Source organism: Cryobacterium inferilacus (assembly GCF_019599185.1).
GTDB lineage: Bacteria > Actinomycetota > Actinomycetes > Actinomycetales > Microbacteriaceae > Cryobacterium > Cryobacterium inferilacus.
Map to the genome: position 1 here is coordinate 1 of NZ_JAIEUL010000001.1, position 57,399 is coordinate 57,399.

Genomic DNA, 57,399 nt, shown 5'->3' on the forward strand with positions numbered 1-57,399 from the left:
ACAACACTGAACGCATCCACACCGGCATCGGAGCAATACCCATCAGCCGAGTGTCACCAACGTCATGACCCAGTACAGCTAGGCGCTGTAACCGACCTCACGTTCGGGGCCGACCGGGTCGATCAACTCGGGAGCGTCACCGTCCAGCGGGGCGACCTCGTAGAACGCGAGCCCTGCGGCTGCCTCTGTGGACGCCTCGACGACGGCGTCGACGAGGGCCTGGTCGCCGTCGGCGTGCGGGTCGAGCCACCGGTCCCAGGCTTCCTCCGGCAACACCACGGGCATCCGGTCGTGGATCTCGGACAGGGCGCCCTGAGCCGGCGCCGTCAGGATGGTCGCGGTCAGGACCCACCTGGCCGGGTCATCCGGGCCGAGCGCTGGGTTGCGCCACCAGGAGTACAGACCGGCCAGAGCCAGGGGTAGACCGTCGTCGGAGTGAACGAAGTACGGCGTTTTACTGGTGCCGTTCGTGTGCCATTCGTAGTATCCGGTCGCGGGAATGATCGCGCGAGTCTTGGCCAGGGCCGTGCGAAAAGTGGGTTTCTCTGCCACCGTCTCGGCGCGGGCGTTGAAGGTGGAGAACGCCGCGGAGAGCTCAGGCGAGAAGGTGGGCACCAGTGACCAGCGCGCCGGTTCGAGTCGGCGCACGACCGGGTCTGACTTCATCGACTCGAGAACGATCGGGATCTGCTCGGTCGGCTTCACGTTCCAGGATGCTTCGGGCAGCTCCCCCGCCTCGTGCTCGATGTCGAACATGGCGGCGAGGTCAGGCGCCGAATCGGTCATGATAAATCGCCCACACATACGCTCAGGCTACCGTGCCACCCTGAGCGAAACGGGTTATCCACACCGGTTGACTAATTCGAATCTGTGTTCGAAAATTATGGGGTGTCCATGCCTCAAATTTCCGCTGCCGCTCCGGGGCCGAGCACCCCGGCGCCGGTGAATGCGGCCCCCGGCCGGAGCGCGGCGGACACCGCCGGAGACCCCGTCAGCGCAGTGGAACGCGTCAGCGCCTTGCGGGAGCGCATGAACGGCATGCAGCGGGACCGGTGGGAGCCCAACGCTTGTCCGCTGCCCGCTGGCTTGGCAACGGTGTTCCCGCATGGCCGCCTGCGCTCCGGAGTGACCTACACCGTGCAGAACTCGACCTCGGTGATCATGGCGATCCTCGCGGCCGGTACCGCCGACGGCGGCTGGGCCGCGGTGGTCGGGTTGCCGGACTTCGGAGTGGAGGCCGCGGTCGGCTTCGGCATCGACCTGAACCGTTTGGTATTGGTGCCGTCTCCTGGCGAGCACTGGCTGGCTGTCACGGCGGCACTGGTCGATGTGCTGCCCATCGTGGTCGTGCATCCGGAACGCCGGGTGGCCGCCGCGGAGGTCGCCAGGCTGAGCGCCCGCCTGCGTCAGACCGGCTGCACGCTGCTCGTGGCTGGGCACTGGCCGCAGCCGGAGGCAGCGCTGCAAATCATCGGGAGCCGATGGGAGGGGCTCGGCGTCGGGCACGGCTACCTGACCGGGCGTGACCTCACCGTGAACGTCGCCGACCGGACCGGGCCAGGCAGGAGCGCTCCCCTGCGCCTTCCCGGCCTGGGAATGACGGGCGGAGAGGCGCCGGCGGCGCTGGCGCTGGGTGCCCCGGCTGCCCCGACGTTCAGTCCGCACCGTCAGCCGGCTGCGGGGTGACGGGCATGAGCGCATCCGCCCTCAAACGGGATCGCACCATCGTGCTCTGGTGTCCGGACTGGCCCGTGCGTGCCGCCCGGTCGGCACTCGATGTCGCGCAGCACACGCCCCTGGCGCTGATCGACCACGGGCTGGTCTTCGCCTGTTCGCCCGAGGCCCGGCTCGCGGGCGTTCGTCGCGGCCTGACCCTGCGCGAAGCGCAGTTCCGCTGCTCCGACCTGGCCGTCGCGCCCTACGACCCGATCTTGGATCGCCGGGCATTCGAGCCGGTCCTCGACGGGATAGAGGCGCTCACGCCCGGTGTGGCCGTGGTGCGTCCGGGAACCTGCGCGATCCGGGCCAGGGGTCCGGTGCGCTACTACGGCGGCGAGGTCGCCGCCGCCAGCGCCCTGCTCGACTACCTGCACGGGGCGGGGCTGACGCAGGCGCGGGTGGGCATCGCCGACGGTCCGTTCGCCGCCGAGGAGGCTGCCAGGCGGGCCGGGCAGGTCGACGGGCCGGTTGATCGGTCTGGGGCTCCTCCGGCTCAGGCCATCGACCGGATGCTCCTCGTGCCTGCCGGTGGGTCTGCCGCGTTCCTGGCTCCCCTCCCGGTCTCGACGGTGGTGGATGGCCAGCTGGGCACGTTGCTCGCCAGACTCGGCGTGCACACCCTCGGACAGTTCGCCGCCCTGCCCGCCCAGGACGTGCATCACCGGTTCGGTGCCGCTGCGTTCGTGGCCCACTCCCGGGCATCGGGGCAGGAGCGGGAGGAGGTCGTGCCCAGATCTCCTACCCCGGTGTTCGAGCGTGGCCAGGACTTCGAACCGGCCCTGGACAGGATCGACCAGCTCGCCTTCGCCCTGCGCGGCACGGCAGACGACGTCGTCCGCGCCCTCCGCGAGCGGACGCTCGTATGCACGGCCGTGAGCATCCTGGTGACCACAGAAGACGGCGTGATCACCGAGCGCAGCTGGCGGCACCCCCGCTGGTTCACCGCCTCCGACCTCATCGACCGGGTGCGCTGGCAGCTCCAGGGCGAATGGCGAGCCGGGTCAGGCCTCGCGGCGGGCATCGTACGCGTGGTGCTCTCCCCCGATCGGGTGGACGCCGTGGCCAACCACGAGGACGGCCTGTGGGGAACCGGCCCGGACGAACGCATCCACCACGCGCTGACCCGGGTGCAGGGGCTGGTCGGTCATGCCGGGGTCGTCACGGCCGCCGTCGGCGGCGGGCGCCTGCTCGCCGACCGGCAGCGGTGGCTGCCCTGGGGCGATGACGCCGCGGCTGACTCTGGCCGCGACCAGCCCTGGTCGGGCAGCCTGGACGGGGTGGTCCCTGCCACTGTGTATCGGCAGCCCCGGCCCGTCCGCCTCATCGACGCCGATGGCCGGACGGTCACGGTGGACGACCGCGGGGACCTGCACGGGATCCCCGCCGCGTTCGCACCGTCCCCTCTCGACCGGCAGCCGGGCGACCCCGAACTGCGCCCCGTGACGGCGTGGGCCGGTCCCTGGCCCGTTCAGGAGCGCTGGTGGGATGCCGCAGCGGCCCGGTCGGTGCACCGGATGCAGCTAGTCGACGCGACGGGCGACGCCTGGCTGCTGGCCCTGGTCGGCGAGGCCTGGCGGGCCGAGGCCAGGTATGACTGAGCGAGTACCGACGGAGGCGAGAACGCATGGGATTCAGTAACCCGCCCATTCCCTGGTCGGAGCTGGAGCGAAGGCTCTCCGACCGGCGACCTGGCGGGCCCCCGCCGGAGGCGGACGGCGGCGACAGCCCGGCCTGGTCGCGCCATCGGCACGCGTACGTTCCGCCGGCCGCACCGCACCGGCCACCCGAGCCTGCCGTGGCCTACGCCGAGCTGCACGCGCACTCCAATTTCAGCTTCCTCGACGGCGGCAGCTCTCCGGAGCGGCTGCTGGAGGAGGCCGGCGATCTCGGCCTGCACGCCCTGGCGCTCACCGATCACGACGGACTCTACGGAGCGGTGCGACTGGCGGAGACCGCCGAGAGCTACCCCGACCTCCGCACGGTCTTCGGAGCCGAACTCTCGCTCGACCTCGAGCGACCGCAGAACGGCGTGGCAGAGCCGGAGGGCAGCCACCTGGTCGTCCTGGCCAGGGGCCAGGAGGGCTACCACAGACTCGCCGCGGCACTCACCCACGCCCAACTGGCCGGAGGCGAGAAGGGCCGGCCGGTCTACGACGTCGACGAACTGGCCGAGCTCGCCGGCGGGCACTGGAGCATCCTCACCGGTTCGGGGTCGGGGGCGGTGCGCCAGGCCCTGCGCCACGACGGAGAGGCAGGGGCCGCCAGGGAACTCCAACGCCTGATCTCAGCTTTCGGCGCCGACGCCGTGAACGTTGAAGTGTTCGACCACGGTCGACCGCAGGACTCCTCGGCCAATGACGTCCTCGCCGCCCTCGCCGCCAGGGCCGGCCTTCCCGTGCTGGCCACCAACAACGTGCACTACGCCCGTCCAGCTGACTTCGGCCGGTATTCGGCCCTGTCCGCGATCCGGGCCCACCGCAGCCTGGACCAGATGGACGGCTGGCTCCCGGCCGCCCCGACCCAGCATCTGCGCAGTGGCGCCGAGATGGCGGCACGCTTTCGGCGCTATCCAGGCGCCGTTGACCGCACCGTTCCCCTGGCGAACGACCTCGCCTTCTCCCTGCGGCGCGCTAAACCCCGGCTGCCCCAGCAGAACGTGCCAGACGGGCACACGCCGATGAGCTGGCTTCGGCACCTGGTGTGGGAGGGCGCTGAGCGCGCCTACCCGGGCTACAACACCAATGTGCGCGACCGCCTGGAGAAGGAGCTGGCCGTGATCGAGGCCAAGGACTTCCCCGGCTATTTCCTGATCGTGCACGACATCGTGCAATTCGCCAGAAGAAACGGCATCCTCTGCCAGGGGCGCGGGTCCGCGGCGAACTCGGCCGTCTGCTTCGTCATCGGTATCACCGCCGTGGACTCCATCTTCTACCGGTTGCCCTTCGAGAGATTCCTGTCCAGCCTCAGGGAGGAAGAACCCGACATCGATGTCGACTTCGACTCCGATCGGCGTGAGGAGGTCATCCAGTACGTCTACGACCGGTACGGCCGGCAGAACGCGGCCCAGGTGGCCAACTTGATCACCTACCGGCCCAAGTTCGCCGTGCGCGACATGGCGAAGGCGCTCGGCTATAGCACCGGTCAGCAGGATGCCTGGTCCAAGCAGGTGGAACGCTGGGGCTCCGCGGTGTCCAGCCCAGACCACGACATCCCCGACCAGGTCGCCGACCTCGCCGGGCAGATCCTCGGTTTCCCCCGGCACCTGGGCATCCACTCGGGCGGCATGGTCCTCACCGACCGGCCCGTCGGGGAGGTCTGTCCGATCGAGCACGCGCGCAAGGACGGCCGCACGGTCCTGCAGTGGGACAAGGACGACTGTGCGTGGATGGGACTGGTCAAGTTCGACCTGCTCGGTTTGGGGATGCTCGCCGCCCTGCAGTACACCTTCGACCTGGTCGAGCAGGCACTGGGCGAGTCCTGGACCCTGGGCAGCCTTCCCCGGGAAGAGGCGGGCGTCTACGACATGCTGTGCCGAGCCGACTCCATCGGCGTCTTCCAGGTCGAGAGCCGGGCGCAGATGGGCACCCTGCCCCGGCTGAAACCCCGGCGGTTCTACGACCTCGTGGTGGAGATCGCCCTGATCCGGCCTGGCCCGATCCAGGGCGGCGCCGTGCACCCGTACATCCGCCGCAAGCTCGGCCAGGAACCGGTGACGTACCTGCACCCCAAACTGGAACCGGTGCTGGAACGCACCCTCGGCATTCCCCTCTTTCAGGAACAGCTCATGCAGATGGCCATGGCCGTCGGCGGCTGCACCGGCGAAGACGCCGACCTGCTCCGCCGTGCCATGGGGTCCAAGCGCGGGGTGGAAAAGATTTCGTCGCTGCGCGCCACCCTGTACGAGGGCATGGCCGGTAACGGCATCACCGGTGCGTTGGCCGACGAGATCTACGAGAAGATCGAGGCCTTCGCCAATTTCGGTTTCGCCGAGAGCCACTCCATCAGTTTCGCCCTGTTGGTGTACGCCAGTGCCTGGCTGAAGCTGCACTATCCCGGTGCGTTCCTCGCGGCCCTGCTCCGCGCCCAGCCGATGGGGTTCTACTCTCCCCAATCGCTCGTCGCCGACGCCAGGCGGCACGGGGTGCGGGTGCTGCGCCCCGACGTGCAACGCTCCGGCGCGGATGCGACCCTCGAACCGCTACCGCAGGAAAGCGCGGGTGGGCGGCCCGGGTGCCTCGACGGTGACCAGCCAGCGGTCGGGGACTACGACAGGACAGTGCCCGCGGATGACCGGGGCCACCGCAGGGACGGCGCCCTGGCGGTGCGTCTCGGCCTCGCCGACGTCCGCGCCATCGGGGCCACCGTGGCGGCGCGGATCGTGGCCGAGCGCGAGCGCTTCGGCCCTTTTCGCTCGATGAACGACCTGGCCAGGCGGGGAGGGCTCAGCGCAGAGCAGCTCGAGTCCCTGGCGACCGCCGGCGCCTTCGAGACCATGGGACTCGACCGCCGCCAGGCGCTCTGGTCGGCCGGTGAAGCAGCCCTGGACACCGAGGACCGCCTGCGCGATTCCATCGACACCGTGCAGCCGCCGCTGCTGGAATTGATGACCCCGGTGGAGCAGGTGGCCTATGACCTCTGGGCCACCGGGGTGTCCACCGACGACCATCCGATCCGGCACGTGAGGGCGGCGCTGAACGAGCGCGGAGCCGTCACGGCGAACCAGCTGGCCACTGCCGAGAACGGCCGGCGCATCCAAGTCGGCGGCGTCGTCACCCACCGGCAACGGCCAGCCACCGCGAACGGGGTCACGTTCATCAACCTCGAGGACGAGACCGGCAACGTCAACGTCGTGGTCAGCGTGGGTGTCTGGGCCCACTTCCGCCGGATCGCCCGGGAATCCCCCGCCCTGGTGATCCGCGGCATCCTGGAGCGTTCCCCCGAGGGTGTGGTCAACCTCATCGCCGACAGATTCGAACCTCTCACGGTGGCGGCTCACGCCTCATCGAGGGACTTCCGCTAGCGTCGATCCAGTGAATGAAGACCGCTACTCCCAGGATGTGCTCGCCACCGGATGGAAAGAGGCCGGCCGCCGGGTCGTGCCGCAACAGGAGGCCGTCCGCGACCTGGTCGTCGAAGAGGTCGCCACGGGGTTCTGCGGTGCAGTGATCAGGGTCGAGAAGAAAGTCGTCACCCTGGAGGATCGGTTCGGCAAGCTCAGGCTGTTCCCCCTCGGCGGCGGCTTCCTGCTGGACGGCGAACCCGTGGTGCTGGTACCACCGCGCCCGAGCGCCCCCGCCGGTCGGGCTCGCACGGCCTCTGGGTCCCTGGCGGTCTCGGACGCACCGGCGCGGGTGGCCAGGGCCAGCCGGATCTTTGTCGAGGGCCGGCACGATGCCGAGCTGGTGGAGAAGGTCTGGGGTGCCGATCTGCGGATCGAGGGTGTCGTCGTGGAATACATCGAAGGAGTCGACAACCTGGCCGAACTGCTGGCCGAGTTCAGGCCAGGCCCCACCCGTCGGGTCGGGGTGCTGGTGGACCACCTCGTGCCAGGCTCCAAGGAAAGCCGGATAGCGGACGCCGTCGCCCGCGGGCCGCACGGCCGACACGTCCTGGTGGTCGGTCACCCCTACGTCGACGTGTGGCAGTCGGTCAAGCCGGCCCGGTTGAATCTGCCGGTCTGGCCCACAATCCCCCGCAACGTCGAGTGGAAGCACGGGATCTGCGAAGCTCTGGGCTGGCCACACGAGGAGCAGGCCGACATCGCCCGCGCCTGGCAGCGGATCCTCGGCCGGGTGCGCAGTTATGCCGATCTCGAGCCGGCCCTGCTCGGCCGGGTGGAACAGCTCATCGACTTCGTCACCGTCGACGCGTGACCCGGTCGGCCAATTTTGAGCATTTCTGTCAGATTTCGTAACACTTTGATCCCCTTTTCGCATAGATCTCCACGAGAACCGAGCGTTGTGGGCTAGTGTTGTCGAAGTAGTTGTAGTGCTTGCACGTCTAGAAAACGCATTGACTCCGGTCGGTGCGCGCTTATTCCTTTCGGAAGCGGACGACGAATACCGCGACGAACGGCCTCGAAAGTCGGGGCCTTTCTAACACTCCTGGAGGAGTTTCATAATGGCAACAGGTACCGTGAAATGGTTCAACGCTGAAAAGGGCTTCGGATTCATCGCTCCCGACGACGGAAGCGCCGACGTTTTCGCGCACTACTCTGCAATCGCTTCGAACGGCTACAAGTCGCTTGACGAGAACCAGAAGGTCGAGTTCGAGGTAACCCAGGGCCCCAAGGGTCCCCAGGCCGAGAACATCCGCGCCCTCTAACTAGAGCTGCGTCAGCTTTATAAAGCTGCCGGCAACGCCCCCGCTTCGGCGGGGGCGTTGCTTTTTTAACGCCAGACGCCCACAACTGTGCCCCGTACGGACAATTGCGTCCGGCGTACCGGTCACAATTGTCCGCACGGGGCACAGTTGCCGTGCGAGAAGCCGCGGGTCAGATGCCCTGGGCCAGGCGGTAGTAGGCCGCGTTCCACTTGACGTCGTTGGCGAACCCGCGCGTGGTGGTGTCCTCGTCGATGATCAGCAGCTCGGTGCGGGTGATCTCGGCGAAGTCCTCCCAGGCCTCGATGCCGACCGCGGTGGAGAGCACGGTGTGGTGGGCGGCACCGGCCGTGATCCACGCCGTCGCGCTCGTGGCCAGGTCGGGGGCGGGCTTCCACACCGCGCGCGCCACGGGCAGGTGCGGCAGCGGTGCGGGCAGGTCGATGACCTCCACCACGTTCGCGACCAGGCGGAACCGGTCGCGCATGTCGGACAGGGCCACCACAATGCCGGCGCCGGCGTCGGTGTCGAAGACCAGTCGAACCGGGTCTTCCCGTCCGCCGATGCCGAGCGGGTGGATCTCCAGGTTGGGCTTCGTCTCGGTCAGCGACGGGCAGATCTCCAGCATGTGCGCGCCGAGAATGGCCTCCTCGCCAGGAACGAGGTTGTAGGTGTAGTCCTCCATCAGCGACGCTCCCCCGGCCAGACCGGCACCCATGACCTTGGCCGCACGGATGAGGACGGCGGTCTTCCAGTCGCCCTCCCCGCCGAAGCCGTAGCCGTCGGCCATCAGGCGCTGCACGGCCAGCCCTGGCAGCTGACGGAGCCCGCCGAGGTCCTCGAAGTTGGTGGTGAAGGCGCTGAAGCCACCCTCTTCCAGGAAGGAACGCAGTCCCAACTCGATCTTGGCGCCGTAGAGGAGCGACTCGTGCCGGTCGCCATCGGGCTTCAGCTCCGCAGCGACGTTGTAGGCCTCGAGGTAGACGGCGATGAGGGCGTCCACGTCGGCCTCGCTCGCAGCATCCACCCGGTCGACCAAATCGTTGACACCCCAGGTGTTCACGGAGACGCCGAAACGGATTTCGGCTTCGGTCTTGTCGCCCTCGGTGACGGCGACGTTGCGCATGTTGTCACCGAACCGGGCCAGCTTGAGGTTGCGCACGGCGCACGCACCGCTGGCGGCACGGGTCCAGGTGCCGACCTGCAGGGCGACGGCGGGGTTCGAGACGTGGCCGACGACGGTCTTGCGGGGGATGTTCATCCGGCCGGCGATGTAGCCGAACTCGCGGTCGCCGTGGGCGGCCTGGTTGAGGTTCATGAAGTCGAAGTCGATCTCGGCCCAGGGCAGCTCGACGTTGGCCTGCGTGTGCAGGTGCAGGAACGGCTTGGCCAGCGCATCCAGCCCGCGGATCCACATCTTGGCCGGGCTGAAAGTGTGCATCCATGCGATGACGCCGACGACCTTGTCGTCTGAGTTCGCGTCGATCATCGCACGACGGATGGCCTCGGAGTCCTTGACGACGGGCTTCCAGACGATGGTGACCGGGATGTCGCTGGATGCGTTCAGCTGGTCCACCACGTCCTGGGACTGCTCGGCGACCTGGCGCAGGGTCTCCTCGCCGTAGAGGTCCTGGCTGCCGGTGAGGAACCAGACTTCGTTCGCCTTGAGGTCGGGGATGATCGAGTTAGTCACTTCAGTGCTCCTTTGGGGTCTTGGCCGTACACGTTCTGGTAGCGATCGAACAGGGAGTCGATCGCGGTCTGGGGAATGGGGAGGCTCTCGCCCAGCTGGCGGGAGATGTGCACGGTCTTCGCGACGTCCTCGGCCATCACGGCGGCCTTCACGGCGTCCTTGGCGTTCTTGCCGATGGTGAAGACACCGTGGTTCTGCATCAGGACGGCGCGCGAGCGGTGCCCGGCGAGCGTCTGGACGATGCCGCGGCCGATCGATTCGTCGCCGATGATGGCGAACGGGCCGATGGGGATCTCGCCGCCGAACTCGTCGGCCATGGCCGTGATCACGCACGGGATCGCCTCGCCGCGCGCCGCCCAGGCGGTGGCGTAGGTGGAGTGGGTGTGCACGACGCCGCCGACCTCCGGCATGTTCCGGTACACGTACGCGTGCGCGGCGGTGTCGCTGGACGGGCTGCGGTCCGACCCCGGGGTGCCGGTGATGACGTTGCCATCGAGGTCGCAGAGGATCTGGTTCTCCGGCGTAAGGTCGTCGTAGTCGACGCCGGACGGCTTGATCACGAACAGGTCGGCGCCGGGCACCCGGCCGGAGACGTTGCCGCCGGTCCAGATCACGAGTCCGTACTTGGTGAGTTGGGCGTGCAGGGTCGCCACCTCCGTGCGGGTGCGCGCGATGGCGGCGTCGATGTCGGGCGAGAAGCTGACCATGGTGGTTCCTTTCAGGAGAGCGTGTCGACGGCGGTGCGCTCGATGGCGAGGCCGGCGGCGTAACGGTCGAGGTAGGCGGTGAAACCGGCGACGTCGGCGGCGTCGGGGGCGGCCGTGTCGAATTCAGCGTCCCCGAAGACCCGCTCGCGCAGGTACCCGTCGAGGCCGAGGTCGACGCCGGATGCCACGGCGGCGGTGTACGAGGCCAGGACCGCGATCCCCCAGGCGCCGCCTTCGGATGCCGTCTCCGCCACGGACACCGGGGCATCCAGGGCGCCGGCGAGGAACCTCTGCGCCACACCCGCGGTGCGGAAGAGCCCGCCGTGCGCGAACATGGCGTCGAGTTCGACCCCCTCCTCGGCGAGGACCCGCATGCCAAGGCTCAGGGTGCCGAACACCCCGTAGAGCTGCGCACGCATGAAGTTGGCCAGCGTGAACCGGCTGTCGGGGGTGCGCACGAACAACGGCCGCCCCTCGCTGAGGCCGGCGATCGGCTCACCCGCCAGGTGGTTGTAGGCGAGCAGGCCGCCGGCGTCGGGTTCGCCGTCGAGGGCCTCCAGGAACAGGGCGTTGAACACGGCGTCGGAATCGAGCGGGGACCCGGCGGCGGCGGAGAAGCGGCCGAACATCCCGGCCCAGGCGGCGAGTTCGCTCGCGCCGTTGTTGCAGTGCACCATCGCGACGGTGTCGCCGGCGGGGGTGGTGACTACGTCGAGCTCGTGGTGCACGCTGCCGAGCGGGCGCTCCAGCACGACCATCGCGAAGATACTGGTGCCGGCGCTGACGTTGCCGGTGCGGGGTGCGACGGAGCAGGTCGCGACCATGCCGGTGCCGGCGTCGCCCTCGGGCGGACACAGCACGGCGCCTGGCCGCAGGGCTCCGGTCGGGTCGAGCAGCGCGGCCCCCGCGGCGGTGAGCTCACCGGCGGGCTGACCGGCGACGAGCACCTCCGGCAGCAGGGCAGCCAGCTGGAGGCCGGGTGCGGAGCCGGAAACGAGGACGTCGTACCGGCCGAGGAGGTCGGCGTCGTAGTCCCTGGTCGCGGCGTCGATGGGGAACATGCCGGACGCGTCGCCGACGCCGAGGACCTTGCGGCCGGTGAGGCGCCAGTGCACGTACCCGGCGAGGGTGGTGATGAAATCGAGCTGCGGCACGTGCGGTTCGTGATCGAGCACGGCCTGGTGCAGGTGCGCGATCGACCAGCGCAGCGGGATGTTCACACCGAAGAGTTCGGTCAGCTCGGTCGAGGCGGCACCGGTGGTGGTGTTCCGCCAGGTGCGGAACGGCACCAACTGGTCGCCGTTACCGTCGAAGGCCAGGTAGCCGTGCATCATGGCCGAAACGCCGATGGCGCCGTATTCGGTGGGAACGATGCCGTACCGGGTCTCGATGTCCGCGACGAGGGCGGCGTGCGCGGCCTGAATCCCTGCCCACACGTCGTCCAGGGAGTAAGTCCACATCCGTTCGACGAACTCGTTCTCCCAGTCGTGGCTGCCGACGGCGAGCACGTCGGACGGGATGTCCCCGATCAGGCAGGCCTTGATCCGGGTGGATCCCAGCTCGATGCCGAGAGACGCTCGCCCACCGAGGATGGCGTCCCTGGCGGCCTCGCGCCTGTCGGCGTCGGATCGAGGGGACCCTGGCGGCGGGGCGGCGTCGAAAGCGGCGGTCGCGGCGGCGTGCTCAGTCATGGCGCGGGACTCCTTTGGCTCAGATGTGATCGATCACATGAGCGATCACACTCCGAGTGTACGGCACGAATGCGTGCGGATACGGACTATTTGCCAGCCGACGTCTCCGACGCATCATCGGGTGCAGGGTTGTGCGGCACCGCCGTGGAGGCGCGCACGATGAGCTGGGGGCGCACGGAGGGGGCGACGTCGCTCTCCCCGAGGAGCTGTGCGACGGCGCGCCGGCCCGCTTCGGCGAGATCCTGCCGCACCGTCGTCAATGCCGGCCGATAGAACGCCGCCTCAGGGACATCGTCGAAACCGACGATGCTCAGGTCCAGGGGAACGTCCAGGCCCGACGCCATCGCTGCGCTGAGCGCACCGAGAGCCATCTGGTCGTTGCCGGCGAAGATCGCGGTCACTCCCCCGGCGAGGAGCTCCTTGGCGCAGTCATAGCCGGAGGCTGCACTCCAGTCGCCGGTGACGATGAGGCCGTCCGGCAGCCCGTGAGCCGTCAGCTCGGCCTGGAACCCCGACTGGCGCTGTGCGGCGTCCAGCCACTCCGACGGGCCGGCGATGTGACCGATCCTGCGGTGGCCCAGCGCAATGAGGTGCGCAGTGGCCAGCCTGGCACCCACCACCTGGTCGAGTGGGCGCTCGCCCGTCGGGTCGGCTGACGCGGCCTGCAGGGTGATGAACGGGATTCCGATGGACAGTTTCGACAGGGCCAGGAGGACCTGGATCTGCGGCGCCACCACGACGAGCCCCTCCGCGGAGAGATTCGCCAGGTGGTTGACGGCCTCGTCGATGGACCGCGGGTCGAGGCCGTCGGCGTTGGCGATGGTCACGCTGTAGCCACGGGCGCGGGCGGCCGCCTCGACGGCGGCCACGCTGGAGGCCGGTCCGTATTCACCGCTGGAGGTGGAGAGGATGCCGATCATCCTGGACCGGCTCGAGGAGAGCGCGCGTGCCGCGGCGTTCGGCCGGTAGTCCAGTTCCCGCATCGCGGCCAGCACCTTCTGCCTGGTGGCCTCGCGCAGGCTCGGATGATCGTTCAGCACCCGTGACACCGTCTGATGCGACACCCCAGCCACCCTGGCCACGTCGACGACGCTCGCGGCCCGCCGTTTGGGCTCTTCTCGATTGCTGGGGGCCGTCATCTCTCGATTATCGCGGTGTTTTGTGCCGGCCGGCGTCCAGGGCGCCCGGACTCGACGCTGGCCTACTTGACCAGGTCCTGCCAGCCGTCCCCGTCGACGTACTCGAAGATGAGATTCGTCTCGGTGTGCGCGACGGCCGGATGCTCCGCCAGGTGTTCGAGGACGAAGTCGCGCAGGTCGGACGCATCCGCCGCTGCCACGTGCAGCAGGTAGTCGTCGGCGCCGGCGGTGTGGAAGAGCCCGATGACGCCGGGCCAGTGTGGTGCGGCGTTGCGGAAGTCGTCGATCTGGTCCCGAACGTGCTTGGCCAGCCGCACCGAGATCAGGGCCTGCAGCGAGGCGCCCAGAGCCGCCAGGTCGATGTTGGCACGGTACCCGCGGATGTGGCCCAGCTGTTGCAGGCGGCGCAACCGGAGCGACACCGTCGATTCGGCAACACCGATTTCACTGGCGAGTGCGGCACCGGAGGCACGGGCGTTGACCGACAGTGCACGGAGCAGAGCCCGGTCGACGCGGTCAAGATCGGCTTTCTTGGAGTCCATGCTCGCCCTTTCGTAATCGGCCCAGTTTATCGACCGTTCTGCGAGCCGGGTACCCACCCGCGCATCAACTGCGTCACGGCTGCGTGTCGGGCTGATTACGCCGCAGGAGCCGCGACGGGGCGGTCGGTGTCAACTCCGGCCGAGCCGGCGGCGGAGCAGGTCGATCCGCTTCTGGATCTGGGTGACGCTCGCCTGGGCCACGGCCGGTCCCCCGCACAGGCGGCGCAGCTCGGCGTGCACCATCGCGTGCGGCTCCCCCGACAGCTTCGACCACATGCCCACGAGGCTGCCCAGCAGCTTCCGCTGCTCCTTGAGCGTGCGGTAGAGCGGCATCGGCTCCTCGGGCGCTCCCTCCACCGCGGCGGCCGCAGTGCGCCGGTCAGAGCCGCGCTTGGCCTGCTTGTGCTGGCGTTGCCGGAGCAGTTCGGAGACCTGCTCGGGTTCGAGCAGGCCGGGGATGCCGATGAAGTCGAACTCCTCGTCTGTGCCTGGTTCGGCGAGTTCACCGAATTCGTCGCCGTTGAACATGACCATGTCGAAGGTGGCCTGCGAGTCCAACGCCTGCCAGGTGAATTCCTCGCCGAGGTCGTCCGAGGCCTTCTCGGTCTTGTTCGCGGCGGCCACCATGGCATCTTCGGGGTTGTACATGCCGTCGTCGCCGTCGTCGCGGTTGCTGCGATCCAGGGCGTGGTCCCGTTCCAGCTCCATGGCGTTGGCCAGGCCGAGGAGCCCTGGCACATTGGGCAGGAAGATCGATGCCGTCTCGCCCCGCCGACGGGCGCGGACGAATCGGCCGATGGCCTGCGCGAAGAACAACGGGGTCGACGCACTCGTGGCGTAGACACCGACGGCCAGGCGGGGAACGTCGACCCCCTCAGACACCATCCGCACCGCGACCATCCACCGTCTGGTGTTGTGCGAGAACTCGTCGATCCGCTCGCTGGATTCCTTCTCGTCACTCAGCACCACGGTGACCGGTTCCCCGGAGATCTCCTCGAGGATCGCCGCGTACGCGCGAGCCGTGGTCTGGTCCGTCGCGATGACCAGGCCGCCGGCGTCCGGGATGCCGTGCCTGACCTCGGTCAGTCGGCTGTCTGCCGCCCGCAGCACCGCGGGGATCCACTGCCCGCTGGGCTCCAACGCGGTGCGCCAGGCCTGCGAGGTGATGTCCTTGGTGTTGCCCTCGCCGAGCTTCGCTTCCATCTCGTCGCCGGCCCTGGTGCGCCATTTCATGTGCCCGGCGTAGACCATGAACATGACCGGCCGCACGACGCCGTCCTCGAGGGCCCGGCCGTAACCGTAGTTGTAGTCGCTCTGCGACAGCCGGATACCGTGCTTGTCGGGCAGATAGGTCACGAACGGGATCGGCGAGGTGTCGGAGCGGAAGGGCGTTCCGGTCAGCGACAACCGCTTGGTGGCCGGGTCGAACGCCTCGCGGATGGCGTCGCCCCAGCTGAGCGCGTCACCGCCGTGGTGCACCTCGTCCAGGATCACCAGGGTGCGGCTGCTCTGGGTGAGTTCGCGGTGCAGGGCAGCCCTGGTCGCCACCTGTGCGTAGGTGACGGCGATGCCGTGGTAGTGGCTGCCGTACCGCCCGTGCGCGTTCTTGAAGAACGGGTCAAGCCGGATGCCGGCGCGCGCGGCCGCATCCGCCCACTGGCGTTTGAGGTGTTCGGTGGGCGCGACCACGGTGATCCGGTCGATGATCCGGCGGGCACGCAGCTCGGCGGCCAGGCGGAGGGCGAAGGTGGTCTTGCCTGCACCCGGCGTGGCGGCGGCGAGGAAGTCGCGTGGCTCGTGCTGGAAGTAGGCCTCGAGGGCCTCTGCCTGCCAGGCTCGCAGTTTGCTCGCGGTGCCCCACGCCGCGCGTTCGGGGAAGGCCGGCGAGAGGTGCTCGGCCGCACTGGTGCCCTGGCCGGGGCCCCGGTCGGGGCCGTACACGGGCGGGGTGTCGACGCCGTCTGCCAGAACGCGGTCGGCAGACGGGGAGTCGTCGGGGGCCGAGCCGGGAAGGGCGAACAATCCAGGTTCGGAGGTCTCCCGGTTGGAGGGTTCCCGGAGGTGCGAAACGAAGTCAGGTGCAGTAGTCACTGGATAAGAACCTATCAAGTTGCGACGGTCCTCGCCGGACGGGGCACAATGTTGAGATGACGAAGCAGCAGCATCCGTGGTCCAGATACGTCGCGGTGGGCGACTCGTTCACCGAGGGTGTCGGTGACGCCGAGCCGGCCAGCCTGGGCGGCAATCGGGGCTGGGCGGACCGGGTCGCGGAGATGCTCAGTCTGGGTTCGGATGATTTCGCTTACGGCAACCTTGCGGTCCGCGGAAAGCTGATGAACCAGATCCGCGCCGAGCAGGTTCAGGCGGCCCTCGACCTGCGTCCAGACCTGGTGACGATCTCGGCCGGCGGCAACGACGTCCTGCGCCCGGGCAGCGACCCGGATGCCATCGCCGCCCGGCTGGACGAGGCCGTGGCCCTGCTCGGTTCAGAGGGCGCAACGGTGGTGGTGTTCACCGGCACCGATGTGCGCTTCTCCCCCGTCCTGCGCGGGCTGCGGGGCAAGGTCGCGATCTACAACGAGAACATCCGAGCGATCGCGACGGCGCGGGACGCGATCGTGGCAGACATGTGGTCGCTGACCGAGATCCAGGATGCCCGCATGTGGGCGCCGGACCGGTTGCATCTCAATCCGCTCGGCCACCACACCGTCGCCAGGATGGTGCTCGATGTCCTGAACGTGCAGAATCCGTTGGAGCCGCTGGTGCCTGAACCCATGCCGGGGGTCACCTGGCGGCAGGCGCGAACCGAGGACCTCGCCTGGGCCAGGGAATACCTGGTGCCGTGGGTTCTCCGCCGGGTGCGGCACCAGTCCTCCGGCGACCACATCCTGCCCAAACGCCCCGCGGCGGACCCGGTGACCCGGCTCGACGACCCCGTGCCGGTGCCCAGGGAGAGCTAGCCGGCTCAGACCTCGCCGGGGTGGGTCCAGCGCCAGAAGGGGCCTGGGTCGGTGATGCTGGCATCCAGCACCAGGGGCACCGTGACGGTCTGGGTGCCGACGGTGACGTCGACGCTGCCGACGACGTCGCCCTTCTCCCCCAGAGCCAGGGGGTCGAGGACCACGGTCGTACTGATCGGGGTGTCCGCCCAGACAATGGCGGACTCGCCGGTCTCGGCAACGGCCTGGGCCGACTGCTCCCACGGCGTCGAGTACTCACCGAAGGGAGCCCCGGCCGCGACCAGCTCCACCTTCCGGAACCCCGGTGTCACGCTGTCGATCAGGGTGCGGATGGTGCGATTCAGTTCGGGGTGGGTGGCTCCACCGAGCACGACACCCACCAGCGTGACGGTCGAGTCACCGACGGGCACGTCGACGGCGAACAGCAGGCACGCTCCGGCTTCATCGGTGGTTCCGGTCTTGATGCCGTCCACACCGTCGATGCCGAGCAGCTTGTTCGTGTTGACGACGGTGCCGATGGTGGGGATATCGGCGGTGGGCATCGCCACGATCGAGGCCAGGACCGGGTTCGCCACGACGAGCTTGGCGAGGGCGACCAGGTCGGCCGGGCTGCTGACGCTCTCGGCGGAGATGCCACTGGTGTCGGCGACGCTGGTCCCGGTGAGCCCGTTGGCGGCCAGGAACTCCGCAGCAGCAGCCAGGTACGCGTCGACCGACCCGAAGGCCCACACCGCCAGGGACACGCTGTAGTTGTTCGCGGACGGCAAGAGCATGGTCTCAAACGCCTCGCGTTGGCTGAGCACCATGCCGGCTACGACGGGGGCGACGGAGCCGTTCTCCGCGATGGCCTCGTAGTAGATGTCGACATCCTCGTCGGTGAACGTGATGTCCGGCCCGGCGTCGTCCCCGGTCAGGGGCTTGGCTTCCAGAATGACCAGGGCGGTCACCATCTTGGTGATGCTCGCGATCGGCACCGTGCCCTGCTCGCCGCTTGCGGCCAGGACACCGTCGAACCCCACCGCACCGATCGCCCCCGCCCCGTCACTCGGCCAGGCCGGTGTGACCGCGGGCTGGGTGAGCGCGGCCGGCTCTGTCACTGCCGCCGCGGATGGCGTCACGGCGGCCAGGCCGGTGCTGGTGAGGTACGTGACGGCCAGAAGGATCACGGCGAGAACGCTGAAGACGGCGATACGCCGACGGTGGTAGACCTGGCGCCGGGTGGGAGACATTCGATGAGTCTAACCACGGCTGTCGTCCCGTTCCTGCTGCCCCGCCGCGCGTCGTGGCCGCGCGGCCGCGCCGGTGTCAGCGGCCCGCCGGGTCAGCTCGGTCGGGGCCGGAGGGCGTACAGGGCGACGGCGCTGGCGGAGGCCACATTCAGGGAATCGACCCCGTGGAGCATCGGGATGGTGACGATGCTGTCCGCCGCGGCCAGGGCGTTCCTGCTCAGGCCATCGCCCTCGGTGCCGAGGATCAGCGCCACCCGTTCGGGCGGGTCGATGGCGAAGGTGTCCAGGGAGACGGCGTCATCGGCCAGTGCGAGGGCGGCCAGGTGGAAACCATGCTCGTGCAGCACGGGTGCCGCCTGGTTCCACTCCGGCAGCCGCGTCCACGGCACCTGGAGCACGGTCCCCATGCTCACCCGCACGCTCCGCCGGTAGAGCGGGTCAGCGCAGCGGGGGGTGATCAGAACGGCATCGGCGCCGAGACCGGCCACGGAGCGGAAAATCGCACCGACATTGGTGTGGTCGACGATGTCCTCCAGAATGACGACCCGTCGGGCTCCACGGATGACGTCGGCGACGTCGGCGAGGTCGGGCCTGTGCATTGCGGCGAGGGCGCCGCGATGCAGGTTGTAGCCGGTGAGTTGTTCGAGCAGGGCGGCGGAGCCCACATAGATCGGCACCTCGGGCCAGTCGGCGAGCAGGCGCTCGGCGTCTGGCAGCCACTGCTCCTGCACGAGCACCGAACGCGGACGGTGGCCGGCGTTGAGTGCCCGGCCGATGACCTTCGCCGACTCGGCGATGTACAGGCCGTTGGCCGGTTCGCTCACCCGGCGTAGGGCCACATCCGTCAGTCGGGAGTAGTCGGTCAGGCCAGGCTGGTCGAGGTCGGTGATCGGAATGATGCGCACGGCGGCAGCCGCCTTTCTGGGGTGTCTGCGTCCAGACTGTCAGATCCGCGGGCCCGGCCCGTGCGCCACGACGGCGAACGGTCCGCTGGGCGGTGTGTGCGTCACGGTACCGGCCTCACGGTACCCCAGACGAAAACTGACCAGTTTAGACTCGACATACGCCATCGTCGGACGGGCCAGCGGGGCCTGCCGCCTGAGCGAGACGCGGATGGAGCACGATGACTGCTGAGACGATCGTGACACCGTCTGTCGGCGCCGAAGCCGCCCTGGACGCGCTGGCCGCTCTGCTACGCGGCCGTCGCACCGCGGTCCTCACCGGTGCCGGGGTGAGCACGGATTCCGGAATCCCCGACTACCGGGGTGCCGGCGCGCCCGTGCGTGTCCCGATGACGTTCCAGACCTTTATCGCCGATGATCGCGCGCGCAAGCGCTACTGGGCGGGCAGTCACCTGGGCTGGCACCGGTTCCGGGCCGCGCAGCCCAACCTGGGCCACCGCTCCCTGGTCACGCTGGAGGAATCCGGCCTGGTCAGCGGCATCATCACCCAGAACGTCGATGGGCTGCACACCAGGGCCGGGTCCAGCCACGTTGTCGACCTGCACGGGTCGATGGACCAGGTGGTGTGCCTGTCCTGCGGGCAGGCGTTCGGTCGAGACAGCATCGCGGCCAGGCTGGAGGCGGACAACCCGGTGCTGGCCGACCCAGAACAGGTGCAGATCGCCCCTGACGGCGACGCCATCGTGGTCGACATCGACGGCTTCATCGTGCCGGACTGCTCGGTCTGCGGCGGCCTGCTCAAGCCGAACGTGGTGTTCTTCGGCGAACTGGTGCCCACCGGCAAGTTCACCGCAGCGGCCGCCCTGGTGCGCACGGCGGATGCCCTGGTTGTGGCCGGGTCGTCGTTGGCGGTGAACTCGGGGATCAGGCTGCTCGAACTGGCCAGGCGGCGCAAGCTGCCCATCGTCGTGATCAACCGCGGGGCGACGAAGGGCGACGGGCGCGCCCTGGTTAAGCTGGAGGCAGGCACGTCGGAGACGTTCGCCGGGCTGGTGACCCGACTCACCGACTAGTACTCGTTCAGCAGGAGGCGGCGTTGTGGTGACCAGGTTCGCGATCGTCAGGCACGGGCAGACCGACTGGAACCTGGAGCAACGCATCCAGGGCAGCACCGACATCCCGTTGAATTCGCTCGGCCGGGCACAGGCCGCGGAAACCGGGCTGGCCCTGCGCGGAACCGCGTGGACGGCGGTCGTGACGAGTCCGCTGGTTCGGGCGCACGAGACCGCGCGGATCATCTCGGGGGAACTCGATCACCCGGCGCCGCTCGTCGTCCCCGAACTCACCGAACGCCATCACGGCGACATCGAGGGCCTCACCTTCGCCGAACGCCAGCTCCGGTTTCCGGACGGCTCCGTGGTGCCAGGGCTGGAAAGCCGTCAGGCGGTGCTCGACCGGGTCCTCCCCGCCCTTGAGCGGCTCGCGACAGCGCATCAGGGCAGCCGGCTCGTCGTGGTCTGCCACGGTGGCGTGATCGGAACCCTGGTGCGGTATGCGACCGACGGACGACGACCCACACCAGGTGAGCTCATTCCCAACGGCTCGGTGCACGACTTCCGCTGGGAGTCCGGCCGGCTGGAACTGGACTCGTTCGCCGCGGCCCGTTGACGGCTCGCCCCGCCGACGCCCGGGTGCGGTCAGCGCCTCGATGCGGACCGAGTACCCCGAAGAACGCGCAGCAACCGGGCCGCGGACTCCGACCAGGTGAACCCGGCCGCCTGCTGTACCGACAACCGGGACCGTCTGGCCCACTCCCCCGGTTCCTCCAACGCCAGCACGGCCATGGCGAACGCGTCGGCGTCCCGCGCATCCGCGTAACTGGCGGCGTCACCGCCGATCTCCCGGAAGATGTCGATGTCGCTGACGACCACGGGGATGCCGAGGCTCATCGACTCGACCAGGGGGATGCCGAATCCTTCGTCGAGTGACGCCGTCACCAGCGCGGTGGCGTCGGCCAGCAGACGGATGTAGGCGTCGTCGGTGACCCCGTTGTGGAAGACGAGGGCGGCCTGCGGCGCCAGGGCGGTCAACCGGGCTCGTTCCTCGTCACCGATCCGACTGAGCAGGTGCAGCTCGTAGCCCGGTAGGGCCGCGGCGGCTCTAACCAGGGTGTCGACATTCTTGTACGGCATGAACGAGCCCATGTAGACCAGGCGTCTGGTCGCCGGCGCCGTGCGCGGCGCGACCGCCGACCCCGCGGCGTCGATATCCGCCGCGTTGGGTACCACGGAGACCGGGCGCCGGGTCAGGCGATGCCTCTCGATCAGGCCGGCCGTCGTCTGGGAGACCGTCACCACACCGTCCGACCGGTTCAGCAGCATCCGCTGCGGAGCCCAGGAGAGGTGGTACAGCCGCCAGAGCAGCCGGATGCCGGCCGAGAACTCGCGGGGTGGGGTGCGGTTGCGGTAGTAGATCAGGTCGTGCACCGTGAGCACCAGGCGGTACCGGCGTCCCCACGACCCCATCGTCTGCATGGGGCTGAAGACGATGTCGGGCTTCAATTTGTTGACGGTGCGCGCGATCAGAGGTTCGAACACGCTGGTCGGCGCCCCGACGAGCTGCCAGGGCAGAGCGGGAAGCATCGCCAGCTGGCGGTGGTCGCTGATCAGCATGGTGACCGGGTGCAGCCGGCCGAGCTCGGTGACCAGGCCGGCCGTGTACCGGCTGATGCCGTCGTGCCGGTCGGTGCGGGTGTAGCGGCAGTCGAAGACGATCCGCAGCGGTTCCGCGGGCGGGTTCTCTGGCGGGTTCTCTGCCGGGTGCTCGGTGCGCTCGTTCACTCGTCCGCCAGATCCAGGAATCGGCGCAGTCGGGTGGCAGCGGTCTCGGGTACCTCGTAGTGGATCAGGTGCCCGACGCCGGGTATGACGTGCAGACGGGCGTCGGCGAATCGGGCCTGCAGACGCACCTGCGCGGCCACGGGGGTGATGTCGTCCTTCTCGGCTGCGATCAGCAGGGTCCTGGTGGTGATGGCGTCGGCGTACTCGCTGACGTCCCGGCTCACGGATGCCCGGAAGGCCTCGAGCACGACGGTGCGGTCGGCGAACGCGGAGAAGTACCGGTCGTGCTGGTTGTGGATCCAGCGGCGCCGTTCCCGGCTGCGCGTCTTGGCCATCGTGATGCTCATGACGCGCACGATGACGCGGTTGCGCAGCAGGGCGAACCCCCACCGTTCCGGCAGTGCCGCGGCCAGCCAGTAGTAGAAGACCGCCAGCCGGGTCAGGACCCCCCGCGGGCCGGCCAGGGCCGGTGCCGCGATCGGGTTCACCAGCACGAGATCGTCGGCGTGCAGGCCCTCGGCCTGTGCGGCCGCGGCGGCGACGATGATGGAACCGAAGGAGTGGCCGAGCACGACGACGCGCCCGGGCAGATCGACGAGACGCAGGAACTCGGTCAACCAGTCGGCGTAGGACTCGACGGTGTGTCCGGCGGTGGTGAACGGTGCGGATTCACCGAAGCCGGGCAGGTCAGGCGCGAGGACATGCAGTCCGTGCAGCTGGGCGACGACGGCCTCAAGCCCGTGGTGGTCACCGCGGAAGCCGTGCACCATCACCACCGTGGTGGGGGACGCCGCATCGCCGTACTCCCAGTAGCGGGTGTCGCTGCCTCGTACGGGCAGGGTGTGGGCGCGGGCATCCATCACGCTGAGCAGGTCGGCGTATGGCGAGGGAACGATCATCGCTCCCAGTTTAGGCTGGACGGCCAGGGCAGGCTCGACCGGCAGGCGGGAATCGATTTAGAATCGCATCGCATCGCACCATCCACAGCCGCGTGAGGGCGTATCCGTTCCGGAGGCCACCGCGACAGGTCCGGAAGGAACGCCGTGAGCTTCACCGCACCCATTCAACTGCCCGGGCTCACGCTCGATCCGCGCTGGTACCGGCGGGCCGTGTTCTACGAGGTCATGGTGCGGTCTTTTGTGGACAGCAACGCCGACGGCGCCGGCGATCTGGCCGGACTGATCTCGAAGCTGGACTACCTGCAGTGGCTCGGCATCGATGCCCTGTGGATCCCACCGTTCTTCACCTCCCCCCTCCGCGACGGCGGGTATGACGTGGCCGACTACCGGTCGATCCTGCCCGAATTCGGCACCCTGGAGGAGTTCAAGGAACTCGTGACCAAGGCGCACGAACGCAATATGCGGATCGTGATCGACCTTCCCCTCAATCACACCTCCGACCAGCACGCCTGGTTCCGACAGTCCCGCCAGGACAGGTCGGGTCCGTTCGGCGACTTCTACGTCTGGAGCGACACCGACACGAGGTACCCCGACATCCGGATCATCTTCACCGACACGGAGGATTCGAACTGGGCATTCGACTCGGTGCGCCGTCAGTTCTACTTCCATCGGTTCTTCTCCCACCAACCCGACCTGAACTTCGAGAATCCCGCCGTGCACACGGCGATCATCGAGATCGTGCGCTACTGGCTCGACCTGGGCGTTGACGGGTTCCGGTTGGACGCCATCCCCTACCTGTACGAGTCCGATGAGGGCAACGGTGAGGGGGAACCGCCCACCCACGAGTTCATCAGACACCTGCGCGGCATCCTCGACCGGGAGTACCCGGGGCGGGTCATGATCGCTGAGGCGAACCAGTGGCCGAGGGAGGTCGCGGCGTTCCTGGGCACCGAGGACGAACCGGAGTGCCATATGGCCTTCGATTTTCCCGTGATGCCGCGGATCTTCTACTCCCTGAGGTCACAGCGGGCCGGAGAACTCCTGCGGGTCCTGTCGGAAACCACCGACATTCCGTCCGGTGCGGGGTGGGCGGTGTTCCTGCGCAACCACGACGAACTCACCCTGGAGATGGTCAGCGAGGAGTACCGACAGGCCATGTACGGGTGGTACGCCTATGACCCCAGGATGCGCGCTAACATCGGCATTCGCCGGCGGCTGGCCCCGCTGCTGGACAATTCCCGGTCAGAGCTGGAGCTCGCCCACGCGCTCCTCTTCGCCCTGCCCGGAAGCCCGTTTCTCTACTACGGCGACGAAATCGGGATGGGCGACAACATCTGGCTGCCGGACCGGGACAGTTCCCGCACGCCTATGCAGTGGACCCCTGACCGGAACGCCGGGTTCTCGGCTGCCGATCCCGGCAAGCTCTATCTGCCGATCGTGCAGTCATTGGTCTACAACTTCGCGCAGACCAACGTCGAATCATCCCTGGCCCAGTCCGGGTCCCTGCTGCACTGGATCCGCAACGTGATCTACGTGCGGAAGGGGCATCCGACCTTCGGTCTGGGTTCCCTGCGGGTGCTCTCGGTCGACCACGAGTCGATCCTGGCCTTCGTGCGGGAGTACGCCGGGTCCGGGTCCAGCTTCGGCGATCAACCGGAGACGCTGCTCTGCGTCTTCAGCTTCGCGCACAATCCGGTGGCGTTCCACATCGACGAACCCGGCCTCGCCGGCACCCGGCTCTACGACGTGTTCGGTGGAGCCGTGTTCCCGTCCTTCGACGAGCAGGGCGGACTCACCCTGACCCTGGGCGCGCAGAGCTTCTACTGGTTGCACTGCGGCCCGAGCACGGCCGGACTCACGGCCGCCGGGCTGAATGCAGCGGGAATGAACGCCGGCGGCATGCAGTCGAACCTCCAGTTCCGCAGGGTCTGACCGGTCCGTTCGAACTCAACACACAAAAACAGGGTGACCGGCCGAAGCCGGTCACCCTGCGGGTGGGATCCGTCGCGCGGATCCGAAAAAGAGGGGGTCGGACTACTTGCCGAAGCCCTTGTAGCGCGAGTTGAACTTCTCCACGCGTCCGGCGGAGTCCATGATGCGCTGCTTGCCCGTGTAGAACGGGTGCGACTCGGAGGAGATTTCGACGTCGATGACGGGGTAGGTGGTGCCGTCTTCCCACTCGATGGTCTTGGAGCTGGAGACCGTCGAACGGGTAAGGAACGTCGCACCCGACGCGAGGTCGCGGAAGACCACGGGAGCGTATGTGGGGTGAATGTCAGACTTCATGGAGACTTCCTTGGTGCGTTTCGGTGGGTGGGTTCTGGCTCGCCGGTTGCGGCAGAAAAGTAGTGCGGTCACGAGGACCAGCTACCGAGTTTAGCAGAATCTTGAGGCCGGAGGTGGCCAGGACCCGCCGTGGCTCAAAGTGCGCGTGCGGTGTAGCGGCCGTCGTTCTCGGTCAGCTCGATGGGCAGACCGAAAGTCTCACTGAGAGTGTCGGAGGTGAGGGCTTCCGCGAGCGGTCCGGCGCTGACGATGTGACCGTCGGACAAGAGCAGCACGTGGGTGAATCCGCGCGGGATCTCCTCGACGTGGTGGGTGACCATGATGATCGCCGGGGAGTCCGGTTCGCTCGCGTAGCCGCTGAGGAGCCTCAGCAGTTCCTCGCGGGCGCCGAGGTCGAGGCTGGCGGCAGGCTCGTCGAGCAGCAGGATCTCGGGGTCGGTCATGATCGACCTGGCGATCTGCACACGCTTCTGCTCGCCGTCGCTCAGGGTGCCGAACTTGCGTGCGGCGAGGTGGTCGAGCTTCCACTCGGCCAGGACCCGCTGGGCGCGGCGTTCGTCGATCTCCTCGTACTCCTCGTTCCATCGCCCGGTCACGGAGTACGCGGCGGTCATCACGACGTTGAGCACGGTCTCGCTTGCCGGAACACGACGGGCCATGGCCGTGGACGCGAAGCCGATCCGCGGCCGCAGTTCGAACAGGTCGCTGGAGCCGATCGGTTCTTCGAGGACCTCCGCGGTTCCCGTGGAGGGGTGCAGCAGGGCCGCGGCGATCTGCAGGGTGGTGGTCTTCCCGGCCCCGTTGGGTCCGAGAATGACCCAGCGCTGTTCGCTGTCTACGCTCCAATCCACTGAGTCGAGGATGGTTGTGCCACCCCGGACGACGGAAACCCCGGTGAAGTGAAGAACGTTGACCATGACCCCATGTTATCGGGCGCCGCCTGGGCCTCGGGTCACGCTAGAGCAGTCCGGCGTAAATCTCCCGCGTGCTGGCGGCGATCTGACCCCAGCTGAACATCTCCTCGGCCCTGACCCGGCCGGCGCGGCCCATCTGGGCCGCCAACGCCGGATCGGCGAGCACCTCGGTCAGGGTCCGTGCCAGGTCGGCGACGAAGACCTCGGGGTCGGTGGGCGTTCCCGTGCCGTCGGTCAGCTGGTCGATGGGCACCAGGCGGCCGGTGACGCCGTCGGCGACGACCTCGGGGATGCCGCCGGTCGCCGTGCCGACCACGGGCAGACCGCAGGCCATGGCTTCGAGGTTGACGATGCCGAGGGGTTCGTACACCGACGGGCAGACGAAGACCGTGCCGGCCGTGAGAACGGCGGACAGCTCCGGCTGCGGAAGCAACCTGTCGATCCAGACCACACCAGAACGTTCCTTCTGCAACGCCTCGACCAGGTCGGTCACCTCGGCGAGGATGCCGGGCGTGTCCGGGGCGCCGGCACAGAGCACGAGCTGCACCTCAGGCGGCAGGAGCGCGGCGGCCCGCAGCAGGTAGGGCAGCCCCTTCTGCCTGGTGATCCGCCCGACGAAGACCACGGAGGGACGGTCGGGGTCGATTCCCAGGGCGCGCACAGTGTCGCGGTCGTCCACGGGCTTCCACCGGTCGAGGTCGATGCCGTTGTAGACCACATGAACGCGGGACTCGTCCAGGGCCGGGTAGCTGCGCAGGATGTCGGCGCGCATGCCGCCGCTGACGGCGATGACGGCATCCGCGGCTTCGAAGGCGGTCTTCTCGATCCAGCTCGACACGCGGTAGCCGCCGCCGAGCTGTTCGGCCTTCCACGGCCGCAACGGCTCCAGGCTGTGCGCCGTGACCACGTGGGGCACCCCGTGCAGCAGCTTGGCGATGTGCCCGGCGCCGTTGGCGTACCAGGTGTGCGAGTGCACCACATCCGCGCCCTGCACATCCTGAGCCATCTGCAGGTCCACGCCGAGCGTGGTGAGGGTCGCGTTGGCCTCGGCCAGTTCGGCGGGGACGCCGTAGGCGAAGGTGTCCGGCTCCGTGCGCGGCGAGCCGAAGCAGCGCACCGTCACATCGATGTCGGTGCGGAGGGCCTTGACGAGTTCGGCGACGTGAACACCGGCCCCTCCGTAGATTTCGGGCGGGTATTCCTTGGTGAGCAGATCGACGCGCATGCAGTAAAGCTAGCGCATGCACCAAACCCAGCACAGGCTGAACCGGGACACGCCCCCAGCGGCTGGTCCGAACCCCCCGTTGGCCCTACTCTGAAGTTATGAAGGCCAAGAAGATCTTTGGAATCGTTCTCGCAGGCGGCGAGGGAAAGCGGCTGATGCCGTTGACCGAAGACCGCGCCAAGCCGGCGGTACCGTTTGGAGGGCATTACCGTCTGATCGACTTCGCATTGTCGAATTTGATCAACTCAGGGGTGACGCAGGTCGTCGTCCTCACCCAGTACAAGTCACACAGTCTCGACCGGCACGTGTCGCAGACCTGGCATGTCTCCCAGGGCCTGTTCAACTCGTACATCGCGTCCGTGCCCGCACAGCAGCGGCTCGGCAAGCGCTGGTTCAGCGGCTCAGCCGACGCCATCCTGCAGAGCCTCAACCTCATCCACGACGAAAAGCCCGACATCGTTGTCGTGGTCGGCGCAGACCACGTCTACCGGATGGACTTCGATCAGATGATCGAGGCGCACATCGCGTCCGGTGCAGAGGCCACCGTCGCCGCCATTCGCCAGCCCATCGGCCTGGCCGACCAGTTCGGTGTCATCGAAGTGGATGCCGCCACCCCCGACCGGATCAAGGCATTCCTGGAGAAGCCCAAGGACGCCGTGGGGCTCGCCGACGCACCGCATGAGGTTTTCGCGTCGATGGGTAACTACGTCTTCAACACCGACGCCCTGATCGAGGCCGTGCGCCGGGACGGCGAACGGACCGACTCCAGCCACGACATGGGCGGCGACATCGTTCCCGACTTCGTCAACCGCGGCGAAGCCGGCGTCTACGACCTGCAGCGCAACGACGTGCCGGGCTCCACCGACCGCGACCGGTACTACTGGCGCGACGTGGGAACCATCGACTCGTTCTTCGAGGCGCACCAGGACCTGATCAGCGCCCTGCCGGTGTTCAACCTGTACAACCAGAGCTGGCCGATCTTCAGCCAGCAGCTGAACTCTCCGCCCGCCAAGTTCGTGCGCGACGCCAAGGGCTCGCTCGGAACCGTGATCGACTCGGTCGTGTCACTGGGTTGCGTCATCTCCGGAGCGCACCTCGAGCGAAGCGTCGTCGGGCCCTGGGCGGTCATCGACTCCGGTGCTCACGTGGTGGACTCGATCGTGTTCGACCGGGTGCAGATCCGGCCCGGTGCCGTCGTGCACCGCGCCATCCTCGACAAGGACGTCATCGTCGCAGAGGGCGCCGCCGTCGGCGTCGACCGCGATCGGGACCTGGCTCGCGGATTCAGCGTGACCGAATCCGGGATCACCGTCGTCGGGAAGGGTGTGCACGTTCACCCGTGATCTCCGCAGCCCGATTCCTCGTTGTCCTTGATGCCGATTCGACACTTATCGAGAACGAGGTCATCGAACTTCTCGCTGACGCGGCCGGTTCCCTCGCCCAGGTGGCGGAGGTGACCGACCGCGCCATGCGCGGTGAACTCGACTTCGCCGAGAGCCTGCGCGAACGGGTGGCGACCCTCGCCGGCCTGTCGACGGATGTCTTCGCCGAGGTGGGCGCGCGCATCCGGCCCACCGACGGTGTGCACGAACTCATCGAGGGCGTGCACGCCGCGGGCGGCCGCGTGGGGGTGGTCTCCGGCGGGTTCCACGAACTCCTCGACCCGCTCGCCGAGACGCTCGGTCTGGATCACTGGCGGGCCAACCGGCTCGAAACCAGCGCAGGCCGCCTCACCGGCGGCCTGGTCGGGCCGATCATCGACGCGTCGGCCAAGGCCGCCGCGCTCACCGAATGGGCGGAGCTGAACGGCATCGAGCTCTGCAGCACCGTCGCCATCGGCGACGGGGCCAACGACCTGACCATGATGCGGGTCGCCGGACTCGGTGTGGCGTTCAACGCCAAGCCCATCGTGCGCCGGTCCGCCGATCTCGTGATCGATCGGCAGGACCTCAGCCAGGTCCTGCCGCTCCTCGGCCTCCGCGGCTGACCTGCCCGCCCGGCGGGTGCGGTTATAACCCCACGGGCTGGGCGCGTACCGGCCAGGGCTGGCGCTCTAGTGGCCCATGCCCAGTCCGCCGTCGACGGGGATCACGGCACCGGAGATGTAGGCCGCGTCATCTCCGGCGATCCACGTGACCACCCTGGCCACCTCGGCAGGAGCCGCGAAGCGTCCGGCCGGGATGTTGCGCTTGTATTCGGCCTGCTGGGCCTCAGGCAATGCCGCGGTCATGTCGGTCTCGATGAAACCGGGCGCAACGACGTTGGCCGTGATGCCCCGAGCGCCGAGCTCACGGGTGACCGAACGCGCCAGCCCGACCAGTCCGCTCTTGGAGGACGAGTAATTCACCTGGCCGGCGGATCCGTACAGCCCGACCACGCTGGAGATCAGGACGATGCGACCGAACCTGGCCTTGAGCATCCCCCTGGACGCACGCTTGACCACGCGGAAGGCTCCGCTGAGGTTGGTGTCGATCACCGAGGTGAAGTCGTCCTCCGACATGCGCATCAGCAGGGTGTCCTTGGTGATGCCGGCGTTGGCGACGACGACCTCGACGGGGCCGTATGCCGCCTCGATCTCGGTGAATGCGGCGTCGATGGAGGCGTAGTCGGTGACATCGGCGCGCACGGTCAGGCTCCCGGCCGGGCCCTCACCGGAGCGGGCTGTGATGGCCACCCTGTGCCCCTGGGCGATGAATTCCTCGGCGATGGCGTAGCCGATGCCGCGGTTGCCTCCGGTTACCAGAACTGTTCGAGCGGTCGCCATGGCGCGGGTCCTTTCAGTGGGAACGCCCGCTTCACGCGCGGGCACAGATCCATTCAGCTTAGAGCGTCCCGAGATGGGCACCGCGAAGCGGACAGGAGACGTAGGCTTGATTCACGACATGGACCGGCATACTGACCGTCATCACAGGGTGAAGCGATGGGCACGATGAAACAGCAATCGATCACGACTCTTCCTCCGTCCCCGGAGGACGAGCGTCGACGCCGCATGATCCGGTACACGGTCACCATGGGCATCCGCATGGTCTGTATCGTGCTGATGCTGTTCGCGCAGGGGTGGTGGCTGCTGGTCTGTGCCCTCGGCGCGATCCTGTTGCCGTACTTCGCCGTCATCGCCGCCAATGTGCACGGCGACCAGCGCCCAGGAGCGGTGCTGCGACCTGGTGCGGTGGCGGTCCTCCCCCGACCCGGCCAGGAGGAACGCCCCGGAGGCACGGACACCGGCCGCGCGACCCATCATTCCCACAACGGAGACCCACTGTGATCGGATTCGGCAACGCCCCAGAGACGAGCTGCTCGAGGGCGGGCTGCCGTGAGCGCGCTGGCTGGCGACTGGACTGGCGCAATCCGCGCATCCACGCCGAAGACCGCACGAAAACCTGGTTGGCCTGTGACGAGCACGTCGACTTCCTCCGCGACTTCCTCGCCACCCGCGACTTCCCGCTCACGGTCAGCGCCGTGCCACCGGCCGAATCGCCCGCGACCGAAACGGCGCCGGCATGACCGGTTGGGGCTTCCTGTTGTCTCGGCAGTGGGCGGGATACCTGGCCCTCACCATTGTCTTCGCCGTCGTCTGCTCCGGCCTGGGTACCTGGCAGCTCGCCCGTCGGGCCGAAGCCCAGACCGAGATCAGCCGGGTGGATGCGAACTTCGACGCCGAGGCGGTTCCGGTCACTGACGCCCTCCCAGAGCTCGACTCCTTCTCCGAAGACCAGAAATGGCTGCCCGTCGAGCTGACCGGTACCTATCTGCTCGACGACGAGCTCCTGGTCCGCAACCGGGCATACAACATCAACCCGGGATTCGAGGTCCTCACTCCGCTGCTGCTCACGAACGGGGATGTGTTCATCGTCAACCGCGGCTGGGTTCCCACCGGTGAAGGGCAGAACGCCCCGGACGCGGTGCCGGCAGCGCCGACGGGTGAAGTCACCGTCGTGGCCAGACTCAAGCAGGGCGAACCCGTCCTCGCCGGCCGCAGCGCGAGCGGGGACCAGGTGGCCACCATCCACCTGCCCGACATCGCCGAAAGGCTCGGCAGGGACACATACACCGGAGCCTATGGCCTGATGAAGTCGGAGGACCCCGCGGTGGCCGAGCGACCCATGCCGGTCCTCCGGCCGGTGCGGGACGAGGGCCCACACCTGTCCTACGCCTTCCAGTGGTTCGTCTTCGCCCTGATGGCCTTCGTCGGCCTGGGCTGGGCGGCCCGGCAGGAGTATCGCACCGTCAACGCCGCAGTGCCAGAGGAGCAGGAGCGCGCCGCCGAGCGGGCCAGGCGGCACGCCACCAAGCCGCGCAGCGACTCCGAGATCGAGGATGAGCTGATCGACCAGCATTCCTGACCGGGTACGGAACCCCAGACACGCACAGACCCGCCGTTCCCCGAGGGGGCCGGCGGGTCTGTGCGTGTCTGCGGATCCTCACGGCGGTCAGGCCAGAGGGGTCAGGCCTGAGTGATCAGGCCAGAGTGATCAGGTCGAGGTAGTCCTTGTTCCAGTGGTCCTCGGTGCCGTCCGGCATGATGAGCACCCGTTCCGGGTTGAGCGCCTCCACGGCCCCCTCATCGTGGCTGACCAGAACCACGGCGCCAGTGAAGTGCGCCAGGGCGTCCAGGATCTCTTCGCGGCTGGCCGGGTCGAGGTTGTTGGTGGGCTCGTCGAGGAGCAGCACGTTGGCTCCGGAGACCACGATCATCGCCAGGGCGAGGCGGGTCTTTTCACCGCCGGAGAGGACCCCGGCCGGTTTGTGCGAGTCGTCACCGGTGAACAGGAACGAGCCGAGAACCCGACGGGCCTCCATCTCGGTGATGTTCGGTGACGAGGAAATCATGTTCTGCAGCACACTGCGCTTCACATCGATGGTCTCGTGCTCCTGGGCGAAATACCCGATCCGCAGGCCGTGGCCCGGCACGATTTCGCCGGTGTCCGGCTTGTCGACGCCGGCCAGCATCCGCAGCAGGGTTGTCTTGCCAGCACCGTTGAGTCCGAGGATGACGACCTTGGAGCCACGGTCGATGGCGAGGTCCACGGCGGCGAAGATCTCCAACGAGCCGTAGCTCTTGGACAGGTCGCTGGCCATCAGCGGGGTGCGACCGCACGGGGCGGGCTCAGGGAAGCGCAGCTTGGCGACCCTGTCGACGGCACGAACGGCGTCCAGGCCGGACAGGAGCTTCTCCGCGCGGGCGACCATCTGGTGAGCGGCGGCGGCCTTGCTGGCCTTGGCGCCGAACTTGGCGGCCTGCAGCTGCAGGGTCGACGCCTTCTTCTCGGCGTTGGCGCGTTCCTTCTTGCGGCGGTCCGCGTCTGCGACCCGCTGCCGCTGGTAGTTCTTCCAGTTCATGTTGTAGATGTCGATGACCATGCGGTTGGCGTCGAGGTAGAACACCCGGTTGACGGTGTCGCCGACCAGTTCGATGTCGTGGCTGATGATGATGCACCCGCCGCGGTAGTTCTTCACGAACTCGCGAAGCCAGACGACGGAGTCGGCGTCGAGGTGGTTGGTGGGCTCGTCGAGGATCATGGTCTCGGCGGCGGAGAAGAGGATGCGGGCCAGCTCGATCCGGCGACGCTGACCACCGGAGAGGGTGCGCAGTGGCTGGTCGAGGATGCGGTCTGGCAGGTTCAGGTTGCTGGCGATCGATGCCGCCTCGGCTTCCGCCGCGTACCCGCCGAGCGCGTTGAATTCGTCGGTGAGGGTGCCGTAGCGCTTCATCGCCTTTTCGCTGGTCTTGCTGTCTGGCGAGCCCATGTCGATTCCTGCCTGGGTCAGACCCAGCGAGATGGTGCCGAGACCGCGGGCATCCAGGATGCGGGTACGGGCCAGCATGTCCGGGTCACCGGAGCGGGGGTCCTGCGGCAGGTAGCCGATCTCGCCGGAGCTCTCGATCTTGCCCTTGGTTGGCAGGGTCTCCCTGGCCAGGGTCTTCGTCAGCGTGGTCTTGCCCGCGCCGTTCCGGCCGACCAGGCCGATCTTGTCGCCGGCGGATACGCGGAAGTTGACGTCCTCCATGAGCACGCGCGCCCCAACTCGGATTTCGAGATCTTGCACACTGAGCACAGCAATAGTCCATTCAGAGGAGTCGTGGGAGGGCGGCCAAACACGGCCAATCCACCAGTATATTTGTTCGCGCGCGGTTTCGGTGCCGATGTCCCCTAATGGGCCGCGCCGACGGGGGTCACCTGGCCGGAAAGCGTCCGCTCGGGAGCACGCCGGGCAGGGCGGAACGAAGCCAGGCCGTGTAGGTCTCCCTGGACCAGCCGAGGCCGGAGACCAGGGTGTGGAAGACCTGCGGATGGCCGAGGGCCCAGATCGATGTGGCCGCCTCATGGTCGCTCAGTCCTGGGCGGAGACCCAGTTGAGTGCGCAGGGCGCCGACGGCATCGGCGTAGGCGTGCAAACTGCGGGCGGCCATGGTGACCTCGAGTTCACGAATCTCCGGGTCGGTTCCGGCTGCTTCGTTCACCACCCGGTGCAGTGGAGCCGCCCGCTCGTTCTCTGCGGCGATCCAGGTCGCCAGTGCGGCGATCGCCACGGCCGGGGTGGTCGAGTGTGCGATGCCGCTGGAGAGATCCGCGACACCGCCGCCGGTGGACCGTGCCGCGGTGTTGGCCGCCGCGAGCACGGCAGCGAGAACATCGACCTTGGAGCCGACCGTGTTGTAGATGGTCTGGACGGCGACGCCGCCACGCTCGGCGATCGCGGCGATCGACGTGCCCGCGTAGCCGTGCTCTCGCATCAGTTCCGCCGCCGCCTCGACGATGTCGCCGCGGGTGCCCGCCGTCTGGGCGTCTCGCCGGAGCTGGCTGCGGGTGCGGGTGGTTTCCATCTTCGTAGAATACCACTCCACTATCTGGCATGGCCTTCCACAGTGACGATTGGGCCGGCCGGAGCTCGGGATTCCGGCAGTGCCGGGGTTAACGAGAACCGCGCCGGTGACGGATGCGGTGGCATCCGTTCCGGCGCGGGACAGGTGGTGCGGTTGGCTCTGGGTCAGATCGCGAAGCCGAGGGCGCGCATCATGTCGCGCCCGTCATCGGTGATCTTCTCCGGACCCCACGGCGGCATCCAGACCCAGTTGATGCGGAACTGGTCGACGACGCCGTCCAGGGCCTCTGCGGTCTGTTCTTCGAGCACGTCGGTGAGGGGGCATCCGGCCGACGTGAGAGTCATGTGAATGATCAGCGCGTCGTTCTCGTCGTCCCAGCCCAGGTCGTAGATCAGCCCGAGGTCGACGACGTTGATGCCGAGCTCGGGGTCCATGACGTCTTTGAGGGCCTCTTCGATCTCATCGAAGCGCGCAGGAGTGAGTGTCGAAACCATGGTTCTAGCTTACGGGCGTCTCGGCGAGGAAGCGATCGTAACCTTCGTCTTCCAGACGGTCGGCGAGCTCGGGTCCACCCTGCTCGGCGATACGGCCGTCGACGAAGACGTGCACGAAGTCCGGCTTGATGTAGCGCAGAATGCGGGTGTAGTGCGTGATCAGGAGCAGGCCGAGGCCGGTGTTCTCCTTGGCGCGGTTGACGCCCTCCGACACGATCTTCAGCGCGTCGACGTCGAGGCCGGAGTCGGTCTCGTCGAGCACGGCGAACTTCGGCTTGAGCAGTTCGAGCTGCAGGATCTCGTTGCGCTTCTTCTCGCCACCGGAGAAGCCCTCGTTGACGTTGCGCTCGGCGAAGCTCTTGTCCATCCGGAGGCGGGTCATCGACTCGCGAACATCCTTGATCCAGTGGCGGATCGCGGGCGCTTCACCGTCGATGGCGGTCTTGGCGGTGCGGAGGAAGTTGGTGACGGTGACGCCGGGGATCTCGACCGGGTACTGCATGGCCAGGAAGAGGCCGGCACGAGCTCGTTCGTCCACCGTCATGGTGAGCACCTCTGCACCGTCGAGCAGGATGGAGCCGCTGTCGACGTGGTACTTCGGGTGGCCGGCGATCGTGTACGCCAGGGTGGACTTGCCGGAGCCGTTCGGCCCCATGATCGCGTGGATCTCACCCTCGTTGATGGTGAGGTCGACGCCGCGCAGGATTTGCTTGGTGCCCTGGTCGGTCTCGACGCTGACGTGCAGGTCTTTGATCTCAAGAACAGACATTTTTTCGGTATCTCTTTCGTTGTCCGCGGGTTGCGGGCTTCAGTGTGTGGGGCCGGGTGCGCTGGTGTGCGCCCGGCGTGCGCGTCAAACGGCGATCGTGACCAGAGGATCGATGAACACGTCGCCGTCGATCAGGTCGACCTGGTAGACGGGAACCGGCTCGTAGGCCGGCAGCGTCAGGGGGCGGCCGGTCGTGAGCGAGAACTTCGAGCCGTGCGCCCAGCATTCCAGCGTGTCGCCCTCGACGAAGCCCTCGGACAGCGAAATGTCGCCGTGCGTGCAGGTGTCGCCGATAGCGAAGACGGCGCCGTGGGCATCACGGACGACGGCGATGTTCACTCCATCGATCTCAACCTTGATGGCCTCGTTGGGTTCGAGGTCGTCGAGGGCACAAATCTTCGTTGACGCCATGTTCAGTTGCTTTCTGTTCCGCGGAGCTCGTCTTCGATGGCGCCCTGAAGGCGCGTTTCGAGCGGTTCCGATCCAATGTGCTGCACAATCTCGCTGAGGAAGCCGCGAACGACCAGACGGCGGGCCTCGACCTCACCGATTCCTCTGGACTGCAGGTAGAACAGCTGCTCGTCGTCGAACCGACCGGTGGCGCTTGCGTGTCCGGCGCCCAGGATGTCACCGGTTTCGATTTCCAGGTTCGGAATGGAGTCGGCCCTGGTGCCCTCGGTGAGCACGAGGTTGCGGTTCTGCTCGTAGCTGTCGGTACCGGGTGCGGTGTTGCCGATCAGTACGTCGCCGATCCACACGGTGCGTGCGCCGGCGCCCTGCAAGGCACCCTTGTAGTTGACCCTGCTGCGGCTGTTCGGTGCGTCGTGGTTGACGTAGACCTGCTGCTCGAGGTGCTGACCGGCGTCGGCGAAGTACAGTCCGAAAAGCTCGGTGTCGCTCCCCTGCCCGGCCAGGTGCACCGACGGGTTGACCCGCACGATGCCGCCGCCGAGGGAGACGACGACGTGCTTGAGACGGGCGTCCCGACCGATCGTGGCGAAGTGGTTGGCCAGCTGCACGGCATCGGCGTTCCACTCCTGCACGGTGACGACGGTGAGGTTCGCGGATTCGCCGACGATGATCTCGACGTTCTCCGAGATCCGGGCGTCGCCGGTGTTCTGCAGGATCACCACGGCCTGGCTGAACGGCCGGGCCTCGATCACGGTATGGGCGGCGCGGGGCGCCGTGCCGAGCGCGGACCTGGTGACCGTGATCTCCTTGGCTTCCTCACCGGTGACGGTGATGGCCAGGGCCCGGTCGAAGGCGTTCCAGGCGTTCGCGGCCGCACGTTCCTCCGGCGCGCCGGCGGTGCCGATGCGCGCGTCGGTGCGATCGACCCAGGCGACGTCGACGTCAGCGTGGCCGGTGGAGTCGATCTCGTAGACCGATCCGTCCAGTACGCCGGCGGTGAGGTCGGTGAATCGCGCGACCGGGGAGAGCTTCCAGACCGCTTCCCTGCCGGTGACGGCGGGGAAGTCGGCCACATCAAAGCTCTTGAAGCGTGCGGACCTGGTTTGAACGGGGACAAAGCCGAACCGGCCGTCCGAGTGCTCCTTGATACCGTGCTGCTGCGCGGTGGGCAAGGCTTCGGACGACGGGCGGGCTGTGGATGAAGTTGAAGTCGAGGCGGCGGACATTTAGCCGACGGATCCTTCCATGCCCATTTCAATGAGCTTGTTGAGTTCGAGGGCGTACTCCATCGGGAGCTCCCTGGCGATGGGTTCGATGAAGCCGCGCACGATCATGGCCATGGCCTCGTCTTCGGGCATGCCGCGGCTCATGAGGTAGAACAGCTGTTCTTCGCTGACCCGCGAGACCGTGGCCTCGTGGCCGAGCTGCACGTCGTCGACGCGGATGTCGATGGCCGGGTAGGTGTCTGAACGGGACTGGGTATCAACCAGCAGCGCATCGCACCGCACGGTGTTGGCGGAGTGGTGCGCCGTGGCATCCACTCGCACCTCACCACGGTAGCCGGCTCGGCCACCGCCGCGGGCGATCGACTTGGAGACGATCGAGGACTGCGTGTACGGCGCCATGTGGATCATCTTGGCGCCGGCGTCCTGGTGCTGACCGGGGCCGGCGAAGGCGACGGACAGCGTTTCACCCTTGGCGTGCTCGCCCATCAGGTAGATGGACGGGTACTTCATGGTGACCTTGGAACCGATGTTGCCGTCGATCCACTCCATGGTGGCGCCCTCGGCGGCCGTGGCGCGCTTGGTGACCAGGTTGTAGACGTTGTTCGACCAGTTCTGGATGGTCGTGTAGCGAACGCGGGCGTTCTTCTTCACGATGATCTCGACCACGGCGGAGTGCAACGAGTCCGACTTGTAGATCGGGGCGGTGCAGCCCTCGATGTAGTGGACGTAGCTGCCCTCGTCGGCGATGATCAGGGTGCGCTCGAACTGGCCCATGTTCTCGGTGTTGATGCGGAAGTAGGCCTGCAACGGGATCTCCACGTGCACGCCGGGCGGCACATAGACGAACGAACCGCCGGACCAGACGGAGGTGTTCAGGGCGGCGAACTTGTTGTCGCCGGACGGGATCACGCTGCCGAAGTACTCCTCGAAGAACTCCGGGTGCTCCTTGAGCGCCGTGTCGGTGTCCATGAAGATGACGCCCTGGGCTTCGAGCTCTTCGTTGATCTGGTGGTAGACCACTTCGGACTCGTACTGCGCGGCGACACCGGAGACCAGGCGCTGACGTTCGGCTTCGGGGATGCCGAGCTTCTCGTAGGTGTTCTTGATGTCGTCCGGCAGGTCTTCCCAGGTCTGGGCCTGCTTCTCCGTGGAGCGCACGAAGTACTTGATGTTGTCGAAATCGATCTCGGAGAGATCGGCGCCCCAGGTGGGCATGGGCTTGCGCTCGAACAGGGCGAGCGCCTTCAGGCGCCGCTCCAGCATCCAGGCCGGTTCCTTTTTCAGGTTCGAGATGTCAGTGACAACCTCGGGCGAGATACCGCGGCGGGCGGATGCGCCGGCGGCGTCGGAGTCGGACCAGCCGAATTCGTACACCCCCAGCCCTTCGAGCTCGGGTCGGTCCAGCAGAACGTCAGACATCTTTACCTCTTCTCCTACCCACATCAACCCGGATATCAGTCCGGTCATTCCCGCGGGCCGTGCAGACCGACCGACTGGTCGAACGTGCAGCGCCCCGCAGGCGTGAGTTGTGTGGATGGCTACGTTGCGTACCTAAGATGAACAAGGGCCGGTCGCGCCGCGATGTGAAATTCATCCGTCGCGCACGCTGGGCCCGTGAAACACCTAATTCTACAGGCTTGTCATGTTATTAGTAGTGCGACCCGGCGTATTCACATACGTGCGCACAAGCAGGGAGCAGAACCGTGAACCGCATCATCGAGTGGTTGCCCACCAGCGTGGGCCGTCGCCTCATCGTTCTCGGCTGGGTCTACCTCGCCGCGCAGATCTTCCTGGTCGGCACCGGCGGCCTGGTCCGCCTGACCAGTTCGGGTTTGGGGTGCCCGACCTGGCCCAAGTGCACGGACGACTCCCTGATCAACACGCCGGAGATGGGCATCCACGGGGTGATCGAATTCGGTAACCGCCTGCTCGGCGTGCTGCTCGGCCTCCTCGCCATCGCCGCGTTCGTGGCGGTCCTGCGGATGCGCCGCAGCCGGCCCGACCTGTTCCGCCTCACCCTGTTCGCGGGCCTGGGGATTCCCGCCCAGGCCGTGATCGGCGGCATCAGCGTGCTGACCCAGCTGAACCCGTATGTGGTCGGGATCCACTTCGTCATCTCGGTGGTCCTCGTCGGCCTGTGCACCGCGTTCCTCTACCGGTTGTACACCGGCCCAGGTCCGCGGGAACGGGTCGTGCCGGGGTGGTTCCTCGGCGTGACCCACCTCACCAGCTTCGCCGTGGCCGTCACCATCCTCGTCGGCATCCTCACCACCGGGTCTGGGCCGCACGCGGGTGACGCGGATGCGCCGCGTAACGGCCTCGACTCCGAATTCCTGCAGCACGTGCACAGCTGGCCGGCCTACCTGACGGTGGCGCTGACCCTGGCACTCGTGGTCGGCGCCGTGACGCTGCGCCTGCCGCTGCGACGCTGGGTACTGCTGCTCCTCGCCGTCGAGCTGGTGCAGACCGCTGTCGGGCTCATCCAGTCCAACCTCGGCCTGCCGCCCATCCTCGTGGGTGTGCACATGGTTCTCGCCTGCGTGCTCGCCGCGGCGATGACCGCCGTGATCCTGAACCTCAAGCAGCCCGTGCCGGTTGCCGTCACTCCCCCGGCCCAGCGCACCCCGGCAGCTACCGCCGCCCGCTGACCCGGGCCGAGAGGTGGTCCCAGGCTCCCGGTGAGCCTCCCGCGAGAGCGGTGAAACGGTCACCTCAGCACGCCCGACGCAGCCACACCCCGCTCTCGCGGACGGTGGAGCGGCCCGCCGGAGCGCGCAGCCGGGCTAGAAGGGCAGCAGCGGGTCGACGCCCACGGCGACGAAGACGAGGGTGAGATACCCGATCGAACCGTGGAACACCCGCATCGGCGACACGTTCTCGTGGCGGATCGTCAGGTTGTAGAGGCGGTGGGTCTCGTAGATGAACCAGGCGCCCGATGCCGCCGCCACAACGGTGTAGAGCACGCCCATGTCCGCGATCGGGATGAGCAGCAGCGAGCAGGCTACGGTGGCCCAGGCGTAGAGGATGACCTGGAGGCCCACCTGGGCTCGGCCGCGCACGACGGCCAGCATGGGCACGCCGGCGGCCTGATAGTCGTCGCGATACTTCATCGACAACGGCCAGTAGTGCGGCGGAGTCCAGAGGAAGATGATGAGGAAGAGCACGAACGGCGGCCAGGACAGGTCACCGGTCACGGCGGCCCAACCGATCAGCACCGGCATGCAGCCTGCGACTCCGCCCCAGACGATGTTCTGCGCGGTGCGGCGCTTGAGGATCATCGTGTAGAAGACCACGTAGAGCAGGATCGCGCCCAGCGACAGCGCCGCTGCGACCCAGTTGGTGAAGATCCAGAGCCAGGCGATCGACACGGCGCCGAGAACCCAGGCGAAGACCAGGGCCTGACGGTCGGTCAGTTCGCCGGTCACCAGCGGGCGACCCTGGGTACGGTTCATCAACCGGTCGATGTCGCGGTCCAGGTAACAGTTGAACGCCCCGGCCGAGCCCGCACTGAACGCTCCGCCGATGAGGGTGGCCAGGACCAGCCACAGGTCGGGGATGCCGCCGGTGGCGAGGATCATCGTCGGCGCTGTAACAACGAGTAACAGTTCGACGACCCGCGGCTTGGTCAGCGACAGATAGGCCAGGAATGTTCGTCTGGCCCGGGCGTACCGGTCGTGTGCGCCCGGTTCGCGGGCCTCCGCAGTAGTGTCGATTGCTTCTCGTGCGCTTCGCATATTGCCTTGATTCTAGATCATTCCGGCACCTCTCACTCCCGGCCCGACTGTGCGAGTGCGGCGCAATCTTCACGAAACAACGTCGCCAAGCCGGGGTCCGTATACTGGAATTGCTCGCCAATCTAAGGTGCATGCATCCGTGAGCCACCTGATACGGGCCTCCTCCTGCGCACCTCGATGCCGATAACGACGTCGGCGGGCAATTACTCTCCAGCGGCGCGGGATAAGCGTGCCGCCTTTGACGGATTCAGAAGGGTCAGTTCACGTGGCAGCATTGCAGTGGGATTCCATCGACAACAAAGCGGTCGACACCGCTCGCATCCTGGCGGCAGACGCCGTGGAAAAGGTCGGGAACGGCCACCCGGGTACCGCCATGAGCCTCGCTCCGGCCGCCTACCTGCTGTTCCAGAAGGTCATGCGACGCGATCCCGCTGACAACGAGTGGATCGGCCGTGACCGGTTCATCCTCTCGGTCGGCCACAGCTCCCTCACCCAGTACGTACAGCTCTACCTCGGCGGCTACGGCCTCGAACTGGACGACCTCAAGGCGCTGCGCACTTGGGGCTCCAAGACCCCCGGCCACCCCGAGTACGGCCACACCGACGGTGTCGAGATCACCACGGGTCCCCTCGGCCAGGGCCTCGCCTCCGCCGTCGGCTTCGCGTACGCCTCCCGCTTCGAGCGCGGTCTGTTCGACCCGGAGGCCGAAACCGGCACCAGCGTCTTCGACCAGTTCGTCTACGTCATCGCCGGTGACGGCGACCTCCAGGAGGGCATCACCTCCGAGGCGTCCTCGCTGGCCGGCCATCAGCAGCTCGGCAACCTGATCGCGATCTACGACTCCAACCAGATCTCGATCGAGGACGACACCAACATCGCCTTCACCGAGGATGTCGCGGCCCGCTACGACGCCTACAACTGGCACGTGCAGACCGTCGACTGGAAGAAGACCGGTGAGTACGTCGAGGACGTCGCCGCGCTCAACGACGCGATCGAGGCGGCCAAGGCCGTCACCGACAAGCCGTCGCTGATCATCCTCAAGACCATCATCGGGTGGCCGAGCCCCAAGAAGCAGAACACCGGAAAGATCCACGGTTCCGCCCTCGGCGCAGAGGAACTCGCCGGCGTGAAGGAAATCCTCGGCTTCGACCCCGAGAAGACGTTCGAGGTCTCCGACGAGGTCATCGCTCACACCCGCCAGGCCCTGGACCGTGGCGCCGAGCAGCACGCGGAGTGGAACGTGCGCTTCGACGCCTGGGCCGCGGCCAACCCCGAGCGCAAGATCCTGCTCGACCGGATCCTCTCCGGCGACCTGCCCGACGGCGTCGACGAGGCCCTGCCGGTCTTCCCCGCCGGCACCGAGGTCTCCACCCGGGCCTCCTCCGGCAAGGTCCTCACCGCCCTCGGCGGCGTCATCCCGGAACTGTGGGGTGGCTCAGCCGACCTGGCCGAGTCGAACAACACCACCATCGGCGGGGCCGCCTCGTTCATCCCGAGCGAGCACTCCACCGGGGAATGGACCGGAAACTCGTACGGCCGCGTCCTGCACTTCGGTATCCGTGAGCACGCCATGGCCGCGATCCTCAACGGCATCGTCCTGCACGGCAACACCCGCCCCTTCGGCGGCACGTTCCTGATCTTCAGCGACTACATGCGCCCCGCCGTGCGTCTGGCCGCGTTGATGAAGGCCCCGTCGATCTTCGTCTGGACCCACGACTCCGTCGCGCTCGGTGAAGACGGTCCCACCCACCAGCCGATCGAACAGCTCGCCACCCTGCGCGCCATTCCCGGACTCGACGTGGTGCGCCCCGGCGACGCCAACGAGGTCTCCTGGGCCTGGAAGACCATCCTCGAACGCCGCAACGGCCCGGCCGGTATCGTCCTGACCCGTCAGAACATCCCGGTGTTCGAGCGTGGCGACGGCGACGCCTCCGGTGAGACCTTCGCGTCGGCGAAGAACGTCGCCAAGGGCGCCTACGTCCTGGCCGAGGCCCCGGGCGGCACGCCCGATGTGATCCTCATCGCCACCGGCTCCGAGGTTCAGCTGGCCGTCAACGCCCGCGAGGCGCTCAAGGCGGACGGCGTGAACGCTCGCGTCGTCTCCGTGCCGAGCCTGGAGTGGTTCGAGGAGCAGCCGGCGGAGTACCGCGAGTCGGTTCTGCCCAAGGCGATCACCGCCCGGGTATCGGTTGAGGCCGGAATCGCGTTGACCTGGACCAAGTACGTCGGCGACCGCGGCCGCAGCGTGTCGATCGAGCACTTCGGTGCGTCGGCCGACTACAAGACCCTGTTCCGCGAATTCGGTATCACCACCGAAGCCGTCGTCGCCGCCGCCAAAGAATCCCTCGCCGCGCTCTGAGCGCGACACCCCGAAGAGCAGCACTCAAGGAGATATGACTTTCATGACTGAAAACACCCCCACCGCCGCACTCTCCGCCGCCGGCGTCAGCATCTGGCTCGACGACCTGTCGCGTGAGCGCATCCAGTCCGGCGGACTGCAGAAGCTCATCGCAGAGAAGAACGTCGTCGGCATCACCACCAACCCGACGATCTTCGCCGCAGCGCTGGCCAAGGGCGAGGCATACGACGCCCAGGTGGCCACCTTGGCCGCGGCCGGCACCAACGTCACCGACGCCGTCTTCGAGATCACCACCGACGACGTCGCGGCTGCCTGCGACATCTTCCGCCCGATCTACGACGCCACCAACGGCTTCGACGGCCGGGTGTCGATCGAGGTCGAGCCCGCCGCCGCCCACGACGCCGAGAAGACCCTCGCCGAAGCGCAGCAGCTGTGGAAGAAGGTCAACCGTCCCAACGCGATGATCAAGATCCCCGCGACCATCGAGGGCCTCGAAGCGATCACGGAGACCATCGCACTCGGCATCAGCGTCAACGTCACCCTGATCTTCAGCCTGGAACGCTACCGCGCGGTCATCAACGCCTACCTCAGCGGTCTCGAGAAGGCCAAGGCTGCCGGTATCGACCTGTCCACGATCCACTCGGTCGCCTCGTTCTTCGTGTCGCGGGTCGACACTGAAATCGACAAGCGCCTCGCCGCGGTCGGCACCGATGAGGCACTCGCCCTGCAGAGCAAGGCCGGCGTCGCCAACGCACAGCTCGCCTACCAGGTCTTCGAGCAGTCCTTCGCGTCCGAGCGCGCCGCCGGGCTCCTGGCCGCGGGTGCCAACAAGCAGCGCCCGCTCTGGGCATCCACCGGCGTGAAGTCGGCCGACCTGCCCGACACCCTCTACGTGACCGAACTGGTCGCCCCCGAGGTTGTCAACACGATGCCGGAGAAGACCCTCGAGGCCACATTCGACCACGGTGTCATCGTCGCCGGCGCCGTCACCAGCGCGTACGACGAGGCCAACGCCGTGCTCGACGCGATCGCCGCGCAGGGTGTCTCCTACGACGACGTCACCCGTCTGCTCGAGGAAGAGGGCGTCTCGAAGTTCATCATCTCCTGGAACGAACTGCTGGACACCGTCACGGCGGCGCTCGAAGCGGCCAAGTGAGTTTTCACATCTCGGTGAGCGGAGCGGCCGCTACGGCCGCCCGCGCCGCGGTGCCGGCTCTCGTGACCGAGCTTGTCGCCTCCGGTATCACGTCACTGGACCCCGCACTGTGGGGCCCGGAGGCTGAAGCCGAGGCCGGCAAGCGACTCGGGTGGACCGAGTCCGTCGTCACGTCGCGCCCGCTCGTCGCCGAGATCCTCGCCCTGCGCGAGGAACTGACCGCCCGGGGTGTCACCCAGATCACCCTGGCGGGCATGGGCGGATCGTCGCTCGCGCCCGAGGTCATCACCCGCACCAGCGGTGTGCCCCTGACCGTGCTCGACGCGACCGACCCCGGCCAGGTGCTCTCCGCACTCACCGACCGGTTGGAGAGCACGGCCCTGGTGGTGTCGTCCAAGTCCGGCGGCACCGTCGAGACCGACAGTCAGCTCCGGGTTTTCGAACGGGCGTTCCGCGACATCGGTATCGACCCCGCTGAGCGCATCATCGTCGTCACCGACCCCGGCTCCCCGCTGGAAGCGTCGGCGGCCGAAGCCGGCTACCGGGTCTTCACCGCCGACCCCACCGTCGGCGGCCGGTTCTCGGCGCTCACCGCATTCGGGCTGGTGCCGTCCGGCCTGGCCGGCGTTGACATCGGCCAGCTCCTCGACGAGGCCGACGCGGTCTCGCTGGCGTTGGCGGTCGACTCAGCGGATAACCCCGGGCTGATCCTGGGCGCCGCGATCGCGGCGACCAGTCCGCGCCGGGACAAGCTGGCAATCGTCGCAGACGGCACCCACATCAGTGGTTTCGCCGACTGGGCCGAACAACTCATCGCCGAATCCACGGGCAAAAGCGGGACCGGCATCCTGCCCGTCGTGCTCGACCCTGCTGCACCGGAGCTCGCCGCGATGCTGCCCGACGTTCAGGTCGTGCGGGTCGTTGCGGATGCCGGCGGCGAGGTGTTCGTCGATCACGACGGTGCTGATGAGATCCGCGTCAGTGGAACCCTCGGTGCCCAGTTCCTGGTGTGGGAGTACGCCACCGTCATCGCCGGCCGGCTGCTCGGGATCAACCCGTTCGACCAGCCCGACGTCGAGTCAGCCAAGATCGCGACCCGCGGCCTGTTGGAGTCCCGCCCGGAACCCGAACCGGCCGCGTTCATCTCCGACGGCATCGAGGTGCGTGGCACGCCGCACGTCATCGGTGCCGCCAGCGACCTGGCCAGCGCCGTGGACGCGCTGCTGGAGGAGCTCGGGCCCGACGGGTACGTTGCCGTGCAGGCCTACGCCGACCGGCTTGCGGTCCCGCAGTTGTCGGAGCTGCGCGGTCTCATCGCGACGCTGGCCAAGCGTCCGGTCACCTTCGGGTGGGGGCCCAGGTTCCTGCACTCGACCGGCCAGTTCCACAAGGGTGGCACGCCGACAGGCGTGTTCCTGCAGATCCTCAGCACTCCCGCCGAAGACCTGGCGATCCCCGGCCGTCCATTCACGTTCGGTGAGCTCATCCAGGCCCAGGCCAACGGTGACGCCAGCGTTCTCGCCGAAGCCGGTCGCCCGGTCCTCACCCTCACCCTGACCGACCCGGCTGCGAACCTCGACACCCTGTTCGCCGCAGTCCGATAAGTCAAGCCTTCTGCGTCGTTTCGCTTTCACCCTCTAAGGAGTTGCATGTCCCCGGTGGAAATCACCCCGGAGTTCAATCCGTTACGTTCCCCCTCCGACTATCGCCTCAATCGGATTGCGGGGCCGTCTAGCCTCGTCATCTTCGGCGTGACCGGAGACCTGTCGCGGAAGAAACTCATGCCCGCCGTCTACGACCTCGCCAACCGGGGCCTGTTACCGCCCGGGTTCGCCCTGGTCGGGTTCGCCCGCAGAGACTGGGACAACCAGGACTTCATGCAGGTGGTGCACGACTCCGTCAAGGAGTACGCGCGCACCGAGTTCCACGAGGATGTGTGGGCCCAGCTCGCCGAAGGCATCCGGTTCGTACCGGGCACGTTCGACGACGACGCCGCCTTCGAACTCCTCAAGGAGACCATTGAGGAGCTCGACCGGGAGCGGGGCACCATGGGCAACCATGCGTTCTACCTGTCGATCCCGCCGAAGGCGTTCCCCCAGGTGACCGAGCAGTTGCGCCGGTCCGGCCTGGCCGAGCAGAAGGACGGCCAGTGGCGACGCGTCGTCATCGAGAAGCCGTTCGGCAGCGATCTCAAAACCGCTCGTGAGTTGAACGACGTCGTCGAGTCCGTCTTCCCGGCCGATTCGGTGTTCCGTATCGACCACTACCTGGGTAAGGAGACGGTGCAGAACATCCTCGCGCTGCGCTTCGCGAACCAGCTCTACGAACCGATCTGGAACGCGAACTACGTCGACCACGTGCAGATCACCATGGCCGAGGACATCGGCGTGGGCGGGCGGGCCGGTTACTACGACGGCATCGGTGCCGCACGCGACGTCATCCAGAACCACCTGCTTCAGTTGTTGGCGCTCACCGCGATGGAGGAACCCATTTCCTTCGACGCGGCGGACCTGCGCACGGAGAAGGAAAAGGTCCTGGCGTCGGTACGGCTCCCCGACGACCTGGCAACGGGCACGGCGCGCGGGCAGTACGCCGGCGGCTGGCAGGGCGGCGAGAAGATCCTCGGCTTCCTCGAGGAAGACGGCATGAACCCGGAGTCTCTCACGGAGACGTACGCGGCACTGCGCCTGGAAATCGACACCCGACGCTGGTCCGGTGTGCCGTTCTACCTGCGAGCAGGCAAGCGCCTGGGCCGCCGGGTGACCGAGATCGCCGTGGTTTTCAAGCGGGCACCGCAGTACCTCTTCGAGAAGAGCCAGACGGCCGCGCTCGGTGAGAACGCCCTGGTCATCAGGGTGCAGCCCGACGAGGGTGTCACCATCCGGTTCGGCTCCAAGGTGCCGGGCGTCGGCATGCAGGTGCGGGACGTGACCATGGACTTCGGGTACGGCCACGCCTTCACCGAGGCCAGCCCGGAAGCGTACGAGCGTTTGATCTTGGACGTTCTGCTCGGAGACCCGCCGCTCTTCCCGCGCCATGAAGAGGTTGAACTCTCCTGGAAGATTCTCGACCCGATCGAGGAGTTCTGGACCACCCAGGGCCAGCCGGAACAGTACCGACCCGGAACCTGGGGGCCCGCATCAGCCGACGAACTGCTGTCACGAGACGGCCGGAACTGGAGACGACCATGATCGTCGATCTGCCCAACACCACCACAGCCAAGATTTCCAAGGCCCTCGTGCGCATCAGGGAGGAGGGCGGCGCCGTCGCCCTCGGCCGGGTGCTCACTCTCATCATCGCCGCGGAACTCGGCCAGGAGGAGGAGGCCATCGGGGCCGCGAACGATGCCTCCCGTGAACACCCGATGCGAGTCATCGTGCTGTCCACCCAGGCCGACGCGGCCGATTGTGAACCGCGTGTCGACGCGGAGATCCGGGTGGGCGGCGACGCCGGAGCGAGCGAGGTCATCGTGCTCCGCGCCTACGGTGACGCCGCGAGCGACCCCGAGAGCCTGGTCACGGGCCTGTTGCTGCCGGATGCTCCCGTCGTCGCCTGGTGGCCGGGTGAAGCCCCTGCGGTGCCGGCCGAGTCTCCGCTCGGCCGGATCGCGTACCGGCGGATCACCGACGCGTCCGCGCAGGCCGACCCGCAGGCCGCCCTCACGCAGATCTGCAGTTCGTACCGCCCCGGCGACACCGACTTCGCCTGGACCCGGCTCACTCTGTGGCGTGCCCAGCTCGCGGCCGTCCTGGACCAGCCGCCGTACGAGAGCATCACCGCGGTGTCCGTCACCGGTGCGCTCGACTCCCCCTCGACGACCCTGCTGGCCGCATGGCTGCAGTTGGCGCTGCAGGTCCCCGTGCATTACGAACTGACCTCTGGCGCGAACGCGAACGGCATCCACGGCGTGCATCTCACCCGGTCCTCCGGCGTCATCTCCCTCGAACGCGAGGTTCCCGGCATCGCCACGCTCACCCAATCGGGTCAGCCGGTGCAAGACCTCACCCTCAAGCGCCGCAGCCTGCGGGATTGCCTCAGCGACGAACTCCGTCGCCTCGATCCCGACGAGCTGTACGGCCAGGTCATCACCCAGGGACTCCCCCAACTGGAGGGTCCCGCCACACCCACTGGAGAGCACTCATGACTCACGACAGGCGCGTTCTCGTCCACGATGACAAGGCGGCCCTGGTCGCCTCCGTCGCGGAACGGTTCATCACCAAGATCACCGAAATCCTGCACGAGCAGGGCCACGCGCACGTCATCCTGACCGGCGGAAGCGTCGGCACCGGGGTGCTGGAGGCGATCAACGCCTCCCCGGAGCGCGACACCGTGAACTGGTCCAAGATCGATGTGTGGTGGGGCGACGAACGGTGGGTCCCGCGCGGACACGCCGACCGCAATGAGGTGCAGGCCAGGGCGGCCTTGCTCGATCACATCGACATTCCTGCCGCCAATGTGCACGCCTTCCCGGCGTCTGACGAGGGCCTGAAGCTCGATGTCGCCGCCGAACGGTACGCTGCCGAGTTGCAGACCTTGGCCGGCCCAGACGCACTGGTGCCGCAGTTCGACATCACCTTCCTCGGCGTTGGTCCGGATGGCCACATCGCGTCGCTGTTCCCGCACATGCAGGGAATCCGGGAGAACGACCTCAGCGTCATTCCCGTGCTGAATTCGCCCAAGCCGCCGTCTGAACGGCTCAGCCTCACCCGCTGGGTGATCAACTCCTCCGAGCGCATCTGGCTGGTCGTCTCCGGGCCGGACAAGGCCTCTGCCCTCGGCCTGGCCCTGGCCGGCGCCAGCCGCGATGAGGTCCCGGTCGCCGGCATCCGTGGCCGCCACTACACCGACTTCTTCGTCGACGGTGAGGCGGCCGCCGAGGTGCCGGAGAACCTGATCGCCCAGCCCAACTAGGCGTCGTTCAGACACACAAAAAGCGCATCGGTTCCTCGGAACCGATGCGCTTTTGTGGTGCTGCTAGTTGGTGGCGCTGAGCTTGCCGCGGCGAACCCGCAGCTGAAGCAGGGCCTCTTCGAGGAGGGACTCTGCCTCTTCCTCGGTGCGACGCTCCTTCACGTAAGCAAGGTGCGTCTTGTACGGCTCGAGCTTGACCACCGACGGCGGATTCTCCTTGTCGCGGCCGGCAGGCAGCCCCGACGACGGGCAGTCGATCGTGTCGGGAATTTCTTCATCCGGCAGGTTCGCCGCGAAGTACCTGACGGTCTCGTTTCCGAGGGCGTCCCAGTAGGACACCCGGATCCGATCGGCGTGAAAACCGCGGTCCTGCTCGCCCATGGGGCCCGCTCCGACTCGCGAGCCGCGAATTGCGCTTCCACCAGATGCCATTGTGTTCCTCCGCTAAAACTGTTCGGCTTGTTCGGGATGTTCCGCTCAGGTCCGGTCCCGCCGTGGGAGACCGGATGCGACGGGGTCGCGAGCTATGGTGCGTGATGCAGTACCGGGTTCACCAGCCGCGGGGTACGGGGCTGCCGAGCCGGCGTCGCGTCAGGCTCCGGTATCGAATTTGGTGATCAGGCCCAGCACGATGATGCAGGAAATCCACAGTACGGCCAGGATGATCGTGATGCGGTTGAGGTTACGTTCGGCGACGCCTGAGGCGCCGAGGTTCGAGGTGACTCCGCCGCCGAACATGTCGGACAGCCCACCACCGCGACCCTTGTGTAACAGAATGAGCATGGTGAGCAGGAGGCTCGTAATACCGAGCAGGACCTGCAACACAACCTGGAGAATCTCCACGCGAAACCTTTCACAAAACGATGGACGCTAGAGCTCCACCAAGACCAGTGGCAATTATAGCCTGACGGCAGACGAAACCCGCCGTGCCCCCCGCAGGGGGCACAGCGGGCGATCGCTACAGTCCGACGTGCTTCTGGAAGCGGATGATGCTGGAGAACTCCGCAATGTCCAGGCTGGCACCACCGACGAGAGCGCCATCGACGTTGGGCTCCTTCATGAAGCCGCCGATGTTCACGCCCTTGACCGAACCGCCATACAGGATGCGGGTCTTGTCGGCGACATCCTGGCCGAGAACCTCTGCCAGGGTCAGGCGCAGCTGGGCCGCGACCTGTTCGGCCTGTTCGGGCGTGGCGGCCTTGCCGGAGCCGATGGCCCAGACCGGCTCGTACGCCACGACGATGTCCGCGGCGGCGTCCACTCCGGCCAGTGCGGCCTTCAGCTGAGCGACCGGCACGGCACTCGGGCCGTGCAGTTCCAGGTCCGCGGCGGTCTCGCCGACACAGATGATCGGAACCAGGTTGTGACCCAGAGCGGCCGTCACCTTGGCGGCGACGACCTCATCGGTCTCGTTGTGCAGGGTGCGACGCTCGGAGTGACCGATCAACACGTACTGGCATTCGAGCGCGGCCAGGAAGGCGGCCGAGATCTCGCCGGTGTATGCGCCGGACTCCTGGGTGGAGACGTCCTGTCCGCCGTAGGCGAGGGGCAGCTTGTCGGCTGCCACCAGAGTCTGCACGCTGCGCAGGTCGGTGAAGGGCGGGAAGACGGCGACCTCTGTGGTGCTGAAGTCGTGGTCTGCGTCCTTGAGGCTCCAAGCCAGCTTCTGCACGAAGGCGATGGCCTGGAGGTGGTCCAGGTTCATCTTCCAGTTTCCTGCGATCAGGGGGACACGCGTGTTTACTGCCATCCGAGGACCTCCAGTCCTGGCAGTCGCTTGCCCTCGAGGAACTCGAGGCTGGCGCCACCGCCGGTAGAAATATGACCGAACTGGTCATCGTTGAAACCGAGGATGCGCACGGCGGCGGCGGAGTCTCCCCCGCCGACCACGCTCAGCCCGTTGACCTCGGTGAGTGCTGCGGCAACCGTGCGGGTGCCGTCGGCGAACGGTGCCAGTTCAAAAACGCCCATCGGGCCGTTCCAGAAGACCGTCTTCGAGTCGCGGATGATCGTGGCGAAGGCCGCGGCCGTGTCCGGTCCGATGTCCAGGCCGAGTCCTGAGGCCCCGAACGGGGTCTCCTCGATCTGGTCAGCCGGTGTGGTGACGTATTCGGCGTCGGCACCGAACTTCGAGGCGACGACCACGTCGGTCGGCAACACGATTTTCACGCCGAGACGTTCGGCCTCGGTGAGGTATCCGCGCACGGTCTCGATCTGGTCGGCCTCGAGCAGGCTGGCGCCGACCTTGTGGCCCTGGGCCGCGAGGAAGGTGAACAGCATGCCGCCACCGATCAGAAGCGAGTTCACCCGCGGGAGCAGGTGTCCGATGACGCCGAGCTTGTCCGACACCTTGGAGCCGCCGAGGATCACCGTGTACGGCGCCTCCGGCTTCTCGGTCAGGCGGTCCAGCACGTCGAGTTCTGCTGCGATCAGCAGGCCGGCCGCGCTGGGCAGGATCTGGGCCAGGTCGAAGACGCTGGCCTGCTTGCGGTGCACAACACCGAAACCGTCGGAGACCAGGGCATCGCCCAGGGCGGACAGTTCCGTGGCGAAGGCCACGCGTTCGGCCTCGACCTTGCTGGTCTCGCCGGCGTTGAAACGCAGGTTCTCCAGCACGACGATGTCGCCATCGGTGAGGGCGGCGACGGCAGCCTGGGCGGCCTCGCCGACGGTGTCGGCGGCGAAGGCCACCGGAGTGCCGATCAGCTCGGCCAGGCGGGCCGCTACCGGCGCCAGGCTGTACTTGGGGTTGACCTGGCCGTCAGGACGCCCGAGGTGAGAAACGATCACCAGACGGGCGCCCTGTTCGACCAGAGCCTTGAGGGTGGGCAGGGACGCCCGCACGCGGCCATCGTCGGTGATCTGACCGTCCTTCAACGGAACGTTCAGATCACACCGAACGATGACGCGCTTGCCGCGGAGCGATCCCAGCGATTCGATAGTGCGAAGCGTCACTGCGTATCCCCTAGTTAGAGACGCTCGGCGACGAACTCGGTGAGGTCAACCATGCGGTTGGAGTAGCCCCACTCGTTGTCGTACCAGGAGGACAGCTTGACCTGGTCGCCCAGGACGCGCAGCAGGCCGGCGTCGAAGATCGAGGAGTGCGGGTCGGTCACGATGTCGCTGGAGACGATCTCGTCTTCGGTGTACATCAGGATGCCCTTGAGGGGGCCCTCTGCTGCAGCCTTGTACGCGGCCTTGATGGCTTCGACGGTGACCGGCTTCTCGGCGACGACGGTCAGGTCGGTGATGGAACCGGTGGGAACGGGTACGCGCAGTGCGAAGCCGTCAAGCTTGCCGGCGAGCTCCGGGAGGACGATGCCCAGGGCCTTGGCGGCACCGGTGGACGTCGGGATGATGTTGACAGCGGCGGCGCGGGCGCGACGCAGGTCGCTGTGCGGGCCGTCCTGCAGGTTCTGGTCTGCCGTGTACGCGTGGATGGTGGTCATCAGGCCGCTCTTGATGCCGAAGTTGTCGTTGAAGACCTTGGCCAGCGGTGCGAGGCAGTTGGTGGTGCAGGAGGCGTTCGAGATGATGTCGAACTTGGCGGAGTCGTAGGTCTCCTCGTTGACGCCCATCACGATGGTCGCAACGTCGCCGGTGGCGGGAGCGGAGACGATGACCTTCTTGGCACCGGCAACGATGTGCTTACGCGCATCGTCGGCCTTGGTGAAGCGGCCGGTCGACTCGATCACGATGTCAACGCCCAGGGCGCCCCAGGGAAGGTTGGCCGGGTCGCGCTCGGCGAGAACCTTAATCGGCTTGCCGTTGACGAGGATGGAGTCACCCTCGACGGAGACGGTGGCGTCCAGACGGCCCGTGATGGAGTCGTATTTGAGGAGGTGCGCCAGGGTCTTGGTGTCGGTGAGGTCGTTGACGGCGACGATTTCGATGTCGCTGCCCTGGGCCAGTGCGGCGCGCAGGTAGTTGCGGCCAATGCGGCCAAATCCGTTAATGCCGATCTTTACAGACAAAATAGCTCCTGTTATTGATGACGCGTGTGGCGCCGGGTGGTGGGAAGGAAAAGAACTGAGGACGAAGGGACTAGGAGAGCAGCAGCAGACCGCTGGTCTTGTCGCGGGCGGCCGTGAAGCGCGCCTGGACGTTCTCCCAATCGACGATGTTCCAGAAGGCCGTGACGTAGTCGGCGCGCACGTTCTGGTAGTCGAGGTAGTAGGCGTGCTCCCAGACGTCGAGCATCAGGATGGGCACGGTGCCGGCAGCGAAGTTCGCCTGCTGGTCGAAGAACTGCTGGATGATCAGGCGCTGCCCGATGGAGTCCCAGGCCAGAACAGACCAGCCAGAGCCCTGCACGCCCATGGCGGTGGCCGCGAAGTGGGCCTGGAACTTGTCGAAGGAGCCGAAGAAGTCGTCGATGGCGCTGGCCAGTTCACCGACCGGCTTGTCGCCGCCGTTCGGGGACATGTTGGTCCAGAAGATCGAGTGGTTGACGTGGCCGCCGAGGTTGAAAGCCAGGTCCTTTTCGAGTTTGTTGACGTACACCAGGCTGCCGGAATCCCGGGCCTCGGCCAGCTGGGCGAGCGCGGTGTTCGCTCCGGTCACATACGCCTGGTGGTGCTTGCTGTGGTGGAGTTCCATGATGGTGCCGCTGATGCTCGGCGCGAGCGCCGAGTAGTCGTAAGCCAATTCAGGCAGGGTGTATTCGGCCATAGCTTGTATCTCCTCATTTATGTGGCAGCGGCAGGATTTCTCTGCCCATCTGCACTGTAAGTGACCATTTCAGTCTACTCAGGTGACGGGGGGACGTTGGTCCCCTGAGCCGCTCGGCGCCTGGGCGGCGCGGGCGCCTCAGACGTCGTCGAGGTCGGCAGGCAGGTTGGCGTCCGTGCCGGGGATGCCCAGGTCGACGGCCTTCTTGTCGGCCATCGCCAGCAGGCGGCGGATGCGTCCGGCGACGGCATCCTTTGTCATGGGCGGGTCGGCGTGGTGGCCGAGTTCATCGAGGCTGGAGTCGCGGAAGGAGAGTCTGAGCTCGCCCGCGTAGCGGAGGTGCTGGGGAATGTCATCGCCGAGGATCTCCATGGCCCGGTCGACCCTGGCGCACGCGGCCACGGCCGCCTGCGCGGAGCGGCGCAGGTTGGCGTCGTCGAAGTTGACCAGGCGGTTGGCGGTGGCCCTGACCTCGCGACGCTGCCGCAGCGCCTCCCAGTTCAACACCGTCTCTGCCGCACCCATCTGCACGAGCATGGCGCCGATGGCGTCACCGTCGCGGATGACCACCCGGTGAACGCCGCGGACCTCACGGGCCTTCGCGACGATTCCGAGACGGCCCGCGGCGCCGACGATGGCCATCGCTGCCTCGTTGCCGGGGCAGACGACCTCGAGTGCGGCAGAGCGGCCGGGGTCGGTGAGGGTGCCGGTGGCGAGGAACGCGCCGCGCCAGACGGCCGCGATCTCGTCTTTGGAGCCCGTGGTCAGCCGGTTGGGCAGGCCGCGAATCGGGCGGCGCCTGGCGTCGAGCAGACCGGTCTGCCTGGCGAGGGTTTCGCCGCCGTCCAGGACCCGCACCAGGTAGTGGTTGGTGCGGCGCAGCCCGGAGGCCGTGATCACGGTCACGTCGCTGCGCACGCCGTACAGTTCGGCGAGGTCTTTGCGTACCCGCCGGGCCAGGAGCGGCGTATCCAGCTCCGACTCGATGGCAATCCGGCCGGAGATCATGTGGAGGCCACCGGAGAAACGCAGGATCGTCGCCAGTTCGGCCGCGCGGACCGTGGTCTTGGAGACCTCGACGCGAGCTAGTTCATCTTTGACGTCGATGGTGAGTGCCAATCGTCATATCCATTCTGTTGTTCACGGTCTGGCGTCTTCGTGACGCAGACCTGTCGTCATTCTCGTCCGAGGTCGCGGTGTTTGAGACTCACCGCAACGCCGGGAAATTCTTGGAGCAGTCTGGCCAGTTCCCTGGCCATGGCCACGGAGCGGTGCTTGCCGCCCGTGCAGCCGATGGCGATGGTGGCATGGCGCTTGTTCTCGCGCTGGTAGCCGGCCAGCACCGGTCCGACGGCGGCCGCGTAGGCGTCGATGAACTCCCGTGCGCCTTCCTGACCGAGGACGTAGTCGCTGACCTCCGGGTCGAGGCCGGTGTGGGGCCGAAGGTCGGGGATCCAGAACGGATTCGGCAGGAACCTGGCATCGGCGACCATGTCGACGTCGGTGGGCAGACCGTACTTGAAGCCGAAGCTCATCACGGTGAGGTGCAGTCCGGCGGCGTTCTCCGCGGCGAAGCGTTCCGTGATGGTGGTGGCCAGTTGGTGGATGTTGAGATCGGAGGTGTCGATGACGATGTCGCAGGATTCGCGGACCACGGCCAGTCGGGTACGTTCGGCGGAGATGCCGTCCAGGATCGTGCCTTCACCCTGCAGCGGGTGCGGCCGCCGGACGGCCTCGAACCGGCGGACGAGCACGTCGTCGCGGGCTTCGAGGAAGATCACCCGCACCTGGGTGCCGGTGCGCAGGGCCTGAACGAGTTCCTGGAAGTCGCCGAAGAAGTCCCGGCCACGGATGTCGACGACGGCCGCGATCTTCGGCAGGCTGGTTCCGGCCCGGCCGACCAGTTCGACCAAGGGGCGGAGCATCTGCGGGGGCAGGTTGTCCACAACGTACCAGCCGAGGTCCTCCAGGGCATTCGCCACTGTCGATCGCCCGGCGCCGGACATGCCCGTGACGATGAGCATCTCCTGCTTCTCGGTCTCGGTGCTCATGCTGGATTATGCCTTCGGTCGAAACGAGTGAATGTCCAGCTTATCGACCGGGGGAACGGTTCAGGCGCGCAGGTGCCGGTGAATGCCCTCGGCGAGGGCCGGTCCGATGCCCCTGATCTCGGCGATCGAGTCCACCGAGGCCTCCCGCAACCGAGTCACCGAGCCGAAGTGCTGCAGCAACACCTTGATCCGGGCGGGGCCAAGACCGGGGATTTCGCCGAGAATCGTGTTGATGTCCCGTTTGCGTCTGGCCCGCTGGTGGGTGATGGCGAAACGGTGCGCCTCGTCACGGATGCGTTGGATGAGGAAGAGGGCGTCGCTGTTGCGCGGCAGGATCACCGGGTAGTCCGAATCCGGCAGCCAGATCTCTTCGAGCCGCTTCGCGATGCCGCACAGGGTGATGCCCTCGACTCCGGACTCGCGGAGCGCCCTGGCCGCGGCGGCGACCTGGGGCTGGCCACCGTCGACGATGAGCAGGTTGGGCTGGTAGCGGAACTTCTTCCGCTTCGCCGCCACCTCGGTGCTGTCCGCGGTATCGATCGGGACGTCTGGGCCCGCTTCGACGGTGACAGCGTCGAGGTCGGGTGCAGCTGCGGCCGGCGCTTCGGTCACGCTGATCACCCCGCCCGTCGGCAGCGCCTCCGGGGTGGCGTCGTCCGGGCGGAGGTAGGCCAGCCGCCGGGTGAGCACCCGGTAGAGCGAGTCGGTGTCGTCGGTGGACTCCGGCACGCCGAACCGGCGGTATTCGTCCTTGCGCGGCAGGCCGTCCTCGAACACGACCATCGACGCGACGATGTTCGTGCCGCCGAGGTGGGACACGTCGTAGCATTCCATCCGCAGCGGCGCGGAGTCCATCCCCAACGCCTCCTGCAGGTCCTCGAGGGCCTTGGACCTGGCCACGAAGTCGGAGCTGCGTCTGGTCTTGTAGAGCATCAACGCCTGCTTGGCGTTCTGGGTCGCCGTGGTCAGCAGGGCGGCCTTCTCGCCGCGCTGCGCGGCGACGAGTCGCACCTTGCGCTTCGCGATCTCGCCCAGCCAGCCCTCGAGGGCGTCCGCGTCGTCTGGCAGTTCTGGCAGCACGATCTCCCGCGGCGGCACGGCATCGCCGGTGTACGCGGTCTGCATGATCGAGTCGACCAGTTCACTCATGCTGAGGTCGAGTTCCTTGTCGACGACCCAACCGCGCACACCCCGGATGCGCCCGCCGCGCACGATGAACAGCTGGACCGCCGCGGCGAGTTCGTCCTGCTCGATCCCGAACAGGTCGATGTCAACGTTGTCGCGCAGCACCACGGCGCTCTTCTCCAGCACCGAATTGAGCGCCTTCACCTGGTCGCGGCGCCTGGCGGCGGTCTCGTAGTCCTGGCTGAGGGCGGCTTCCTTCATCTCGGCGGTGAGGCTGTTGATGAGTTTGCGGTCCTGGCTGCCCATGAAGCTGACGAACTCGTTGACGATGGCGCGGTGTTCTTCGATGCCGACGGTGCCGGAGCACGGTCCGAAACAGCGGCCGATCTGGCCCGCGAAACAGGGTTTGCCCGACTGCATGGCTCGTTTGTAGTTGGCGTTGTTGCAGGTGCGAATGGGAAACGCCTTGAGCATCAGGTCGATGGTCTCGTGCACCGCCCACACCTTCGGGTACGGGCCGAAGTACCTGGCCCCCTTGATGCCGGTGGTGCGGGTCACCAGGGCCCGCGGTGCCTCGTCAGCGAGGGTCACCGCCAGGT

General features: G+C 67.4%; 53 protein-coding genes (1 of these 53 only partly in view). 21 read left to right on the forward strand and 32 right to left on the reverse strand.

The features are described 5' to 3' along the window. Positions 1-78 precede the first annotated feature (78 nt). Positions 79-804 (reverse strand): SOS response-associated peptidase, encoded by a 726-nt coding sequence (locus K2F54_RS00005; protein ID WP_255576535.1) that lies wholly within the window; start codon positions 802-804, stop codon positions 79-81. 90 nt (positions 805-894) lie between these two features. Here K2F54_RS00005 and K2F54_RS00010 point away from each other — a divergent pair, with 90 nt between their 5' ends. The 5 genes from K2F54_RS00010 (at position 895) to cspE (ending at position 8,043) form a co-directional block, all read left to right on the forward strand. Further along, positions 895-1,686: a hypothetical protein gene (locus K2F54_RS00010; RefSeq protein WP_220603813.1), complete on the forward strand. Its 792-nt coding sequence runs from the start codon at positions 895-897 to the stop codon at positions 1,684-1,686. A 5-nt stretch (positions 1,687-1,691) separates the two neighbouring features. Next, positions 1,692-3,317, forward strand: coding sequence for a DNA polymerase Y family protein (locus K2F54_RS00015; RefSeq protein ID WP_220603814.1), 1,626 nt, complete (start codon positions 1,692-1,694; stop codon positions 3,315-3,317). Between the two features lie 26 nt (positions 3,318-3,343). Beyond that, positions 3,344-6,739: an error-prone DNA polymerase gene (locus K2F54_RS00020; RefSeq protein ID WP_220603815.1), complete on the forward strand. Its 3,396-nt coding sequence runs from the start codon at positions 3,344-3,346 to the stop codon at positions 6,737-6,739. A 10-nt stretch (positions 6,740-6,749) separates the two neighbouring features. Continuing rightward, positions 6,750-7,592, forward strand: a complete 843-nt coding sequence (locus K2F54_RS00025; RefSeq protein WP_220603816.1) for a DUF3097 domain-containing protein — start codon at positions 6,750-6,752, stop codon at positions 7,590-7,592. 247 nt (positions 7,593-7,839) lie between these two features. Continuing rightward, positions 7,840-8,043 (forward strand): transcription antiterminator/RNA stability regulator CspE, encoded by a 204-nt coding sequence (gene cspE / locus K2F54_RS00030; RefSeq protein WP_035840308.1) that lies wholly within the window; start codon positions 7,840-7,842, stop codon positions 8,041-8,043. A 169-nt stretch (positions 8,044-8,212) separates the two neighbouring features. Here cspE and araA read toward each other — a convergent pair whose 3' ends face one another. The 6 genes from araA to K2F54_RS00060 form a co-directional block, all read right to left on the reverse strand. Further along, complete coding sequence (gene araA, locus K2F54_RS00035) at positions 8,213-9,733, reverse strand: L-arabinose isomerase (protein WP_220603817.1); 1,521 nt, start codon at positions 9,731-9,733, stop codon at positions 8,213-8,215. After that, positions 9,730-10,440 (reverse strand): L-ribulose-5-phosphate 4-epimerase, encoded by a 711-nt coding sequence (locus tag K2F54_RS00040; RefSeq protein WP_220603818.1) that lies wholly within the window; start codon positions 10,438-10,440, stop codon positions 9,730-9,732. The genes araA and K2F54_RS00040 overlap by 4 nt, the downstream gene beginning before the upstream one ends. An 11-nt stretch (positions 10,441-10,451) precedes the next feature. After that, a complete protein-coding gene (locus tag K2F54_RS00045) occupies positions 10,452-12,131 on the reverse strand; it encodes a xylulokinase (protein ID WP_220603819.1) in 1,680 nt (559 codons plus the stop codon). An 86-nt stretch (positions 12,132-12,217) separates the two neighbouring features. Beyond that, a complete protein-coding gene (locus tag K2F54_RS00050; protein ID WP_220603820.1) occupies positions 12,218-13,270 on the reverse strand; it encodes a LacI family DNA-binding transcriptional regulator in 1,053 nt (350 codons plus the stop codon). A 62-nt stretch (positions 13,271-13,332) separates the two neighbouring features. Then, complete coding sequence (locus tag K2F54_RS00055; RefSeq protein ID WP_220603821.1) at positions 13,333-13,812, reverse strand: Lrp/AsnC family transcriptional regulator; 480 nt, start codon at positions 13,810-13,812, stop codon at positions 13,333-13,335. Between the two features lie 129 nt (positions 13,813-13,941). Beyond that, positions 13,942-15,753: a DEAD/DEAH box helicase gene (locus tag K2F54_RS00060; protein ID WP_220604123.1), complete on the reverse strand. Its 1,812-nt coding sequence runs from the start codon at positions 15,751-15,753 to the stop codon at positions 13,942-13,944. A gap of 206 nt (positions 15,754-15,959) precedes the next feature. Between K2F54_RS00060 and K2F54_RS00065 the strand changes: the two genes are divergently transcribed. Next, positions 15,960-16,772, forward strand: coding sequence for an SGNH/GDSL hydrolase family protein (locus K2F54_RS00065; RefSeq protein WP_220603822.1), 813 nt, complete (start codon positions 15,960-15,962; stop codon positions 16,770-16,772). Between the two features lie 5 nt (positions 16,773-16,777). Here the strand turns inward: K2F54_RS00065 and K2F54_RS00070 are convergent, their stop codons facing one another. Next, a complete protein-coding gene (locus K2F54_RS00070; RefSeq protein WP_220603823.1) occupies positions 16,778-18,001 on the reverse strand; it encodes a D-alanyl-D-alanine carboxypeptidase family protein in 1,224 nt (407 codons plus the stop codon). Between the two features lie 92 nt (positions 18,002-18,093). Next, positions 18,094-18,906 carry a TrmH family RNA methyltransferase gene (locus K2F54_RS00075; protein ID WP_220603824.1) on the reverse strand — a complete coding sequence of 271 codons (813 nt, stop codon included), beginning with the start codon at positions 18,904-18,906 and terminating at the stop codon, positions 18,094-18,096. A gap of 218 nt (positions 18,907-19,124) precedes the next feature. On the opposite strand from K2F54_RS00075, the gene K2F54_RS00080 reads away from it, so the two are divergent. Both K2F54_RS00080 and K2F54_RS00085 read left to right on the forward strand, forming a co-directional pair. Beyond that, entirely contained in the window at positions 19,125-19,976 is an 852-nt protein-coding gene (locus tag K2F54_RS00080; RefSeq protein WP_220603825.1) for a Sir2 family NAD-dependent protein deacetylase, read from the forward strand. Between the two features lie 25 nt (positions 19,977-20,001). Further along, positions 20,002-20,571 (forward strand): histidine phosphatase family protein, encoded by a 570-nt coding sequence (locus K2F54_RS00085; RefSeq protein WP_308287428.1) that lies wholly within the window; start codon positions 20,002-20,004, stop codon positions 20,569-20,571. A 29-nt stretch (positions 20,572-20,600) separates the two neighbouring features. On the opposite strand, the gene K2F54_RS00090 is transcribed toward K2F54_RS00085, so the two are convergent. Together K2F54_RS00090 and K2F54_RS00095 are read right to left on the reverse strand one after the other, a co-directional pair. Continuing rightward, positions 20,601-21,683 (reverse strand): glycosyltransferase family 4 protein, encoded by a 1,083-nt coding sequence (locus K2F54_RS00090; RefSeq protein WP_220604125.1) that lies wholly within the window; start codon positions 21,681-21,683, stop codon positions 20,601-20,603. A gap of 56 nt (positions 21,684-21,739) precedes the next feature. Continuing rightward, positions 21,740-22,642, reverse strand: a complete 903-nt coding sequence (locus K2F54_RS00095; protein ID WP_220603826.1) for an alpha/beta fold hydrolase — start codon at positions 22,640-22,642, stop codon at positions 21,740-21,742. Between the two features lie 144 nt (positions 22,643-22,786). Here K2F54_RS00095 and treS point away from each other — a divergent pair, with 144 nt between their 5' ends. Then, positions 22,787-24,574, forward strand: a complete 1,788-nt coding sequence (gene treS, locus K2F54_RS00100; RefSeq protein ID WP_220603827.1) for a maltose alpha-D-glucosyltransferase — start codon at positions 22,787-22,789, stop codon at positions 24,572-24,574. A 102-nt stretch (positions 24,575-24,676) separates the two neighbouring features. On the opposite strand, the gene K2F54_RS00105 is transcribed toward treS, so the two are convergent. The 3 genes from K2F54_RS00105 to glgA form a co-directional block, all read right to left on the reverse strand. Continuing rightward, on the reverse strand, positions 24,677-24,928 hold the full coding sequence (locus K2F54_RS00105) for a type B 50S ribosomal protein L31 (protein WP_066595443.1): 252 nt from the start codon (positions 24,926-24,928) through the stop codon (positions 24,677-24,679). A gap of 134 nt (positions 24,929-25,062) precedes the next feature. Further along, positions 25,063-25,845 (reverse strand): ABC transporter ATP-binding protein, encoded by a 783-nt coding sequence (locus K2F54_RS00110; RefSeq protein ID WP_220603828.1) that lies wholly within the window; start codon positions 25,843-25,845, stop codon positions 25,063-25,065. A gap of 40 nt (positions 25,846-25,885) precedes the next feature. Further along, positions 25,886-27,067: a glycogen synthase gene (gene glgA, locus K2F54_RS00115; protein ID WP_220603829.1), complete on the reverse strand. Its 1,182-nt coding sequence runs from the start codon at positions 27,065-27,067 to the stop codon at positions 25,886-25,888. A 98-nt stretch (positions 27,068-27,165) separates the two neighbouring features. Here glgA and K2F54_RS00120 point away from each other — a divergent pair, with 98 nt between their 5' ends. Continuing rightward, complete coding sequence (locus tag K2F54_RS00120; RefSeq protein ID WP_220603830.1) at positions 27,166-28,410, forward strand: glucose-1-phosphate adenylyltransferase; 1,245 nt, start codon at positions 27,166-27,168, stop codon at positions 28,408-28,410. Further along, positions 28,407-29,054: a phosphoserine phosphatase SerB gene (gene serB, locus K2F54_RS00125; protein ID WP_308287429.1), complete on the forward strand. Its 648-nt coding sequence runs from the start codon at positions 28,407-28,409 to the stop codon at positions 29,052-29,054. The genes K2F54_RS00120 and serB overlap by 4 nt, the downstream gene beginning before the upstream one ends. 66 nt (positions 29,055-29,120) lie before the next feature. Here the strand turns inward: serB and fabG are convergent, their stop codons facing one another. Next, positions 29,121-29,831, reverse strand: coding sequence for a 3-oxoacyl-ACP reductase FabG (fabG, locus tag K2F54_RS00130; RefSeq protein ID WP_220603831.1), 711 nt, complete (start codon positions 29,829-29,831; stop codon positions 29,121-29,123). 156 nt (positions 29,832-29,987) lie between these two features. On the opposite strand from fabG, the gene K2F54_RS00135 reads away from it, so the two are divergent. Genes K2F54_RS00135 through K2F54_RS00145 form a run of 3 tightly spaced genes read left to right on the forward strand, consistent with a single transcriptional unit; the run spans position 29,988 to position 31,410 of the window. Continuing rightward, positions 29,988-30,332 (forward strand): DUF3099 domain-containing protein, encoded by a 345-nt coding sequence (locus K2F54_RS00135; RefSeq protein WP_255576536.1) that lies wholly within the window; start codon positions 29,988-29,990, stop codon positions 30,330-30,332. Further along, a complete protein-coding gene (locus tag K2F54_RS00140) occupies positions 30,329-30,571 on the forward strand; it encodes a hypothetical protein (RefSeq protein WP_255576606.1) in 243 nt (80 codons plus the stop codon). Before K2F54_RS00135 ends, K2F54_RS00140 begins: the two co-directional genes overlap by 4 nt. Further along, complete coding sequence (locus K2F54_RS00145) at positions 30,568-31,410, forward strand: SURF1 family cytochrome oxidase biogenesis protein (RefSeq protein WP_220603832.1); 843 nt, start codon at positions 30,568-30,570, stop codon at positions 31,408-31,410. The genes K2F54_RS00140 and K2F54_RS00145 overlap by 4 nt, the downstream gene beginning before the upstream one ends. Before the next feature lie 115 nt (positions 31,411-31,525). Here the strand turns inward: K2F54_RS00145 and K2F54_RS00150 are convergent, their stop codons facing one another. From K2F54_RS00150 to sufB, 7 genes are all read right to left on the reverse strand, one after another. Further along, positions 31,526-33,124 (reverse strand): ABC-F family ATP-binding cassette domain-containing protein, encoded by a 1,599-nt coding sequence (locus tag K2F54_RS00150; protein WP_220603833.1) that lies wholly within the window; start codon positions 33,122-33,124, stop codon positions 31,526-31,528. Between the two features lie 118 nt (positions 33,125-33,242). Further along, a complete protein-coding gene (locus K2F54_RS00155) occupies positions 33,243-33,893 on the reverse strand; it encodes a TetR/AcrR family transcriptional regulator (protein ID WP_220603834.1) in 651 nt (216 codons plus the stop codon). A gap of 164 nt (positions 33,894-34,057) precedes the next feature. Then, complete coding sequence (locus K2F54_RS00160) at positions 34,058-34,387, reverse strand: metal-sulfur cluster assembly factor (protein ID WP_104166251.1); 330 nt, start codon at positions 34,385-34,387, stop codon at positions 34,058-34,060. A gap of 4 nt (positions 34,388-34,391) precedes the next feature. After that, positions 34,392-35,156, reverse strand: coding sequence for a Fe-S cluster assembly ATPase SufC (gene sufC, locus K2F54_RS00165; RefSeq protein WP_220603835.1), 765 nt, complete (start codon positions 35,154-35,156; stop codon positions 34,392-34,394). Positions 35,157-35,240: 84 nt separating this feature from the next. Further along, positions 35,241-35,567, reverse strand: a complete 327-nt coding sequence (locus K2F54_RS00170) for a non-heme iron oxygenase ferredoxin subunit (RefSeq protein WP_220603836.1) — start codon at positions 35,565-35,567, stop codon at positions 35,241-35,243. A gap of 2 nt (positions 35,568-35,569) precedes the next feature. Further along, positions 35,570-36,793: a Fe-S cluster assembly protein SufD gene (gene sufD, locus K2F54_RS00175; protein WP_220603837.1), complete on the reverse strand. Its 1,224-nt coding sequence runs from the start codon at positions 36,791-36,793 to the stop codon at positions 35,570-35,572. After that, complete coding sequence (gene sufB / locus K2F54_RS00180; protein WP_130177461.1) at positions 36,794-38,212, reverse strand: Fe-S cluster assembly protein SufB; 1,419 nt, start codon at positions 38,210-38,212, stop codon at positions 36,794-36,796. It lies immediately after the preceding gene. 284 nt (positions 38,213-38,496) lie between these two features. On the opposite strand from sufB, the gene K2F54_RS00185 reads away from it, so the two are divergent. Beyond that, positions 38,497-39,441 (forward strand): COX15/CtaA family protein, encoded by a 945-nt coding sequence (locus K2F54_RS00185; protein ID WP_220603838.1) that lies wholly within the window; start codon positions 38,497-38,499, stop codon positions 39,439-39,441. 135 nt (positions 39,442-39,576) lie between these two features. Here the strand turns inward: K2F54_RS00185 and K2F54_RS00190 are convergent, their stop codons facing one another. Continuing rightward, positions 39,577-40,527, reverse strand: coding sequence for a heme o synthase (locus tag K2F54_RS00190; RefSeq protein WP_220603839.1), 951 nt, complete (start codon positions 40,525-40,527; stop codon positions 39,577-39,579). A 265-nt stretch (positions 40,528-40,792) separates the two neighbouring features. Between K2F54_RS00190 and tkt the strand changes: the two genes are divergently transcribed. Genes tkt through pgl form a run of 6 tightly spaced genes read left to right on the forward strand, consistent with a single transcriptional unit; the run spans position 40,793 to position 48,953 of the window. Continuing rightward, complete coding sequence (tkt, locus tag K2F54_RS00195) at positions 40,793-42,886, forward strand: transketolase (RefSeq protein WP_220603840.1); 2,094 nt, start codon at positions 40,793-40,795, stop codon at positions 42,884-42,886. A 43-nt stretch (positions 42,887-42,929) separates the two neighbouring features. Continuing rightward, positions 42,930-44,042 (forward strand): transaldolase, encoded by a 1,113-nt coding sequence (gene tal / locus K2F54_RS00200; protein WP_220603841.1) that lies wholly within the window; start codon positions 42,930-42,932, stop codon positions 44,040-44,042. Next, entirely contained in the window at positions 44,039-45,646 is a 1,608-nt protein-coding gene (locus K2F54_RS00205) for a glucose-6-phosphate isomerase (protein WP_220603842.1), read from the forward strand. Before tal ends, K2F54_RS00205 begins: the two co-directional genes overlap by 4 nt. Before the next feature lie 45 nt (positions 45,647-45,691). After that, a complete protein-coding gene (gene zwf / locus K2F54_RS00210) occupies positions 45,692-47,233 on the forward strand; it encodes a glucose-6-phosphate dehydrogenase (RefSeq protein ID WP_220603843.1) in 1,542 nt (513 codons plus the stop codon). Further along, positions 47,230-48,186, forward strand: a complete 957-nt coding sequence (locus tag K2F54_RS00215; protein WP_220603844.1) for a glucose-6-phosphate dehydrogenase assembly protein OpcA — start codon at positions 47,230-47,232, stop codon at positions 48,184-48,186. Before zwf ends, K2F54_RS00215 begins: the two co-directional genes overlap by 4 nt. Next, positions 48,183-48,953, forward strand: coding sequence for a 6-phosphogluconolactonase (gene pgl / locus K2F54_RS00220; RefSeq protein ID WP_220603845.1), 771 nt, complete (start codon positions 48,183-48,185; stop codon positions 48,951-48,953). The genes K2F54_RS00215 and pgl overlap by 4 nt, the downstream gene beginning before the upstream one ends. A 63-nt stretch (positions 48,954-49,016) precedes the next feature. Here pgl and K2F54_RS00225 read toward each other — a convergent pair whose 3' ends face one another. The 9 genes from K2F54_RS00225 to uvrC form a co-directional block, all read right to left on the reverse strand. Beyond that, the gene (locus K2F54_RS00225) at positions 49,017-49,385 is read right to left on the reverse strand and encodes an RNA polymerase-binding protein RbpA (protein WP_220603846.1); all 369 of its coding nucleotides are present in this window, start codon (positions 49,383-49,385) and stop codon (positions 49,017-49,019) included. Positions 49,386-49,544: 159 nt separating this feature from the next. Continuing rightward, entirely contained in the window at positions 49,545-49,796 is a 252-nt protein-coding gene (secG, locus tag K2F54_RS00230) for a preprotein translocase subunit SecG (protein ID WP_220603847.1), read from the reverse strand. Positions 49,797-49,911: 115 nt separating this feature from the next. Next, positions 49,912-50,703 (reverse strand): triose-phosphate isomerase, encoded by a 792-nt coding sequence (gene tpiA / locus K2F54_RS00235; protein WP_220603848.1) that lies wholly within the window; start codon positions 50,701-50,703, stop codon positions 49,912-49,914. Continuing rightward, positions 50,694-51,908 carry a phosphoglycerate kinase gene (locus K2F54_RS00240; RefSeq protein WP_220603849.1) on the reverse strand — a complete coding sequence of 405 codons (1,215 nt, stop codon included), beginning with the start codon at positions 51,906-51,908 and terminating at the stop codon, positions 50,694-50,696. Before K2F54_RS00240 ends, tpiA begins: the two co-directional genes overlap by 10 nt. Positions 51,909-51,922: 14 nt before the next feature. Further along, entirely contained in the window at positions 51,923-52,927 is a 1,005-nt protein-coding gene (gene gap / locus K2F54_RS00245; protein WP_220603850.1) for a type I glyceraldehyde-3-phosphate dehydrogenase, read from the reverse strand. 70 nt (positions 52,928-52,997) lie between these two features. Beyond that, positions 52,998-53,624 (reverse strand): superoxide dismutase, encoded by a 627-nt coding sequence (locus tag K2F54_RS00250; RefSeq protein ID WP_220603851.1) that lies wholly within the window; start codon positions 53,622-53,624, stop codon positions 52,998-53,000. Between the two features lie 138 nt (positions 53,625-53,762). Next, a complete protein-coding gene (whiA, locus tag K2F54_RS00255) occupies positions 53,763-54,743 on the reverse strand; it encodes a DNA-binding protein WhiA (protein ID WP_220603852.1) in 981 nt (326 codons plus the stop codon). Positions 54,744-54,799: 56 nt separating this feature from the next. After that, a complete protein-coding gene (rapZ, locus tag K2F54_RS00260; RefSeq protein WP_220603853.1) occupies positions 54,800-55,675 on the reverse strand; it encodes an RNase adapter RapZ in 876 nt (291 codons plus the stop codon). 60 nt (positions 55,676-55,735) lie between these two features. Further along, a protein-coding gene (gene uvrC / locus K2F54_RS00265) for an excinuclease ABC subunit UvrC (protein ID WP_220603854.1) crosses the window boundary here: on the reverse strand, positions 55,736-57,399 show its 3' portion. 313 nt of this gene lie beyond the right edge of the window; only the last 1,664 of its 1,977 coding nucleotides appear in the window; its start codon lies beyond the right edge, outside the window; the stop codon is at positions 55,736-55,738.

What these genes read in the sequence shown, in the direction of transcription:
- K2F54_RS00005 (WP_255576535.1), bottom strand. Translation starts at nt 804, where the DNA reads ATGTGTGGGCGATTTATCATGACCGATTCGGCGCCTGACCTCGCCGCC.
- K2F54_RS00010 (WP_220603813.1), top strand. Translation starts at nt 895, where the DNA reads ATGCCTCAAATTTCCGCTGCCGCTCCGGGGCCGAGCACCCCGGCGCCG.
- K2F54_RS00015 (WP_220603814.1), top strand. Translation starts at nt 1,692, where the DNA reads ATGAGCGCATCCGCCCTCAAACGGGATCGCACCATCGTGCTCTGGTGT.
- K2F54_RS00020 (WP_220603815.1), top strand. Translation starts at nt 3,344, where the DNA reads ATGGGATTCAGTAACCCGCCCATTCCCTGGTCGGAGCTGGAGCGAAGG.
- cspE (WP_035840308.1), top strand. Translation starts at nt 7,840, where the DNA reads ATGGCAACAGGTACCGTGAAATGGTTCAACGCTGAAAAGGGCTTCGGA.
- K2F54_RS00040 (WP_220603818.1), bottom strand. Translation starts at nt 10,440, where the DNA reads ATGGTCAGCTTCTCGCCCGACATCGACGCCGCCATCGCGCGCACCCGC.
- K2F54_RS00045 (WP_220603819.1), bottom strand. Translation starts at nt 12,131, where the DNA reads ATGACTGAGCACGCCGCCGCGACCGCCGCTTTCGACGCCGCCCCGCCG.
- K2F54_RS00050 (WP_220603820.1), bottom strand. Translation starts at nt 13,270, where the DNA reads ATGACGGCCCCCAGCAATCGAGAAGAGCCCAAACGGCGGGCCGCGAGC.
- K2F54_RS00055 (WP_220603821.1), bottom strand. Translation starts at nt 13,812, where the DNA reads ATGGACTCCAAGAAAGCCGATCTTGACCGCGTCGACCGGGCTCTGCTC.
- K2F54_RS00065 (WP_220603822.1), top strand. Translation starts at nt 15,960, where the DNA reads ATGACGAAGCAGCAGCATCCGTGGTCCAGATACGTCGCGGTGGGCGAC.
- K2F54_RS00070 (WP_220603823.1), bottom strand. Translation starts at nt 18,001, where the DNA reads ATGTCTCCCACCCGGCGCCAGGTCTACCACCGTCGGCGTATCGCCGTC.
- K2F54_RS00080 (WP_220603825.1), top strand. Translation starts at nt 19,125, where the DNA reads ATGACTGCTGAGACGATCGTGACACCGTCTGTCGGCGCCGAAGCCGCC.
- K2F54_RS00095 (WP_220603826.1), bottom strand. Translation starts at nt 22,642, where the DNA reads ATGATCGTTCCCTCGCCATACGCCGACCTGCTCAGCGTGATGGATGCC.
- K2F54_RS00105 (WP_066595443.1), bottom strand. Translation starts at nt 24,928, where the DNA reads ATGAAGTCTGACATTCACCCCACATACGCTCCCGTGGTCTTCCGCGAC.
- K2F54_RS00110 (WP_220603828.1), bottom strand. Translation starts at nt 25,845, where the DNA reads ATGGTCAACGTTCTTCACTTCACCGGGGTTTCCGTCGTCCGGGGTGGC.
- glgA (WP_220603829.1), bottom strand. Translation starts at nt 27,067, where the DNA reads ATGCGCGTCGATCTGCTCACCAAGGAATACCCGCCCGAAATCTACGGA.
- K2F54_RS00120 (WP_220603830.1), top strand. Translation starts at nt 27,166, where the DNA reads ATGAAGGCCAAGAAGATCTTTGGAATCGTTCTCGCAGGCGGCGAGGGA.
- fabG (WP_220603831.1), bottom strand. Translation starts at nt 29,831, where the DNA reads ATGGCGACCGCTCGAACAGTTCTGGTAACCGGAGGCAACCGCGGCATC.
- K2F54_RS00135 (WP_255576536.1), top strand. Translation starts at nt 29,988, where the DNA reads ATGGGCACGATGAAACAGCAATCGATCACGACTCTTCCTCCGTCCCCG.
- K2F54_RS00145 (WP_220603832.1), top strand. Translation starts at nt 30,568, where the DNA reads ATGACCGGTTGGGGCTTCCTGTTGTCTCGGCAGTGGGCGGGATACCTG.
- K2F54_RS00155 (WP_220603834.1), bottom strand. Translation starts at nt 33,893, where the DNA reads ATGGAAACCACCCGCACCCGCAGCCAGCTCCGGCGAGACGCCCAGACG.
- K2F54_RS00160 (WP_104166251.1), bottom strand. Translation starts at nt 34,387, where the DNA reads ATGGTTTCGACACTCACTCCTGCGCGCTTCGATGAGATCGAAGAGGCC.
- sufC (WP_220603835.1), bottom strand. Translation starts at nt 35,156, where the DNA reads ATGTCTGTTCTTGAGATCAAAGACCTGCACGTCAGCGTCGAGACCGAC.
- K2F54_RS00170 (WP_220603836.1), bottom strand. Translation starts at nt 35,567, where the DNA reads ATGGCGTCAACGAAGATTTGTGCCCTCGACGACCTCGAACCCAACGAG.
- sufD (WP_220603837.1), bottom strand. Translation starts at nt 36,793, where the DNA reads ATGTCCGCCGCCTCGACTTCAACTTCATCCACAGCCCGCCCGTCGTCC.
- sufB (WP_130177461.1), bottom strand. Translation starts at nt 38,212, where the DNA reads ATGTCTGACGTTCTGCTGGACCGACCCGAGCTCGAAGGGCTGGGGGTG.
- K2F54_RS00190 (WP_220603839.1), bottom strand. Translation starts at nt 40,527, where the DNA reads ATGCGAAGCGCACGAGAAGCAATCGACACTACTGCGGAGGCCCGCGAA.
- tal (WP_220603841.1), top strand. Translation starts at nt 42,930, where the DNA reads ATGACTGAAAACACCCCCACCGCCGCACTCTCCGCCGCCGGCGTCAGC.
- zwf (WP_220603843.1), top strand. Translation starts at nt 45,692, where the DNA reads ATGTCCCCGGTGGAAATCACCCCGGAGTTCAATCCGTTACGTTCCCCC.
- K2F54_RS00215 (WP_220603844.1), top strand. Translation starts at nt 47,230, where the DNA reads ATGATCGTCGATCTGCCCAACACCACCACAGCCAAGATTTCCAAGGCC.
- pgl (WP_220603845.1), top strand. Translation starts at nt 48,183, where the DNA reads ATGACTCACGACAGGCGCGTTCTCGTCCACGATGACAAGGCGGCCCTG.
- K2F54_RS00225 (WP_220603846.1), bottom strand. Translation starts at nt 49,385, where the DNA reads ATGGCATCTGGTGGAAGCGCAATTCGCGGCTCGCGAGTCGGAGCGGGC.
- tpiA (WP_220603848.1), bottom strand. Translation starts at nt 50,703, where the DNA reads ATGGCAGTAAACACGCGTGTCCCCCTGATCGCAGGAAACTGGAAGATG.
- K2F54_RS00250 (WP_220603851.1), bottom strand. Translation starts at nt 53,624, where the DNA reads ATGGCCGAATACACCCTGCCTGAATTGGCTTACGACTACTCGGCGCTC.
- rapZ (WP_220603853.1), bottom strand. Translation starts at nt 55,675, where the DNA reads ATGAGCACCGAGACCGAGAAGCAGGAGATGCTCATCGTCACGGGCATG.